Genomic DNA, 57,671 nt, shown 5'->3' with positions numbered 1-57,671 from the left:
GGCATCAAATTCGTTACCTTACTCGTCTGCATGTGGACGCTACAAGCAGAGGCTCAAGTGAAACAAAATAAGCCACACGAACCAGTGTTAAACACGTCAAAGTTAGGTGAGCAGGTAGCGCAGATCATGGACCGTTTGCAGATCCCAGGCGTTGCACTAGGTGTGATTAAAGATAATCAGATTGTACTCAAGCAAAGCTACGGGGTGAAAGATATCCGTAACAAGGAGCCTGTTACTGCAAAAAGCCTATTCAAAATAGCGTCAAATACCAAGGCATTTACCGCAGCCGCGTTAGCGATATTGGTCGATGACGGCAAGCTCAACTGGGATGACCCCGTCGTTAAACATTTGCCGAATTTTCAGCTGCATGATCCGTGGATAAGCGCGCACTTTACCATTACTGATTTGCTTACTCATCGTAGTGGATTAGGCTTAGGCGCTGGGGATCTAATGCTTTGGCCCGAACCATCAAGCTTTAGCCGAGAGGAAGTGGTACACAACCTGCGTTTTCTTAAACCCACTGGTCAGTTTCGAGCCGATTATGCCTACGACAATTTGCTTTATATTGTCGCGGGTGAAATTGTGGCTTCCGCGAGTGGACAAAGTTGGGAGCAATTTGTTGAACAACGTATATTCGCTCCCTTAGGCATGCACCACTGTTTCGCGGGACACATACCCAAAGCGCAACAAACCTTGGCCGCGACACCGCATGGTATGGTAAACGGTAAATTAGTGACTATCGTACGTGATGTTGACACCAGTAAGCCTAATGTCTCAGGGGCTGCGGGTGGTATTCAATGCAGTTTGGAAGATATGCTTATTTGGGCGAAAGTACAGCTTAATCAGGGTGTTGCAGCAGATGGAGAACGCTTGTTTTCAATGGCCCAGCACCAAGAAATGTGGACCGCACAAACGATTATGCCAGTATCAAGCACTGACCAGCATTACAACAACAGCCATTTTAGTGCCTATGGTTTAGGCTGGCGTTTGAATGATGTGGATGGGCAGTTGCGTGTTCATCACAGTGGTAGCTTAGCGGGTATGTATTCTTATGTGACGTTTTTTCCAGAATTAGACTTGGGCATAGTGGTGCTTACAAATCAACAATCTAGCGCAGCGCGCAGCGCACTTATTTATAGCTTAATGAAACCTTACTTGGGTGACACTAAAACAGATTGGCTTGAAGTATTTGCACCTAATACGTCGTCTTTAGATAACAAAACCGCAAAAGCACAATCTTCCCATGTTGAACGACTAAACGATCAGTTCTCAAAAACCAAACCAGTCTTAATTAGCGATTCTGAACTTCAAACTGCTTTGGGCAACTATCGTGATAATTGGTTAGGAGATTTTTATTTAGAGCAGCGAGATGGGCGTATTCAATTGCGTTCTAACCGTGTCGTGAAGTTAATTGGTGGGCTATTTGCAGACAATAAAACAGATCGCTATTTAGTGCGTTGGGACGACAGAAGCTTAGAAGCCGATGTGTACGCTCAACTCCACCGAGATGAAAAAGAAGAGGTCACACACATTGAATTGATCCCGGTATTTTCTAATATCGATTTTAGTTACGATTTTCAAGATCTAAATTTGCGTAAGATTAAAGAGTAAGCTTTTGTTTTTAAATGATTTTATATTGCTATCTTGAAGCTTACTTTTGAGCCTCATTTTTAATAAAAATTATTATCATTTTTTTGCAAAAAAATGTTGATTTAATCTACGTAACGCCTATATTCCGCACCAATATCATTGCCCAGACCATCCTACCGATGTGGCAAGCATGAGCTGTTGATTAACTAATTGATTTTGCTTGGCTTGTTGCACTTTTTAGTGTCCTAAATACAAGTCAAATTGCTATTTGGAGCGCTGTAAAATGTTTAAAACTATCGTTGTTGTAGATAATGCCGATGGCTTCCCTAGTTTGGATGCCACGGTTATTGATTTTGCCCAATATCTTGCTGATTACCCAAAGGTAGGTGAGCCAAAAACACGTATTATTAACTTATGTGATACTGATAAATATTTGAGCCAGGGTTACTACTGCTCTTTATTGGCTGAAGCGCGCCAGCATAAAGTGTTGCCGAGTGTGAACACCATTAATGATTTGAGCGAGTCGTTAACTGATCAAGCTAATATGCTAACGCCTGTGCCAAAGTATATGAGCACTGATTTATATGCACATATCGGTGATGAATTACCGGCGGAAATTTTAGTGTTTTTCGGCTGGTCACAAAATGAACGTCACAAGCGTATTGCTAAGCATATTTTTGAGCGCTTTCCTGCGCCTATTTTGCGTTTATCGTTTACCCGAGATGAAAAAGGTTTAAGCGTGCAACCTCAAGCGTTAGGTATTCGTGAAATAGACTCCAGCTTGTGGCCGTTATTTGCTGAACGTTTAGAGCATTTCACTCAAAAGTATTGGCGTAGTCGTAGTAACAAAAAACGTTTTCGTTGGGATATGGCTATTCTGGTAAACCCGGAAGAAAAAACCGCTCCTAGCGACCCTAAAGCGATCCAAAACTTTGTTAAAGCTGCTGAGCAAGTAGGTATAAACGCAGAAGTAATTACCGCTAAACAAGGGCCAATGATCAGTCAGTTCGACGCTTTGTTTATTCGTGAAACGACGGCAATTAATCACCATACCTACCAACTTGCTCGTAAAGGCGAGCAAGAAGGGCTTGAAGTGATAGATGATGCGACCTCTATTTTGCGTTGTTGCAACAAGGTGTTTTTACATGATGCCTTTAGCTACAACAAAGTGCCGTCACCTAAAAGTCGATTTGTGTCCAATTCAAGTGACGAAACCTGTGAATTGATGGAAGCAGAGTTTAACTATCCGATGGTATTAAAGTTGCCAGAAAGTTCGTTTTCAATCGGTGTATTCAAAGTCGAAAACTTGGTTGAATTAAAGTTGAAATTGGTAGAAATGTTACGCCAATCAGCGTTAGTGCTGATACAGGAATTTGTGTACACAGATTTTGATTGGCGCATTGGGGTATTAAATGGTCGTGCGATATACGCGTGCCGTTACTTTATGGCCCGTAACCATTGGCAAATTTACAATCATAGTTCAAAGAAACACTTCTCAGGTGACTTTGAGACGCTACCGACTTTCGAAGTGCCTAAGCCGGTGCTTGACGCTGCTGTTAAAGCCAGCTCTATTGTTGGTAAAGGTTTGTATGGGGTGGATATTAAACAAGTTAACAATCAAGTTTACGTGATTGAAGTGAATGACAACCCAAGCTTAGAGTCTAAAGTTGAGGACTTATACTTAGGTAAAGAGTTATATATGTTGGTGATGCAAGAATTCGCTAACCGCCTTGAGTTACGAGGCAAATAAGATGTCCACTGGGCACAAAAAACAATACAAAAGCAGCCTACCCACACGTATTGCTCCTACTGGGGGCAATGCAAAAGAAAGTGGTATAAATAAAAAAAGCGCGTTGACTATTCGCGGTGCCGAGCTGGATGATATTGCTCAGCTAGTGGAGTTGGAAAATGCTAGTTTTGAGTCAGACCGATTAAGTCAGCGCCGTTTGCTGCATTGGCTTAAAGCAACTGATAGTCACAGAGTGTTTATGGTGGCAACCCATAATGACATTTTGCTCGGTTATGGCTTGGTCATTATGCGTAAAGGTACGCGATTGGCACGGCTTTATTCCATTGCAGTGAGCAGTCATGCTCAAGGTTTGGGTGTGGGTAAAAAGCTACTGCTTGCACTTGAGGAAAAAACCTTAGAACAAGATAAATTGTTTATGCGCCTTGAAGTAGCCACCAATAATACGGGGGCAATTAAGCTATACGAGAGCTTGGGATATCGCACTTTTGGTACGTATGCTAATTACTACCAAGGTTCAATTGATGCGTTACGTATGCAAAAGCCGATTCGTCAGAGTCTGTCATTGCAAACATTGCCCGCTTATCCTTGGTATAAGCAAACTACAGAGTTTACTTGCGGGCCGTCGGCTTTAATGATGGCTATGGCAAACCTGAATAACGAGTTGGATATGTCACAGTCTCTGGAATTGGACATATGGCGTCAAGCAACAACCATATTTATGACATCCGGTCACGGTGGCTGTCACCCCATTGGGTTAGCGTTGGCTGCACATCAGCGTGGGTATTCAGTTACTGCTTACGTGAACACCAAAGCCCCGCTATTCATTGATGGTGTCCGCAGTGAACATAAAAAATACATTATGCAGGCGGTAGATAGGCAATTTTTACAACAAGCCAAGCATTTAGGGATAAAAATAATTTACTCGGATCCTGACGTAAACGCGTTGCAAAAGGGCTTGAGTAAAGGGGCTGCGGTTATCAGCCTAATTAGCACCTATCAGCTCGATGGGAAAAAAATACCGCATTGGGTAACAGTTACACACATTGATGAAGATTGTTTGTACCTACACGACCCCGATCCAGACGATTTACATCCGCAGCCCATGGACTGTCAGCATATTCCCATTGCTCGTGAAGATTTTTATAGTATGTCTGCATTTGGTAAGAGTAAGTTGCGTACCGCTTTGTTAATATCAAAATAGTTTCAAAAACAATAGTTTAAAGCCTGTCAATGACAGGCTTTTTTGGTTTTCGCGGCTAAGAAATAGCTTAATAATTACTATCGCTAGGTGATCCTACGCGTTAATTATTGCGTGTGAGTCGTTTTGGCCTAAGTGTTGCTTACCTAACTCCGTTGTGAAATTTTCCGAGATAGCTCCCTAGCGACACTATTTACAAAAAATCGATGTGATAATATGGCAGGTGCGATGCTACTATCCACATTACATTCTCGAATGATCAGCCAACCTACTCACCGGTGGTTGTTAAATAGGTTAGCTAATCACAACGGTCGATAGACCCTAGATAAGAAATATAGCTAGAAACTGAATTAACAGTTACTCAACAAAAAAGGAATCCACGTGTCTCAAATATTATTAGTCGATGATGATAAGGAATTTACCGACGTAGCCAGTAATATTATCGAGTTTTTAGGTCACGACGTAGAAGTTGCCAACTGCTTGGAAGAAGCCTACAGCTGTATAGAGTTTCAACAGTTTGATCATATACTGCTCGATTTTATGCTGCCAGATGGCAGTGCATTGCATTTAATAGATAAATTAAATACCCAAACTAAAGTACCTTTTGTGACCTTGATTACAGGGCATCCATCGGTCAAAAGTATCATCGCTGGCATGTGCGGGCCTAATGTCAATTACCTTGTTAAGCCCCTGCAGCGAGAAGATTTAGAGCAGGTTTTGTCAGGTAAATCCAAAGCCATTAAAAAGGCTAAATCATCGTCCATTACTAAGCACTTTGACTGCTTAGTTGGTGAGTCTGCACCTATGCAAGAGCTATACGAGATGATAGAGCGGGTGGGCAAAACCAATGCTAACGTTATGCTCATGGGCGAAAGTGGTGTCGGCAAAGAAGTCGTCGCCCATGCTATCCACACTGCCAGTAATTTCGAAGGCCCGCTGGTCGCAACTAACTGTGGTGCGTTATCACGAGAGCTGATCGGCAGTGAGTTATTTGGCCATGAGAAAGGATCATTTACCGGTGCCGTGGGGCGAAAGATAGGGGTATTTGAACAAGCACAAGGTGGTACGCTATTTCTTGATGAAATCACCGAAATGCCACTGGAAATGCAACCGAACTTGTTACGGGTGCTCGAAAGTAAGCGCGTTACTCGAGTTGGTGCTATAAAAGATACGCCAGTTGATTGCCGTGTTATATCAGCCACTAATCGCACGGTCGAAGAAATCGCGCTGAGCAAAGTACTGCGCGAAGACATTTATTTTCGTTTGGCCGTATTCCCTATCACGATTCCGCCACTGCGTGAGCGCTTAGCGGATATTCCATTGTTAGCTACCGCGTTTATTGAGCAGTTAAATGCAGAAAATGAGACTAATTTTGCATGGCAGAATGCCCAGCTCGATCAACTTAAAGCTTATGGTTGGCCAGGTAACATTCGAGAGCTGCGCCATGCTATTCACCGAGCGTTTATCATGAGCGACCCGGCTACGAGCCATATTATGTTGCCCAAGAATTTTGAGTCACCTTTTGCTAAAAGTCAGACTGCATCGAATCAGGTTACGGCAGGACAAACCATTGACGATGTTGAAAAAGAGCTTATTCGCGTGACCTTAGAGAAAGTTGAAGGCAATAAAACCTTAGCTGCTGAAATGCTCGGTATTAGTACCAAAACTTTATATAACCGCTTAAATGCTTGGGAAAGCCAGGCTCAGGGGTAATCTATGCAACCAACACAAGACGCACAATCACCGACCACTAATTCATTAATTCATGATGTGCGCAATCCACTAAACCGTATTTCGATGCAGGCAGAAATGGTGAAACTGGTATTGGAAAACGATATGCCCAAAGAAAAAGCCATCGCCGCATTAGATAAAATATTGGTTGCCTGTCAAGACAGCAGCGCTGCCTTGCAAAAATTAGCAGAGCATTCGCGCTCTATTGCACAGTCGTAATATTCTTTTCATTGGCTTAGTCACTGCGAAGTAAGGCCACATTAAAGGACGAACATGCGCGTTAAACGATTATTTGGTAACACCACTGCGACTTGGGTCATTATCTCCATCATAGTGGTGGGGATTATCGGCATTAACTTATCTATTGCTTTAGGCACGGTAAACCAATTGTCGTCGGTGCAAACCAGTCTCGATAAAACCAGTAACATCATTATGCGGTTAGAAAGCTTACATTTATCTGTGGTGGTCGCGGAATCTGGCCAGCGCGGTTACTTATTGACTGAGTATGAAGAGTATCTGAATCCTTACCATACCGAGCTACAAAGTTTAGATGCAAAAATAAAGCAGGTGCGTGAAATCAAGTCGGATATTGGTAGCCAAAAAGAGCTGATAGACGAGTTGCTTATACTCGTTGATGCCAAAATACATGAGCTAACGAGTACCGTTGATTTGGCGCTACGAGAACGAGAGAAGTCGGCGTTACGGCAAGTAATGACTAATCGCGGTCGTGACTTATATCGAGAAATTCGGAAAAACATCAAACTGCTTGTTGATAAGGAGTACGCACACAGGCGCACTTTGTATAGCGAATTAGAAACTATTCAACGTGACGCTAAGGTCAATTTTGGCGTATCAGCAATTACCAGTGGTTTGCTTGTCATTGGTATGTTTTTGATGGCGCGCATTAACTTGCGTATCAGCACCCGTTACCAAGAAGGGTTGGAAGAGCAAAACGAACAGTTGCTCGACAAAGTGGCTCAGCGAACCCAAGAACTAACAATCTATTCTGAGGAACTTTCGCGTAGTAATCGGGAGCTAGAAGACTTTGCTTTTGTGGCCTCTCATGACTTACAAGAACCGCTACGAAAAATTCAGGCCTTTAGCGATAGGTTAACCACCATTTATAAAGATAAACTTGACGAGCGGGGTGTGGATTATATTAAACGAATGACCACTGCCGCGTTTAGAATGTCCACGTTAATCAATGATTTGCTCGAGTTTTCTCGTATTACCACTCGAGGAAAGGATTTCGTTGAGGTGGAGTTAGATGAGGTATTTGAAGAGGTGCTGGGTGATCTCGAAATAGCCATTAAAGAGAGTGATGCCCAGATAAACGTGGCCCCTCTACCTAGAGTGTGTGCGGATCCGAGCCAAATATATCAACTGTTTTTAAACGTACTGTCGAATGGTTTAAAATTTCGTAACGTTGATCAGGCACCGCTGATAGATGTGTCGGTCGAACAAAAAGATATTTATGATGAATTACAGCATATCGATGTGCCCAGTTGTATCATTACTATAAAAGACAATGGCATTGGGTTTGAACAGACTTATGCTGATAAAATTTTTTCACCGTTTCAGCGCTTACATGGGCGAACCGCTTACAAGGGGACAGGTATCGGCTTAGCCGTTTGTCGACGAATAGTAGAGCGCCATGGAGGAACAATTACCGCGCACAGCGTACCTAATGAGGGTGCAACGTTTATTGTTACTTTGCCAATTGAAGCGGTCGTTAACAAATATATGGGAGAATAGAGTGCCTTATTCAAAAGCAAAACCGATAGTAATATTGATGGCCGATGATGATGAAGATGATCGCTTACTGGCGCAAGACGCCCTGCGAGAAAGCCGTGTATTGAATGAGCTACACTGTGTTGAAGACGGTGTAGAATTATTAGAATTTTTGCGACGAGAAGGCAAGTACAGTGATAAGGACGCCGCCCCGCGACCGGGCCTTATATTATTAGATTTAAATATGCCCCGTATGGATGGCAGAGAAGCATTACAGCAAATTAAACTTGACCCTGGACTGCGCAGTATTCCTATTGTTATCTTGACCACGTCAGCGCAAGAGGAAGATATGATTAAGGGCTACGACCTAGGTGCAGCGTCATATATTACTAAACCTGTCACATTCGACGGATTAGTAGCGTTAATGAGCGCGCTCGGCAAATACTGGGTAGAGTTTGTTGAATTACCCGTGAATAACGGGTGAACCAGAGGCGAGTAGGCAACCATGTCTAATTCAATTTCACGTTTGCTTTTGGTCGAAGACGATGAAGATGATTATATCTTAACGCGAGATTATATTGAGCAATTAAGTACCCTAGAGTTTGAGATTGATTGGGTGACTAATCAGCATGACGCCTTAGCTGAAATGGCACAAAATCGCCATGATATCTGCTTACTTGACTATCAGTTAGGCGCGGAAAACGGGTTAAGCGTTTTAAAGCTGGGTATTGAGGCAGGGTTTACTTCCCCTATTATCATGTTGACCGGTCAAGCTGACGAAGAAGTTGATATGGCCGCACTGGATGCAGGTGCGGTTGACTATATTATTAAAAGTGAATTAAACAGCAGTCGTTTCGCCAGAGCCATCCGTTATGCTCTTGCACGTCGCGAGATTGAAAAAGAGCGTGTTGATCGCTTAAAAGCAGAGGCCGAAAATCGCTCTAAAGACCGATTTTTAGCTCACCTTAGTCACGAGTTACGTACGCCGCTCACATCTATTTTGGGTTATACCGAGCTACTGATGGACTCACAAATTGGCCAGACTGCCCATGCTGAGCTTGGGATCGTATTGAGTAACAGTAAGCATTTATTAAGCTTGCTAAATAACATGCTGGATTTGTCAAAAATTGCAGCTGACAAACTAGAATTGAACATCAGCGAAGTGAATCTAGATGCGCTAATAGCTGACGTATACGCCTTAATGAGTATTCCTGCAGTAGATAAAAATCTTAGGCTTACGGTCAGTTCAGATACTCCCTTACCCCTAAAGATCAATACCGACGCAACCCGTTTTCGTCAGGTACTGATTAACCTCATCAGTAATGCGATCAAATTTACCGAGCAAGGTGGAGTAACGCTTAGGCTTTGGTGTGACAAGCAACAAGGTGCTGAATTACTCTATTTTTCAGTATCGGATACGGGTATTGGTATCCCCAAAGAACAACTGGGTAGTGTGTTTAAGCCATTTGAACAAGTGGCTGACGTTGTATCTCGTCGACAAGGTGGTAGTGGTTTAGGCTTGGCTATATGTACCGAGTTGGTGGCCAAAATGGGTGGTGACATGAGGTTAGAATCGGTATTTGGTTCTGGTAGCTGTTTCACCGCGCATATTCAGACCGGTGATATAAGCGAAGTATCCCATGAACGGCTTAAATTTGATGCGAAGCCATTGGTTGTTAAAGACGTAAAGACTCCACGTTATCAAGGGAAAGTACTTGTGGTGGATGACGTCAATGACATTCGTATGCTAGTCGGGCATATGGTATCAAATACTGGGCTGCGGGTGGAATATGGCAAAAATGGTTTAGAGGCGTTAGACAAAATAACGGATGCACATAATGATGGCCAGCCCTACGATCTAGTATTGATTGATATACATATGCCAGTGATGGACGGATCTGAAGCAATTAAGCAGATACGCCAAAGCGGTATTGCTGCGCCGGTGGTAGCTATGACTGCTGCTACAATGAAAGGAGTTCGCGACCAATTAATTTCCCAAGGGTTTACCCATGTTTTAGAAAAGCCGATCAATCCTGATGCATTGATGAGTGTGCTCAATTCGTATTTAGCTGTTCAACTGAGTGAATCACAGAGTCAAAATAGTGATTCCCCCAACGAGATAGTAAGCGATGAGTCATCTCAAGGGAAATGCAGCGAACAGCAGCATATATTGTTGGTAGAAGACGATGTAGATGCGGCTGATATTACTGCGTTATTGCTTAAAAACTTAGGTGTATCGGTCCATATTGCCCATACAGGAAAAGAATGTGTTGATATTTTCAAGCAGCGAAACGACTGGAGTAAAGTATTAATGGATTTAAACTTGCCTGATGCAGATGGCTTGAGCTTAGCGAAAGAATTGCGTCAGAGCGCACCGCAAGTCGAAATGGTCATTCTAAGTGGTGAGCAGCCCGACAACACTAAGATGAAGGAAGCCGACATTTCCAAATTTATTTTAAAACCAATCAATATGCAGGTACTAACAGACCTAGTTAAAGACTAGTTTCTTGTGTCTCTGACAACACGACCATTTTATCATTTATTACTTTCTGTTAAGTGATCGAATTCCTAGTGTGCCTATTCACTCCTTTAAATTTTTCTACAGCGACGAGTTAAATCACTCTAACAGAGAATTCGCCGGGGCCAGATAGTAGCAGTATCCGGGTTTTAACACCCCAGCCCCAGCGAAAACGGGTGCAAGTTAACGGCGATTTTCAGGCGTTAACTTGGCAAAAGTGTTTTTAACTGTTTCTTCAGCACTTTATTTATTAAATTCAAAAGCAATTTCCGTGCAACTTTGTAACTATTTGAATTTAAGTGATTATTTTTATATTCGTTATTATTTATGCACTAAACTGTGAAGAATCACGACAGTTAACTAGGCATTTAAGCGATGTAGTTATCCCTTTTCACTCACCGGTGACATTTTCTGGCTCTTAGGGTGAACGAATTTTCGTAACAGTACCGGCAGTAATGTGGTATCAGTTACAAAAGCTAGCACCATGGCCAAACAGGTTAATAGTCCGAACAATATACTGGGCACGAAATCAGAAAAGCTAAGTAATGAAAAGCCTACAGCAATGATGGTGGTGGTATAAATTAGCGCATAACCCACGGACTTGAATGTGCTTTTAATCGCTTTACTGCCATCAGTATTTTCTTTATTTAACTCTTCAAGATATCGATGCACGAAATGAATGGTGTCATCGACCGCTATCCCCATGGCAATCGCTGAAATAGTGATTGTCATTAAGTCCAGTGCGATTCCTAGCCATCCCATTATACCTAAAATTACTAGGGTGGTTAAAATGTTAGGGATAACCGCGATAATAGCTACTTTGATAGAGCGAAATATAACTAATAAAACTAACGTGAGGGCACCGAAAACTAAGCCCAAAGTCATAATTTGTGATGAGAATAAACGCTGTAAAATGTCCTGATAAAGCACAAATAAATTAGTCAGGCTATAACTATCAGGTGCGATATCAAGCATCTGCAAATCGTTTCTGAAGGTTTTTAAAAATTCAGCTCGATTGAAATTCACAGTACTGTCTTGAATGCGAGTACTAATACGCAACTGATTGTTTTCAGGGTCAAAATAAGCGCCTAATAATTGCTCTGTGAGAGATTTATCAAGTAATGTATAAATAACCGTTAATTCATATTCGGTGAGTGGTTTACCTTTATTTATTTTCTTTGCCAGCTCAGTGAAGTTAACCACAGAGGTAATATTGCCGGTAGCTTCGTATTGACGCATCACGTGCTGAATTTTTTGCAAAGTCTGGACCGTTTTAGCACTTAAAACTAAGTCATCGCGACGTTCATTTTCGGGGATTGTGTAAATCAAATCCAGTGGAGTAGAGCCGCCGAATTCTCGGTCAATAAATTCCAATTCAGTACGTACTTGAGTCGATTCTTTAAAATAGTTTAAAAAGCTGTTTTCCACGTTTAGTTTCATAATACCGAAAATGGCACCGCCACTTACCACAAGGGTAACTAACACAATTAAAGTGGGGTTTGTTAACGTAAAATGACTAATAGCTGAGACTACATATTGGCTGACACGACTTTCATGACTATCTCCTTTACGTTTAAACGATGCTAGCACCGCAGGAAATAATAATAGGCTGACAGAGATAGACACACCCATCGCTACAATCATCATCCAACCAAAGCTAACGACAGGCTGTATACCGCTGAATAATAGAGAGGCAAAGCCTACACTTGTCGTGATGCCTGCATACAGGCATGGTTTGAATTTATTGATAAATGTTTGATGCAATAGACTTTGCTGGCTCGCTTCCTTGTCTTGTTCTTCTAACTGACGGAACTCGACAATCAAGTGGACCACTACCGCAAGTGTCAGAATTAGCTGCAATGCGATAAAGTTTGAAGAGATAACCGTTGCTCTAAAATCGAGTAATCCGAATAAGCCTACGGTTAGTAATACGCTTAATCCACAGCACAATAGTGGCAGAACAACCCAGCGAATTTTTCTAAACAGAACGAACAAGATCAAACAAATAGCTAAGCCAATAGCACTGCCAAATACTAATAAGTCGCTTTGAATTATGTCGATCATCTGCTGACCAAGTACGTAAGCACCACCTAAAAATAAGTCGGCGTCATCTTTAAATGGCTCAATTATCTGGTATATCTGCTTAATCTCTTGTTGGCGAACCTTTTTTAGTTGCTCCTCTATGGGCTCAGCTTGTTTCTTAAGCTTGTCGATCGTTTGCTCGTCTTGTTCGCTTAGTTGTCCATCAAGAACCTTTTGTTGAATGGCAATGATCTTACTCTGTATATCTCGTAATTCTGTATTTGGTTTGAATACAATCTGCATGGCTGTAGCCGTCTGATCTTTGTTTACCAGCAGATCAGTGAATAGCGGATGATCAGTAAATACCTCGCGCATTTTGTCAGCAGAGTAGCGATTGGCCTGCCAGGTCAATTGATCTGGTTTCAGATCCGGGTCTAGTTCGCCCGATAAAGACAGTAAAGGCACATTTAATATATTAGTGACTTCAGATACTCGTGGTAGGGTTTTGATTTCGCTAGATATTTGCTGAATATCGTTAAAAGACTGTTGACTGAAAACAGGATGATCTTTTGGCTTATAAGCCACCAAGATAAACTCTTGTGGCGAAAAACGCTCATTCATCACTTGGGTTTGCACAAACATTTTATTGTTTTTTATCAATAAAGTGTCCGCCGACGCATCAATCTTAAATTGTTGCGCTGACCATGCTGCTAGGCCTCCAGCGATAACGAATAAAGCCAGAATAAGCTTGGCATAGCGGATAATAAAGTTAGCTATAGATGCAGTCATGAATTACTTACTCCGGTTGTGATGCAGAAGCATCATCATCTACGTTATGCTCATTTTCGCCTTGCTGGAGACCCACCTTCTTAGTGTCTTGCTGTTCAAGCTTATTGCCTGTGTCTTCGACAGGGAATTGTTGATCGCGCAACATACTTTGCATGTAGAGATTTCGGAAAAACACATAGGGATCATCGGTTTCGCTGCGTAATTTCTCATAGGTGGGTGCTTGAGGCGCAAAAGCATGGAAACCCCCGTAAGATTGTATATACAGCGTTTGCGGGTTTTCTGTAGCGTATTGAATAGGATTAAAGATGGACTCGGTAATGGTAGAGAAGCCATTACGTAAATCGGATTGACCCAGAATAGGTAATACCAAATAGCTACCGTATCCAACATCGTAATTGACTAAGGTGTCGTTAATTGTGCTCACATTCTCGTTTATCTCAAACCACGCGGTCGCAGGATCAAAAAATCCGAGTAACCCAATCGTTGAATTGATAAGAAAGCGTCCAACACTTTTACCACTATCAGCGATATCACCTTGAAATAATTGATTTAAGGCGTTTAATGGCTCCCGAATATTACCAAAAAAGTGTCCAACACTGGTTCGTACTGGATCGGGAACTACCTTTGTATAACCATTTGCGGCAGGAATTAGTATGTACTCAAACAATTTATCGTTAAATGCGAAAATGGGACGGTTAATAAACTCTAAAGGATCATCAAATGCCAGTTGGGTATCATTTTTGGTCGTCTGTTCGCTGTTAGGTGCTACGTAACTAATAACGGTAGGCTCTATCGTTTGGGTGCCGTGAGAGCTTTTTACTACCAGCTCACTACCCACACTGTTTGTGGTTTCAGCTTTAGGTATAGGTTGTGGCGTAGTGTTAGAGCTACAAGCACTTAGAAATAAGGTCGCACAGAAGATGCTGCTGACGAATATTTTGTTCAGTATGGGTGTAATAGGCAAGCTGTTATTCCTCTAGGATTAAAAGTGCGAATACTATAAAAGGTGCTGTTATTTATTTTATGTATCACCGACTACAGAACGCTGCTAACAATAAGATACAAGATTTATTCCACTATTAAATTATTGATTTAAATTGATAAAGTAACTCTTTGAGTCCATCGGGGCTCCCCACATCGGAAAAAACTACTTAGCTATTACGACAAAGTTACTGATTCTGTGAATGGCCGAAGGGTTTGCTGACCGTTAAATTCGTTCTACTTTGTAAATTGCTAAAATTATCTTTTATTTATCATGCGGTTGTGACTATTGGTTCGGTAATTGCTTTATCCTTAAGTAATATTAATTATAGCTTCCTTAAGGACTACTTATGCAAAATAAGTCATTGTTTTTAGTAATTTTTTCTGTATTTTCTTTAATTTTGTTAGCTGGCTGTGCAACAGCTACTGATGCCACTGTCACTCAAAAGCGTCAGGCTGTTCAAACTATGAAAGATAAGGTACTTACGGAGTTGTTTGAACTTAAGCCCAGTGTGCGTTCACAAATTAATAGCGCGCCGGGTTATGCCGTTTTCGACAACGCAAACGTAAATTTAATTTTAGCCAGTTTTGGTGGAGGTTATGGTGTGGTAACAGATAATCAAACTGGCAAGCAAACGTACATGAAAATGGCTGAAGTAGGATTAGGGTTAGGTGCTGGCGTAAAAGATTTTCGCGCGGTTTTTGTATTTCATAATGAAGCCGTTATGTCGCGCTTTGTAGACCAAGGTTGGGCGTTTGGTGCGCAAGCTGACGCTGCAGCAAAAGCGGGTGACAAGGGCGCTGCCAAAAGTGGTGAAGTCACTGTCGATAACATCACTATATATCAGTTAACTGAGAGCGGTTTATCATTACAAGCGACGGTGAAAGGGACTAAGTACTGGAAAGACGATCAGCTTAACTAATAACGTTTGGTTGTTAAGTCAAATATTGGGGAGAACGCCTACTTAGGGTTCTCTCCATGTGCATTTTGGGGATGTATTTGGCCGACTTGAAGTAACGGAGCTGCGTCTAGTGAATCTGCATCCATCATTTTAGCAATTCGTTGCATTGTAGATACCAATTGGGTTTGCTCCCATTCATCTAAGGCTTCGAAGCGTTTAATAAAATGTTCTTGTAATAACGTTGGGGCGTTATTAAACGCGTTGGTACCTGTCGCTGTTAATCTAACGCCGACTTTTCGCTTATCTATTGTCGAACGCTCACGTACTACATAACCTCGTGCCTCTAAGCGGTCTAAAATACTGGTAACGGTGGCAGAACTCAAATTGATGTGGTTAGCAATATCTTTAACCATCACATCATCATTGTTGAAAATTTCTTGCATAACGATCAGTTGAGGACTGGTTAAACCAGATTCTTTACTGAGTTTTTTTGAGTAAAGGTCTATCGCTCGTATAACACGGCGCAATGACACCAGTAACTCATCGTATTTTCTCATCTTTTTTACCTGCATTGTCAGTAACGGGCGAACCCTAGCAAATTTCCCCTCGAATGCAACCTAAAGCACTTTTTCTCATGCTAAAAATTGTATTGAATTAATAAGGCACAAACTTCGGGGGTATCAATGCTGAAGGTGATTAAATCTATTGGAGTAACGACAGTTTTTACCTTTCAGGGTAACTTATTAGGCTTAATGATCAGGATTTAAATTTGATCTTTGGGCAGTAATTAAGCATAATGATTCGTGTACTAATTAATTGACCTGTAATTATAAGTGCACAACCCATTATTCATTTACGGAGATAAAATGCAAATCCTTAAAGCGATAGGCAAGACGCTGAATCAACCTGCCACCTTACTCGTTAATGCAATTATTCATAAATTAAGCTTTTCGTTAACGGCCTGCATTTCCGTGTTCGTCATCGCTATTGGCAGCCTATCTCGCGCTCGCACTAAAAGCCAAATCTCTACTAGCCACTAATTAACACAATATGAGTTATATCTCTTTAGCAGTATATTTTATCGCTATGCTGGGTATAGGCGTGTTCGCCTACCGTCGTCATACCGGCGATGTATCAGACTACATTCCTGCCGACCTGCAGGTTAGCCCCCAAGTGTTTACATTTTCCGCGGGCGCATCTCATATGTGTGGCTGGACGCTTACAGGTCTATCAGGGGCTATGTCTGTTAGTGCCGCTGTAATATGGCTCGTTGATTTCTTCGCTGACGAACCAAGCGAAGCCACAGTTGCCAAGTTCGACGAAACTCATTTAGTTTTAGCTAAACAACATTCAAATTAAGGAAACATTCAATGGATCTTTCACAATGGAAACGCGTTGTAATCAAAGTAGGCAGCGCACTTATTGCACCCCATCGCAAAGGGTGTAGCAGTCATTACCTACTCAGTATCGCACAATTTATCGTGCGTTTAAGAGCCAACGGGGTTCAGGTGGTATTAGTATCCTCAGGTTCTGTTGCTGCCGGCGCACACTTATTTCCGGAAACGGATAACATCGATATTGCCTTAAAAAAAGCCATGGCGGCGGCTGGTCAAACCGAAATGATGGCCACTTGGGATAGACTTTTTGATTTCCCTACTGCGCAAATTTTATTAACTCATGGCGATCTTCGAGACCGTGAGCGTTATGTCAGTATTCGTGAAACCATTTTTTCACTGTTAAATAACGGTGTGTTACCCATTATCAACGAAAACGATACGGTAACGACAGATGACTTAAAAGTCGGTGACAACGATAATTTATCAGCCATGGTTGCGGCGTCAGCCGACGCAGATGCCTTAATTATTTGTTCTGACGTAGATGGTTTGTACGATAAAAATCCTAACATCCATGACGACGCAGTGTTGTTGCCTGAAGTTACCACCATCGATAGTCGTATTTTCGCTATGGGCGGCGGCGCGACCAGTGCGGTGGGTACCGGTGGTATGAAAACTAAAATTGAAGCAGCAGAGAAGGCTACGTCTCATGGTATCGATACCTTTATTGTTAATGGCTTCAAGTCAGCAAGCTTTAACAGCCTGCTCGAGGGTAAAAACCCAGGGACTTTCTTTAGACCTTACGCCAAACCTATGCAAGAACATGATCATTGGATGAGGCATACCGCGTCAGAACAGGGTGAAGTGGTCGTTAATAACGATTTCGATACCGAGTTTTCAGTGCATGGTGAGCAATTAACCAGTGATGAAATTGTTGAAGTGAACGGTAGTTTTGCCGTAGGTGACACCATCTTGTTAAGAAAAGACGACGGTACGCGTATTGCAAAAGCACGCTCAAACTACAGCAGTTGCCTATTGAGTTTTATCGCCGATCAAGACGACCGTGAATTTGCCGGAGAATTTCAAAATAGAACCGGCCCTATTATCTCGAAAAAGAATATCGCGTCATTGGAGAAACAATAAACATGATTAAAGAATTAGCAAAGAACGCAGCACAAGCTGCCAAAGTATTAGCTGTTTTAGATGAAAAAACGAAAAATATTGTATTGCAGGATATGGCTGACGCACTGCGCGCTAACGCTGAAGAAATTTACGCAGCCAACGCAATTGACCTAGCCCAAGCTGAGAAAGACGGTTTAGGTGCTGCCATGATTGACCGATTAACATTAAACGCCGAGCGCGTTGAAAGTATGGCCCTGGGAATAGAAACCATCGTCGCACTACCAGACCCCGCTGGGCAAGAGCGTGTGATTGGTGAACGACCAAACGGCCTTAAAATTAGTAAGATGCGTATTCCGCTTGGAGTCGTTTGCATGATTTATGAAGCGCGTCCAAATGTTACCGCAGATGCTGGTGCATTATGCTTCAAATCAGGCAACGGCGTCATTCTGCGTGGTGGTAAAGAAGCGCTTGGTAGCAGTAAAGCCATCGCCGGCGTACTGCAAGATGTACTTAAAAAGCACAATTTGCCTGTTGAGTTGATTACAGTGGTGCCCAATCCTGACCGTGAGTTGATGATGGAATTGATGCAGCAGAGTGATTATATCGACGTGATTATTCCACGTGGCGGTGAAGGGCTTATTCGTTATGTGACCGATAACAGTAAAATCCCTGTTATTCAGCACTTCAAAGGTGTGTGTCATCTTTACATTGATAAAGACGCAGATTTACAAACAGCTATCGATATTTTAGTTAACGGTAAAACCCATCGCACGGGAGTTTGTAATGCCCTTGAAGGACTCATCGTGCATAAAGACATCGCCGATGAATTCTTACCATTGGCTGCCGCCGCGTTGCAAAGCAAGCAAGTAAAAGTGAATGCCAGTGCAAAGGCTGCGACTTATTTTGATAATGCCACTGTAATACAAGATGATGAATTCGGTGTTGAATATCTGGATTTGGAAATAGCAGTAGGCATTGTTGACGACATAGATGCAGCATTTGATCACATTTCACGCTTTGGCAGCCACCATACAGAGGTTATCTGCACGACCAATGAAATCACCGCTAAGCGCTTTCAGCGCAGTGTTGATGCCTCAGTGGTAATGGTAAACGCATCATCGCGTTTTTCTGACGGCAGTGAGCTTGGCTTGGGCGCTGAGATTGGTATTGCGACTTCTAAGCTACACGCTTATGGCCCAATGGGACTTGAGTCACTTACCGCTGAGAAATATCTAGTCAGTGGAACAGGCCAAATTCGCGCTTAAATAACGCCTTTCAGATTAAGGGGCATACTCCTTAATCTACGCTAACTGAGGTTGGCTAGGTTCCTGCATTGACAATAGGTATTCATTGAATCTTGAGCACTGTTGTCATGTTAAACAGCAATCGGTTTTGCATATTCGATGGAGTTAACACGCAAGTGTTAACTCCATTTTTGTATCTGTGGTTACCGATTAATGTTTGCCTCGCATTGCTCGCGACTCTTGCCCACGGCTTCTGCCAATATAACGAGTGACGAGTATGAATCAGCTTAAAGACAAAGATCGCGAACTGGCCCCTTTAGAGCGTAAATTTAATCATTTCATTTGCTCGTTTGAGCAATTTTTTAAAAGCCAAGCCACCGCCAGTATTACCCTACTTTTTGCAGCGATTGCCGCCATGGTCATTGCCAATTCCCAGTGGCATGAAGCCTACGAAAAGATAAGTCATATGGCATTTAGCATTTCCTTAGGAGATTCTGCGATAAGCCACTCCCTGCATACTTGGGTGAACGACGGTTTAATGGTGCTGTTTTTCTTCTTGCTTGGTCTAGAGATCAAATACGAGTGCTTGGTGGGTGATTTAAAAGACTTTCGTGACTCAAGTCTGGTTATCGCAATGGCAATTGGTGGCATGTTACTCCCTGCAGGCATTTATGCTGGTGTTGCCCTCTCAGGCGTCGATGAAGCGATGCGAGGTTGGGGCATTCCCATGGCAACTGACACCGCATTTGCCTTAGGCATATTAGCGTTGCTGGGCAGTAAGGCGCCACGTTCAGCAGCCGTGACGCTTTCTGCTTTAGCGATAGTGGATGACATGGGTGCTGTCGCGGTTATCGGGATTTTTTATACCGAAAACATTCATCTGACATCCATGGGATTCGCAGGCTTAACGCTACTCGGCTTGTTTGCCCTAAATCTACTTGGGTTTCGACGACCCATTTTTTATATGGTTGGGGGCATTCTGCTTTGGTGGTTTGTGCTGCAATCGGGAGTGCACGCGACGGCAGCTGGTATCTTGGCTGCGTTAGCGGTGCCCACTAAGCCCTACGCCCAAAGCACCTGGTTTGCGAAAAATATGCGCAGCGTGCTAAATCGTTTCGAGGAAAATGATCGTAAGGATAAATCCATTTTAGAGCAGCAAGATCAACACGAATTAGTAGAGCAAGCACAAGACATCGCAGCCATGACAACCACACCTATTCAGCGTTGGGGCCATGTGCTAAATCGACCTGTAAGTTTAATCATTCTACCTATTTTTGCGTTTATCAATGCGGGAGTAGCGCTTCCAGTAGATCTTAGCGAAATATTAGAATCCGTGGTGTTTATTGGTGTCGCCAGCGCCATGGTCTTGGGCAAAGTGATTGGCATAAGCTTGTTCGCTTGGATAGCCATAAAAAGTGGGCTCTCTCGATTACCTAAAGGTCTGGGGTTCGCTCATGTTTTTGCGTTGGCCTGTTTAGCAGGAGTAGGATTTACTATGTCACTGTTTATCGCCTCTCTAGGGTTTGCTGCTCATCCAGAGCTATTGGCGCAAGCGAAACTAGGGATTTTAGCCGGCTCAGTGATAGCGGCTGTGATAGGCACAAGCGTATTTTTGTTAATTAAGTATGAAGAGCAAGCTGAACCCAAAGACGAGCAACATAATAAGGCTGGCTTGCCACAAACTGACCAAGAGTAGTTGATCTTAAAAACACTTGTTAACATACTGAGCTTACTGTTATTCCTTTTCAAGGGTTAAACATTGAGTCAAAACAGCAGCGTTAATGCCTTCCTGCGCTTGGTTGTAATATCAACAATGACCAAACTGGCGGATATCTTAATATCCGCTAAAACGACCTTACCATGGGTGTTAACCAGCATAGGTGCACCAAGTTGGATGATTTCTCTCTTGGTCCCCATCCGAGAATCAGGCTCACTTATCCCTCAGTGGCCATTAAAACATCGAATTGAAAAGTACGTTAAGCGCCAACGCGTATGGCGAATTGGGGTGATGGTGCAAGCACTTGCCATATTGGGTATGGTGCCAGCAGTAGCGCTGTTTGACGCTTTTTATGCAGGAGTCAGCATTCTGCTCCTATTGGTTGTACTAAGTCTAGGCCGGGCCCTTTGTTCCTTGACGATGAAAGACATGGAAGGCGCGCTAATTGAAAAGGGGCGCCGGGGTAAGTTAGTGGGTATAGCCAGTGGAATATCTGGTCTACTGTCTTTACTTAGCGCAGGGGCATTAATTTTAGGTAAAGAGCAGTTCGAGCAGCACTGGTTACTATTTATCATAAGTTTCGCGAGCCTACTGTTTATTGCTACTTTACCTGTGTCTTTAGCTTTGAATGCTGAGGTCAAATCAGAACGTGATCGCCGCGGTGACTCTTTTTTGCAGACCCTAAAAGGGGACGCTGCATTGGTTCATTTGATTATTAGCCGCTGTTTGTTACTGCACAGCGCCTTAATAGCGCCATTTTTTGTTAGCATCACGTCCAGTCAAGATGACACCTTTCAGCTGCCGTATTTTATTGCTGCCAGCTCACTTGCGGCATTTCTGTCTTCTTATATTTGGGGCACATGGTCTGATAAAAGCGCAGTACTGACTATACGTATCGCCAGCGCCATTTGCGTTATCGCCGGTGGGGCATTCTATTTTTTCTACCAAATGGGGTCGCTTTGGTTAAATGTAGGTTTGTTCTTTTTATTATCGGTTGGATACGCTGGGGTAAGAACGGCCAGAAAGACCTATTTGCTCGATATTGCTAGCGGCGATACGCGCACTCAATACGTGGCGACAGCGAACACAGTAGTGGGTTATGTATTACTCGCCTTTGGTGGGTTTTATGCGCTGGTGTATCCAATGATAAACGAACACATTATCGCACTGATGACAGGCTTCTTGATCCTTGGTCTGGCGCAAAGCTACTGGCTAAAAAAAGAGAAGTAGCCAGTGCGATTGGCTACTCGTTAAGAGCCACTATTTAGCAGCCGTTAGCCGCTTAATGGAAGCCAGCAGTCATCATCTAAAAGCCAATTAACTATCAATCATTTATAATATATTTTGTCCCTGCTCAGGGTCTCTGGCTTGTTTCGCTTGCTCGCGTATATCGTGAGCATCACTGGTTAAATCGTCTTCATGGTGGCTATTTTCGCTGTCTTGTTCAATAGCGTCGCTTTTAGCGGCCAACGCGCGTTGCTCTTGAGTCTCACCGTCTGCGCTAGTTTGCAGGGTGGATATCTGATGAACCGGCACACCTTGGGGAAATATAATCTCACGGGCATCGTCTGGCATACTGATGTTGTTCCTTTCAAATTCACGCATGATCAGGCGCATCAACATTGAAGACACCTTTAGCAAGCTGTACTGCTGGGCATCAATCCAAAAGTAAACTTTTAAATTCACTGTAGACGAACCTAACTCATCGACCAGCACCTGTGGTTCTGGGTCTTGCAAAATGGTGGCCTGTGAATTGAGTACTTTTGTTGCCAATTGCTGGGCTTCTAAAATACTCGAGTCGTAACCGATCCCTATAATGAACTTACCGCGCATTTTAGGATTGGCAGTAAGGTTACGAATAATATTTTTGTAAATGGTCGCGTTAGGAATTTGTATATGATTACCATCGAAGTCAACTAGGGTAGTGGCTCTTGCCGTCACTTGTTTTACTATGCCTAGCTGCCCTTGCACCTCAATAACATCATCAATTTTAAAGGGTTTTTGCACGCTTAACAGTAGGCTTGATATAAAGTTCTCTGCAATGTCGCGAAATGCAAAACCTAGTATTAAGCCCATCACACCCGTACCACTCACAATGGCTAATGCAAACTCACTTAAGCCAGCGAATCGCAAGAATACATAAAGGCCGAGCAAAATAATCAGCATGCTAATGGTGCGCCTAGTGACAAGCTTAATTAACTCACTTTGGCTGACGTAGCCAATAGGCCTAACAAGCAAAGTAGAAAGCGGTTTAGCTAACGCATAACAGATAATAAAGAACGCCAACCCAAGAGCAAGCATGGGTAATGCTTTAACGACGTTGTGCCATAAGTGGGTTACATCAATCCATACATCTAACGGTTGAGTCATCAATGGCTCTTCAGCAGAAGTCGCTTGAGCTGATGCTGCGGGCACGAATATGGCATAAGACAGTATCAGTGATATGACAAAAACGATGTTTTTAGAAGAACGAATAATGGAGTGCATAAGTCACCTAATAGTTTTTCATTTGCGCTTTGCGCTTATTAGTATTGAGTTAAGTGTGACGCAAGATAGGTGCCACGCCGTTTTCAGTGTACAAAATAAAAGAAGGATATGCCCGTGAGTTCTATACGTGGAGAAAAAGCAACTACCCCCAATCAAATTCCACTTCGTGGTTGGTGGGATATTTTACGTCGCACCGTGAAAAAAATGCTCGATGACAATCTGTCTTTGATTGCCGCAGGGGTTGGCTTTTATTTTCTTTTGGCGATATTTCCGATGCTTGCAGCATTTATATCCGTTTATGGGTTAATCGTGTCTCCGGATGAATTACAACAGCATTTGAATCAACTTATCGGGGTAATACCTGACCAAGCGCGAGATATTATACAGGCACAAGTGGAACGCATCATTAGTAAGTCAAATCGAGCGCTAAGTACAGGCGTTGTGTTAAGTACTTTGTTTGCCGTATGGAGCGCAAGTAAAGGGGCTCAGGCGATGGTAACTGCTTGTAATATCACATATGGGCAACGTCAAAACCGCGGGATTTTGATGATGTTGGTGATGCGCTTAGTGCTCACCACCAGTGCGGTTGCAATAATGGTAGCGGCACTTTTTACTATCGCGGTGCTGCCTATCCTATTTACTTATATAGGCCTGCATGATTACGGCGTCGTGATTGTACAGTGGCTTACATGGCCGTTTCTGGCATTGGTATTCAACATTGCGCTTGCTGCTTTTTACCGATACGGGCCGCACAGACGCAGAGCCAAGTGGCGCTGGGTAACGCCAGGGTCCGTACTAGCCAGTAGCTTATGGGCAATATTTTCATTCTGCTTTTCTTATTACTTAGGTCAATTTGGTCAATACGACAAAACTTACGGTTCTTTGGGCAGTGTAGTGGTGTTGCTGATGTGGTTTTATCTAACGGCGTTTATCATTTTGCTCGGTGCAGAGTTTAATGCCGCCATGGAGCATCAGACAGAAAGAGACAGCACCCATGGGGACGACAAAGCACCAGGTAAAAGAGGTGCGCACGTAGCGGATACGCGCCCAGACGATTTACAAAAAAAAGACGATTAGTCCTTTTTTGAAAAGTAGGAACACTAATTGCTTTGTTCAGTATCAACAAACAATGTATTACATTTTCAATTACACAGAAAAGATAGGAGCTTTATTATGGATCTAATCAGAATCATCATTGCTATTTTACTTCCACCATTGGGTGTATTCCTTCAAGTTGGTCTGGGCGGCGCGTTTTGGCTGAATATCCTGCTTACCTTATTTGGTTACATTCCAGGGATCATCCATGCTGTATGGATTATCGCTAAACGTTAAGTGCTTAAAACGCCAGCGACGTTAGGCTGTAAAAACGTCGCTGCAGCGTGAAATTTCTACTTGTTTAAATTACTTTCACCCGCGTACAGCGGGTGAATGCTATCTATACCCGGAGCGAAAAATGGCAAAGCGTCAGCGTAAGACTTTGATCACCCTACTTAGTTTAGCGGTTGTCTTGGTGGCGCTGAGACTTGTTGCTCCTTATGCACTAGAGATGAGCGTAAATTATGCTATTAAAACCACACCGGGTTTAAGTGGCCAGGTGGGGGATGTGAGCATTGCCTTGTACCGCGGCGCATATCAGGTCAAAGACATTGAGCTAAACTTAGTGGATGGTGGCCTACAAAAACCGCTTATCAGTATTGAGCAGCTAGATATATCTGTGCTTTGGTCAGCGCTATTCAACGGCAGTATAGTGTCTGAAATGACATTTTTAAAACCACAGTTCTATTATGCTGATAACGATCAACGAACTGAAGAAATCAATAAAGATGCGCAAAATGAACAAACTTGGATCACCCTAGCGAATCGTCTAGTGCCCTTTTCGATTGATCGAATTGACATAATTGATGGACGCTTGATGTTCGAAACCATCAGCGCTGAGCGCAAGACCTTGACCGAAATCACTGATGTGCACGGTCAAATTAGTAATCTAACCAACAGCAAGCAACGCTCAGGTTCATTGGTAACACATCTTGAGTTAGACGCAGAAATTGCTGGCGTTTGCCCATTAACCGTTTCTGGATCGTATGACCCCTATGCTAGCAAACCCACCTTTAATGTAGATGTAGAAATGCAGCGCTTGCCCGTCAAGCATATCGACCACGTCATAAGCTTTTACTCGCCCTTTGATGTCGAAGCAGGTCAAATCGACTTCGCCATGGAATTTGCCTCAGAACAAGGGAAAGTAAGTGGTTACGTGAAAGCCGGAATATACGACCTGTCTGTATTTGATTGGCAAGAAGACGTTGTGAAAGACGGTGACAACCCTTTTCAATGGTTGTTTGAAGCTGCAGCGGGCGGGATATCTGAATTATTTGAAGGGGGCAAAAAGGACCTTATTGCCACTCGGGTTCCACTTCAAGGACAAATCGATGATATCGAAACACCCCTATGGCCGGCGATTAGCGCTATTATTAAAAATGCGTTCATTAAATCACTCGATATTAAAGTCGATAAGACCGTGTACTTGCCTGCATCGCCCAGGCCAAAAAGTATTAATAACCTACGGGTTATTTATCCTATAAGCTAAACGTCTAGGTTAAAAGCAACCTGGTTCCACTGATAGCCTTTGACTAAAACTGAGAGCGAAGATGTTTACAACTTTTATTATTTCAACGTGTTTCCTGTTAACACTCACCTTATTACCATTAGTGCCAAGCGATCACTGGACAGTGCGAGTGTGGGAATTTCCCCGTTTGCAAATAGCCGCGTTGCTCACGCTGAACTTATTAGCGATTGGGGGGATTTACCATCAAAACCTGTCATATATGGCCGGATTGCTGGTAGTCAATTTTGCTGCACTTGCCTACCAAATACACTGGATATTACCTTATACAACAATCGTTCGACCCATGGTTAGCAAGAACTACGCACCTGATTTTAAGCGCAGTATTAAAATCATCAATGCTAACGTGCTGATGACAAATCACGATGCACCTAAACTCATTAAGCTGGTGGTACAAGAAAAGCCACACATTCTAGTCACTTTAGAGAGTAATCAGTGGTGGCAAGACGCATTATCACCTTTGCACGACGCCTATCCATATCGGGTGAATTTCCCACTGGAAAACTTATACGGTATGCATGTTTTTAGCCGCCTTCCTCTTAGTGATATTAAAACCGCCGAGCGAGTAGAGAAGGGAGTGCCATCAGTCCACTGTGTGGCTGAACTTGAAAGTGGTGAAAAAATACAATGCCATTTTGTTCATCCTGCCCCCCCAAGCCCCACAGAGAATGAAGAAGCCACTGAACGTGACAGAGAACTGTTAGGGTTGGCTAAACAAATTGCCTTAGAGGATGACGACAGCACGTTGCCCATCATAGTAAGTGGAGATTTAAATGATGTGGCTTGGTCACCGACCACCCAAGCATTTCTGCGAGTAAGTGGATTGTGCGACCCGCGTATTGGCCGTGGCGCGTTTAACACCTTTCACGCTCAACATGTTTTAGCGCGCTGGCCACTGGACCACGTATTTCACAGCGAACACTTTGAATTGGTGAATTTGTCGCGCTTACCGGAAATTGGCTCTGATCACTTCCCTTTGTTAACAGAACTGTGTTTGAAATAAAGGGAAGTTGTATAAAGGGTTTCGAAAATTGTTCCTTTTCAAATTGTAAATATTTCAACTTCTCGTTACACATCATCATTTCAATACCCTAATAGTTTTGTAATTTATCAATAAAATCAGTTATTTATAATTTTTTATTGGTGTGGCACGATTAGCGCATTAAGTTATTCGACATCCAAATTTGAATACAGTTTTGAATACTTAAGGAGAATATTATGTTGGGTTGGGCATTAACATTTTTAATTATCGCAATCTTGGCTGGCGTAATGGGTTTCGGTGGAATCGCCGGGACAGCCGCAGGAATTGCAAAAATTATTTTCTTTGTATTTTTAGTGCTATTGGTCTTGTCTTTGGTAGCAAATGCTATCCGCGGTAAGGGTCCAAAAGTCTAAATTTACTTTATACCATATTACTTTTAATTAATTACGGAGATCGACAATGAACTTACTTAAGAAATTTACCCTTTTAGCAATGGTTGTTAGCTCACTTACTTTAGTGACAGCGTGTAACGATAACAATGCTGAAAACGCAGGCGAGAAAGTTGATGAAATGGCGACTGATGCAGGCAATGCAATCGAAGACGCATGTGAAGATGTGAAAGAAGGTGCAGGCGCTAAAGATTCAGATTGTTAATCTGCTTTAGCAGTCAACTAGCTAAGATATTAAAAAAGGGTGCTTGCACCCTTTTTTAATATCTAAAATTTATACTAACCTCAATTAGTTAGCTGTTTCAGGCGCCTAAGCGGCAATATTGCTATAGGTAAGTTAAATTACTATTTTGCGTGCAACGCCAAGGAGCGTGTAAAGTGTTATTACAAATTACCATCATCATCTTAATTATTTCTGTTGGGGCAATCGTTGGCCTAGGCGGTTTGGGCAGCGGCAGTTTGGTTATGACATTTTTAGCTGCTTTTGGGCTGTTTGTTATTATTGTTCTAGGGGCTGCTATGGTTCTTATAAAGAAAAATAAGGCTAAAAAAAGTCAGTGATATTGCGGCTAACAACTAAGGGTAGACTGGCGATAGAGTTAAGGAACATCTTAATAAGACAGACAATCAAGTGAAGGAAACAGCATGAATACACGGATAATTACCCTATGGGAAACCATCAGAACTAGTTTTTGGTTCGTTCCTTCTATTATGGCTGTTGTAGCCATTGGTTTGTCACAGGCAGGTCTCGCATTTGACCGCTTCGGCGCAGAAAGTGAACTACCCATTTTCGCTGATTTTTATCAAACGTCGCCAGAGTCCGCGAGAGCGTTACTTACTACCATCGCCTCGTCAATGATCACCGTTACCAGTATTGCATTTTCTATTACCGTCGTAGCGTTAAGTTTGGCATCGTCTCAATTTGGTCCAAGGCTTATTCGTAACTTTATGATGGATACTGGGACGCAATGTGTCTTGGGGTTTTTTCTATCGACATTCATCTATTGCTTATTGATTACTCAGGCGACCAAGTCATTCGATAATCAGAATTTTGTTCCTGGTTTGAGTATTCTTACGTCGGTTATTTTAGCTATCTTGGGAGTTGGCGTACTTATTTATTTTATTCATCACGTCGCCCGGGCTATTCAGGCAGACAACGTAATCGATAACGTATATCGCGAATTAAATGAAATCATTGAGCGCCTATTTCCTAAAGACGAGATCGATAAAACACCGCAATTTAGCGATGATGTTCCGAATTTCCACCAAGTCTATTCGAATCAACAAACTATATTTTCTGCGGGCAGTGGTTATGTGCAAACATTGGACGTGGCAAACCTGCAGAAATTAGCACAGGAATGTGATATTGCGCTTTATATACAACACATGCCAGGTGACTTTGTTATTCAAAATGCACCTTTAGGCATCGCATATTTCCATGGTTCAGCCCTTGCTTGTGAGCCTAAACAAATAGCTGAATTGATCCGTTTGGGTGCACATCGCACGCCGGTTCAAGATACAGAGTTTGCTATTCGGCAACTAGTGGAGATAGCAGTGCGGGCGCTTTCTCCGGGGATCAATGACCCTTATTCAGCCGTAACCGTAGTTGATAAGTTAAGTGCGGTATTATGCGGTTTAACCAGCAAAACGTTTCCCCCTACTTTGTATGAAGATCCTCAAGGGGTGATAAGATTGCAATGTAAGCCAGTGGTATTTACCGGTTTAGGAGAAGCCGCATTTAACCAAATTCGTCAGTATGCAAAAACCAGTCTGGCGGTGACAATTCGGTTGTTAGAGGGGCTAATAAGTATTTTGCAATTCAGTCAGACATCAGAGCATCGCCAATTTGTTCGCCAGCAGGCAGCTATGATCGAACAAGTACAGCGTGAAGCGCCATTGAGCGCACTGGATTGGCAAGATATAAAAAAACGGCTAGATGAAATTAAACGTCGATTAGATAGTGATATTCCAGCAATTTGAAATCAGTAATGACTTCAAATTGCTGTGCAAATATTTCAGCAATTTTTCGACAAAAACTCACTTGGTATAAAAAATCACTTAATTTCAAACAGTTAATTTTTGGCACGTTATTCGAATGGGTATCTCTACGTTTTCAACGTACAGGCTGTCATCTGGCTTGTACTCTTAACAAGAGGACTCTTATATGCATAATTTATTATTACCTACTCCAGGATTCGGAACTTATCGCCTCGAAGACGATGAGGCAAAGTCGGCCGTGGCGAATGCGCTTGATGTGGGCTACCGACACATAGATACTGCACAGATATACGAAAATGAAGCCGAGGTGGGTGATGCAATCGCTGGCTCGGGGTTAAAGCGAGATGAGATATTCTTAACCACTAAGGTCTGGTTTGAAAACCTGAGTTCGGCAAAATTCACCACCAGCGTACAGAATAGCCTGACGCTACTCAATACCGACTATGTTGATTTACTGCTTATTCATTGGCCTTCGCCAGAAAATAAAGTGCCAATGTCTGAGTATCTTAAAGAATTGAAAGGGTGTATAGCTCGAGGTCTGACTAAACATATTGGTGTGTCTAATTTCACGCAAAGTCAACTAGAAGAAGCATTGGCTATTCTTGGTAAAGACTCGATATTAACCAATCAGATTGAAGTGCATCCCAATTTTCAAAATACTGAGCTAGTGAAATATTGTCAGCGTAATAACATTCAAGTAACAGCATATATGCCCTTAGGTGTGGGGAAAGTTATGGAGAGTGAAGTATTGCAAGCTATAGCTCATGAGCATGACACTACACCTTCAGCAGTGGCGTTAGCTTGGTTAAACCACAAAAAAATCGTCGCAATACCTTCATCTACCAATGTTGAGCATATGCGCGATAACCTTAATGCTAAGCAATTAATGTTAACAGCTGATGAAATAGCGAAGATAGACGCAATTGAGCCTCAGGAGCGAATAGTTGATCCAGATTTTGCACCTGATTGGTAAGCGTGGGGCATAACCTTGCTTGCTACACTTCGAACACCTCAGGCTATTTCAGTCTGAGGTTTTTTTTACCTTCATCCTACGTGTTATAAAATATCACAGCCTTGGTAGAATTATTTACAACGCTCTGGTAATAATTTCCACGCTCCTTACTTTCATTTCCGCTTATTATTTAAAATAACTTATAATTATCAATCACTTATTTAGTTGGCATCGAATTGGCATTGGTTACTGTGAATCTTAAAAAGGAGATATTTATGAAACATTCAATCATTTCAGTATTAGTAGCCATATCGTTAGGAACTGCATCAGTAGCTGCGAATGCAGAAAATACTTGGAAAGACACCGCAAGCGATGCGTGGATCGACGGCAAAGCCGAAACGACCTTAATGCTTAACGGAAATTTAGACTCATTCGACATCAACACCGACGTTAAAAATGGCAAAGTAACTTTAACAGGTAAAGTTGATCGTGAAGTTGATAAAGCGTTAGCCACCGAATTGGTTATGTCACTCGATGGCGTCAAAGACGTTGATAATCAGTTAACCGTTATCGAAGAACTAGATGAAGACGAAGACAGCGAAGTTATGCAAACTCTTAACGACGCAAAGATTGAAACTGTGATTAAAACCCGTTTAATGTTTGAATCAGAAGTCAGTGGTCTAGAAATTGAAGTTGAATCTAAAATGGGTGTTGTGACGCTTTCAGGTACCGTTGATGACGATGCAGAACGTCAGCTAGCGCTTAAAATTGCAGAAAATACCAATGACGTGAAGAACGTGGTTGATATGTTGAAGATGACAGAGCAAGGCGGTCAAGCCTAACTCATCACTTAGCTCAATATTAATGTAATACGCCCGCTTCAGCGGGCGTTTTTTATGCAAGGATCTGCACGTTAGGCAATGTTGTTTACGACGAATTATCGGTGATTTTTTTAAGTTTTATTGGGCATTTACTTGCGTGGCATTGCGCTGTTATTTATTAAAAATTTATTTGCTACGAAACATTCATCTTTAGCGTTATTGCTGTTGGATACCTAGACCAATCTATAACAAATTCTGAGCTTGATATATCACTACGATAAAGCTTGGGTGCAAAATTTCTCTGCTAGTATCATTAGTATTCAATCTCAGCTCAAGGTTGGCCCAGATGCACACCATTAAAGATTTCGATTTCAAAACCGTAGCGGATATCCGCTTTGCGGTAAATGCAGCCCTATCATTACCCACACTATTGACTACTCGTTTCAACGCTAAATCTATCTTATTAATAACTGACAAGGGATTAATTAAGGCTGGAGTACTTGATGAAGTATTAAACACGTTAGAAAGTTCAGGTCTTAATGTGCGGATATTTGATCAAGTACAAGCTGATCCGCCTGAAGGCGTTATCCGAGCGGCTGGTGAACAAGCGAAGCAAGTGGACGTCGTGGTTGGTATTGGTGGAGGTAGCTCGATGGACACTGCAAAATTAGCTGCGGTGCTAGCCATGGATGAACAAGCGTTGGCCGATATGTATGGCGTGGATCAAGTCGTCTCTACCCGCAAACCCTTAGTGCTTATACCTACCACCGCAGGAACGGGCTCAGAGGTTACGCCTATATCAATCGTGACCACGGGAGAATCAACTAAAGCTGGCGTGGTTTCTCCTGTTTTGTATCCTGATGTGGCACTTCTTGACCCTACATTGTTACTCGGTTTACCTGCGCATATCACAGCAGAAACGGGCATTGACGCCATGGTACATGCCATCGAGGCATTTACGAGCCAGCACAAGAAGAATCCTTTATCGGACAATCTTGCGATTAAAGCGCTGCAGCTTTTAGCAACGCATTTACCCCTTAGTTATGAAAACGGCAAAGACTTGAAGCACCGAGGTGGCACCTTATTAGGTGCGATGTTAGCTGGGCAAGCATTTGCAAACGCACCCGTGGCCGCGGTTCATGCGCTAGCGTATCCGTTAGGCGGTATTTATCATATGGCCCATGGCTTAAGTAATGCGCTGATGCTGCCTTTTGTTATGCGCTTTAATGCGAACGCAGCGCAGACTGAATATGCGCAATTAGCGTTAGTGGTAAATCCCATGTTGGCTAGCTGCCCCCAATCAGAACAGGCGCTAGGCTTTATTGAATATATGGAACAGTTTTGCAAAACGCTTGGCATAACCAAACGTTTACGTGATTACGGTATTGACCAACAGGATCTCCCCGCGCTTGCACATGGGGCTATGCTACAAACGCGGTTGCTAATGAATAATCCGCGCACGGTCACTTATGAAGATGCGTTAGCTCTGTATCAACAAGCCTGGTAGCTTGGTTTAGGTAAAAAAGCCGGTGGCGTTAATCGGGCGAGAGGCTTGCGCAATAAATTTAGTCAACAGCAGAAAGTGGAGATCCATTGATGACAACATCGACGAGAGATAAAAAGTTGCCGCCCACACGCAGCGACTTTCGCTACTTTGATACCATAGACACCCGTTGGGCCGATAATGATGTATACGGCCATGTAAACAACGTGGCCTATTACAGTTTTTTCGATACGGTGGTAAATCGTTTATTGATTGACAATGGTTGGTTGCGTTTAGACGGTGAGGGACCAATCGGTTTAGTTGTTGAAACTCGCTGCCAATATTATGCATCGGTGAGCTACCCAGCGGTATTGGATATCGGATTAACGGTATTGAAGCTAGGGAACAGCTCAGTGGTATATCAGTTGGCCGTTTTCTCAGAAGGGAGCGATGATGCAAGCGCTGTCGGGCATTTTGTCCATGTTTATGTAGATAAGCCTACTCAGTTACCTGTTGCGTTGCCTTTATCTTTGCGCGAAGGATTGAGCCATTATTTAGCGCTAGAAGATTAGCATACGCTGATAATTAGATACAAAACCAATACGACGTTCGGTCGTATTGGTTTTGCTCGCGTGATGCTATGCGTACCGCGAGCTTTATTTTTGAGTGATAATTAACGATTTCTACCGAGGGCATCATGGCTGGTAACCCAATCGCCTGCCAGCACTGCGGCACTTAATGAAAGCTCCCCAGCTAATACTGTTGCACCAATAATTTCAGCCAGCTTATGCGCTTTACCCTCACCGAAGCAGTCCATCATTTCAAGGCATTCTTTTTGTGTCGCCAATGCTGTTCCACCGCCATATGTAGCCACGATGAGCGAGGGTATGGTAATAGCAATATAAAAATCACCTTGCGCGTCCACATCTACAAAAGATAATGCTGCTGAAGATTCCGCTACGTTAGCAGCATCTTGGCCGCAGGCAATGAACATAGCGGTAATGCCATTAGCTGAATGAGAGCCGTTATTAATCGAGCCAGCCATAAAGCTGCCCATATTGGACACTTGGCGCATCTTAAATAACATGTCCGCTGTGACACCTAGCATCTTTTTCAAAATATCGTTACTGATCTTGGCTTCCGCTATAACCCGTTTGCCCCGAGTATGGAGTGTGTTTAGCTGGGAGTGTTTTTTGTCGGTGTCCATGGCACCCGATAAGTTATAGCGCTGTAAACCTTCTCCTGGGTAATTAGCTTTTATCCACTCACAGGCTGCAAACGTCGCCTTGCCAACCATGTTTTGCCCTGCAGCATCTCCAGTAGTGAAATTAAAACGTAAATACAACATACGGGCGGCGGCGTATTGCTCAATATTACGTAGCTTTCCTACGCTGGTGGTGCTTTGCGCTTCATTTTTTATGGTTTCAAGCTGCTGGTTAACCCATATTCCAAAAGCGTGGGCCTGACGAGCATCCTCAAATATAAATACCGGTGCCCGTTGCATGGCATCGTCAACCACTGTGACTTTTACGCCACCCGCTGCGCCAAGCACGCGCATGCCTCGATTATAACTGGCGACTAAGGTGCCTTCAGTCGTCGCAAGAGGGACATAAAATTCGCCCTTTGCATGTTCACCATTGACTTTAATTGGCCCTGCTAGACCGATCGGTACCTGGGCGACCCCTATAAAATTCTCGATATTTCCGGCAGTTTGCTCTGGACTCAATGAGTAGTGGCCTACGTGATTAAGTTCTGTTTGAGTTTGCTGAGTAACAAACTCCCTACGTCGCTCGGCCATATTCTGGGTATTGTCATTTTCTTTATCGCGAGGAATTGAGGAAGCTTGCGCTTTATTATCTGACATGCGTGTAATCGACTTTGTAGATAGAAGGTGGATCTACAACTATCAATAAATGCATTCATTTTGAAATGGTTATGCTTAATTAAGGTGCAGTAGTTCTAATGATAGTTAGGCTGGGGATTTTCTTTTACGTTTCTAAGTGCTCAAGTTTGTTCGGTATGCCATCCCATTCTTGTGCATCTAAGGGGGGCGGTATTACCTCAATAATATTGGGCCACACCTTGGCAAGCTCGGCGTTTAATTCGGTGAACGCCTCTTGACCCAGAGGAAGCTTATCATCTTGAAAAATCGCCTTGGCGGGGCATTCGGGTTCACATAAAGCGCAGTCGATGCAGATATCTGGATCGATAACTAAAAAATTAGGCCCTTCAAAGAAAGCATCCACCGGACAAACGGCTACGCAGTCAGTGTATTTGCATTTTATACAGTTGTCGGTGACTACAAATGTCATGGGTAAAAGCTTTGCTGAACAATATGGATGTCGATCATACTTATCGGCAATGGAAATACAAGATAAGGACAAAGATGAACAAAGATATCGCCGAATAAACCAGACACAAGGCCAAGCATGGCTTAAAATAGTCGTCTAAGTGTTTTTGTTTTGGGCTGTGCCCCTGTGTTTACCTTTTTGGACCCCTTATGCTGCGTTTAACTGATATAAAACTCCCCCTTGAACATCAAGATACTGACTTGACCCAAGCCGTACTTAATAAGTTAGGGTGTAAAGAAGAGCAAGTGAAACAGGTGTCGGTCTTTAAACGTGGCTTCGATGCTCGAAATAAGTTTGATATACAGCTTATTTACACCCTAGATGTTGAGGTGGAAGATCACGAGGCATTGCTGGCAGAGTTTGATAACGATCCCCATGTGCGTGTATCTCCCGATACGCGCTATCAATTTGTTGGCCAAGCACCGCAATCGTTAACTGAGCGACCTGTAGTGATAGGTTTTGGCCCGTGTGGTCTATTTGCGGGTCTGTTATTAGCTCAAATGGGCTTTAAGCCGATTATTTTGGAGCGTGGGAAAGAAGTACGAGAGCGCACCAAAGACACCTTTGGCTTTTGGCGTAAAAAGCCGTTAAATACTGAGTCTAACGTTCAGTTTGGGGAAGGCGGTGCAGGGACGTTTTCAGATGGAAAATTGTATAGTCAGGTTAAAGATCGCAAGCACTACGGACGAAAAGTGCTTACGGAATTTGTTGCGGCCGGTGCGCCAGATGAAATCATGTATGTGAGCAAACCTCATATCGGTACGTTTAAGTTAGTGGCGATGGTTGAACGTATGCGGGCACAAATTATTGCGCTGGGTGGAGAAATTCGTTTCAGTACTCGAGTAGATGATGTACATATTAAAAATGGCCAATTAACCGGCCTGAGTTTGTCCACCGGCGAACGCTTAGATAGCCGGCATGTCGTGTTGGCGGTAGGGCATAGCGCTCGGGATACCTTTAAAATGTTGTACGATCGCAATGTGTATATCGAAGCCAAGCCCTTCTCGGTGGGCTTTCGTATTGAGCACGAACAGTCGATGATCGACGAGTGTCGTTTTGGACCTAATGTCGGCCATCCTATTCTGGGGGCGGCGGATTATAAGCTAGTGCATCATTGTAAAAGTGGTCGTGCTGTTTACAGTTTTTGTATGTGTCCAGGGGGAACGGTTGTTGCTGCCGCTTCTGAAGAGGGGCGGGTGGTGACCAATGGTATGAGCCAATACTCACGTCATGAGCGCAACGCCAACAGTGCGATTGTGGTAGGAATTGAGCCAGAAAAAGATTTTCCAGGGCATCCTTTGGCTGGTATTGATTTACAGCGTCAGTTAGAAGAGCAAGCATATGCATTAGGCGGTAGCAATTACGATGCACCGGCGCAACTTATTGGTGATTTTTTAACAGGCAAACCGTCGTCAACCTTGGGAGAAGTAAAACCTTCTTATACACCTGGGATAAAACTAACGGATTTGTCTAACGTGTTACCGGATTACGCTATCAGCGCTATTCGTGAAGCGATTCCCGCATTCGATAAGCAGATAAAAGGATTTGCCAAAGCCGATGGTTTATTAACCGGAGTTGAAACTCGAACCTCTTCGCCGATATCTATTAAGCGTGGGGCTGATTATCAAAGCGTGAATGTGAATGGGTTATATCCTGCCGGTGAAGGTGCGGGTTATGCGGGTGGCATTTTATCAGCAGGTATTGATGGCATTAAAGTCGCTGAAGCAGTTGCTTTGTCTATGTTAGATAATTATAAATCTGATATTGATTAAGTGTATTGATTGGTCAATGTTTTATGCATAAAAAAGCAGCCTTAGCTGCTTTTTTATCATATCGAGTGTAGTGATTAACACATCGATTATTTTATCTGTGCCGTTAAGCCTTGATTGATATCGGTAATATCTTCAACAGACAAGGTACCTGCAGCCAACTTAAGATTAAGCACACTGATAACATAACCGTAGCGAGCACTCGATAAGTTTCGACGTGCATCGAACAAATTACGCGTACTGTTTAATACATCGACTATGGTACGTGTACCTACGTCGAAACCGGCTTCGGTTGCTTTTAATGCGCTCTGGGCTGAAACCACGGCTTGCTCAAACGCTTTAATCCGCGAAATCGATGCTTTTACATCGTTGTAGTTTGAACGGATGCTGCGGATCACTGAGCGATGAATACGCTCACGGTCTTCACTGGTGGCGATAAACCTGTGTTTCGCCGATTCAACGTTCGCGGATACAAGACCACCGGTATATAAGGGGACATCGACTGTTAATTGAATACCATAAGTATTGAATCGGTCACTACCACCCGTATCAGGGTTAGTGGTAAATCCATCGGTATCGTTACTGTTAGCAGTACCACCTAAACTAACCGTTGGATAGTGACCGGCACGGGCGCTTTTTATATCAAATTTGGCGATATCAACACTGGCGTTCGACACCAATAGTTCTAAATTCTTTTCTTCTGCCATTTTCAACCAACTATTCACGTTAGCAGGAGTAGGCATGCTGGCAGAGAACTGTTGGGTGTTTAGCACATTTAGATCAGGATAATAGAAACCGGTAATTTCCCGAAGTGCTTCAAGGTTTGTTTCCACTGCGTTTTCTGCACTGATTTCGGCGGCTACTGAAGTATCGTACTGAGCTTGAGCTTCATGTACATCGGTAATTGCCGTTAAACCGACTTCGAAACGTTGTTTAGTTTGTTCAAGTTGGCGTGCAATCGCACGTTTTTCTGCACGAGCAAAAGCTAGATCGTCTTGGGCTTGCAGGGTATCGAAATAAGCGCTAACTGTGCGTAAAATAAGATTTTGCATGGTGAATGCAAGGCTTGCATCAGATTGACTGGCAACCAATTCGGCGCGGTCTAAGCCAACCCAAAGCGAACGGTCATAAATCGATTGGGTTAGATTCAAGGTTACGTCGTTGGTTGAGCGGTCTAAATCACCGTAGGATTCTGCGGCTTGTAAACTCAACGAAATTTGCGGCAATAGGCCAGCACGACTGATTTCTATATCAGAAAAAGCGGCTTCTCTACTGGCTTGTGATTGCAATGTAGCGGGATCGTTTTGCAACGCTTGTTGATATACGCTTAATAGGTCATCGGCAAGTGCGTGAGTTGATACGCCAAAGCTAATCAATAGCGAAAGAAGTGTTTTTTTCATGTGGTTTCCTTGATGAATTTGCTTGTGGCAGCGATACCGTTATTTTATGTTTATTATTTGTCGCATATTAAGACGCTAAAGTTTAAAGACATTAAGCGCGAACACGAAACATCCAGACGTAAAACTACCGTCTCAAGTGTAACAGAATATTATACTAGCTTTCGACTGATAAATGCTGCTCCACTATATGGTACTAGAGTTTAAAAATTAAAGAGGATTTATGTCTAAAATTCAGCAATTTTCCAGTAAAGACGTAGAAATTACCCATAAAGAAACGCTTTACGAGGGGTTTTTCAAGATGGTTAAATATCACTTCAAGCATCGATTATACGACGGTGGTTGGAGTCAAATTGTACAGCGTGAGATATTTGAACGTGGGCATGCGGTTGCAGTATTGCCTTATGATCCCAACTTAAAAGAATTCGTGATGATTGAGCAAATTCGTATCGGCGCTTTAGCCACTTCGAATTCTCCGTGGTTGTTAGAGATTGTGGCTGGTATCATTGTCCCTGGCGAGACAGCCGAAGACGTATGCTATCGCGAAGCTCAGGAAGAGGCCGGAGTCACGATCACGCATCTGAAAAAAGCGCTGAGTTATTTGGCTAGTCCAGGCGGCACGACCGAAAGATTGCATATTTATGTCGCTCAAGTTGATGCAAGCCAAGCTAAAGGTGTGCATGGACTAGACTATGAAAGCGAAGATATTTTGGTGCACCGAGTACCAGAAGACCAAGCGATAGAATGGATTAATCAAGGAAAGATCGAGAATGCAGCCACGCTGATTGCGTTGCAATGGTTCGCTATGAATAAACAACGAGTACTTGATGACTGGAAACAATGAACACAATTTAAGACGTAAATATGTACCGCACTTGCCGAGTATTCAGCGAGTGTGCGCGTTGAACTATGTGCGATTGATAAAATTATTACCCGATTGCGATACTGAAGATCTTGAATATCAATTTAAGGTCAATAACACCCTCAACTACAGCATAAAAATAGTGGAGTGTAGTCGGTACACCAGTACGGTGACTATGGCGCAAGAATCAGTGGTCGGGCCGGATTTTATGCGCCCCGTTGTACGTATTCGTTTATACCACGATGCACAATTGGCTGAGGTGATTGAGTCTCAACATATTGGGGCCTTAAAGCCCAGCTATGAATACCCCAATAGTAAAATGTTTCAAAAAAATGAAAAAGAGATGGTGAATCTATTTTTGAGTGAATGGTTATTGTTTTGCTCGAAACATAAAAATCAACTGCAAACGACGAGCGTTTAACCGCCATGAGATTTGTTTGAGTTTTAAGATTGCACAAATTTCGGATTGTCATTTATTTGCTGATAAACAGCAAATCGGCTATCAAGAAATTAATCCTTATTTAAGTCTACAGTGTGTGTTGAGTGATCTTGCGCTGAATTGCCCGGACCTAGTGGTGGCCAGTGGTGATATTAGTGCAGATGAAAGTCAAAGCAGTTATCGGCATTTTGCTCAGCTGTGGCGCGATAGTAAAATATCTGCGCCTTTACTGGTCATCCCGGGTAACCACGATCATCTCGGCTATTTAGATAACGAGCTTAATGCATCAGCTGGCTGGCCTATATCACGTAACGCAGGGCAGTTTTGGCAAGTGCATGGGCTTAACAGTAAATCCAAAGGCACTGGTGGAGCGCTTACAGCGAGGCAACTCGAATATATCAGTGAGCAGGTAGTGGAGAATCCGCTCCGTCATCACTTACTTGTGGTACATCATCATCCGTATGCGTGCGGAGGTTGGATGGACAACCATGCATGGGGCAACAGCGACGAATTTTTGCTGCGAGTAAGTGAACACGAGCAGATTAAAGGGGTTATTTATGGGCACATTCATCATGCAAGTGAGTTACAAAAAGAACACAGTTTGTATCTGTCAGCCCCTTCTACCTGTTGGCAGTGGGCCAATAGTGACAGCTTCGCTGCTACAGATGAAGCGCCGGGTTATCGTTTAATTACCCTTGCTGATAATGGGCATATCGACAGTAATATCATCAGAATTTAACGGAAGGTTCATGACGCAAAGCACACGCCAAAAGGTCGTTATCTATTTACATGGTTTTTTAAGCTCACCCCAATCAATCAAGGCCCAGCAAACCAAGCTGTTTGTGACAGAGCATTACCCAGAGTTGATATTTTATATCCCTCAATTAGATAACCATCCTAAACCTGCTGCTAAGATGTTAGATGAATTGATTGCCCGACACCCACATGCGGATTTTGGCTTTATTGGTAGCTCAATGGGTGGCTATTTTTCCAGTTACTTGCTTGAGCGTTATGGTGGTAAAGCGGTGCTTATTAACCCCGCGGTGCAACCATATAATTTGTTGGCTGATTATATGGGTGAGCATATTAACCCTTATACTCAGCATCGCTTTTTTCTGGATGAGTCCCATACTCATGACTTAACATCGTTTGATACACCAATATTAGCTAATCCACAAAACTATTGGGTATTATTGCAAACGGCAGATGAAACCTTAGACTATCGTCAAGCACAGCAGAAATATTCGGCTGCGAAACTCACCATTGAACAAGGTGGCGATCATAGCTTTCAAGGATATGAGCGTTTCTTAGCAGATATTTTTCAGTTTCTACTGCATGACTAAATGAAGATTGGTATAACATGAGTCTAACGGCTCGAGTATATCGTCAGATAATTTTTCGTTAACGGCCCACAACTATAATAAGAACTATGTCTAATCAATATAACGCAGATGCAATTGAAGTATTAAATGGCCTTGACCCAGTCAAACGTCGTCCTGGTATGTATACGGATACCACGCGACCTAATCACCTGAGTCAGGAAGTCATCGACAACAGCGTGGATGAGGCACTTGGCGGCTTTGCCAGTTCTATAAAAGTCGTTTTGCATGCAGACCAATCATTAGAAGTCACGGATGATGGGCGAGGTATGCCGGTGGATATTCATCCTGAAGAGGGGATCTCTGGCGTCGAATTGATCATGACCAAGCTGCACGCGGGTGGTAAGTTCTCCAATAAAAATTATCAGTTTTCAGGCGGCTTACATGGGGTGGGAATTTCTGTCGTTAACGCGCTGTCTAATCGTGTTGAAGTCAGTATTCGTCGAGACGGAAACGTTTATCAAATAGCTTTTGAAAATGGCGATAAAGTTGAAGAACTCAAAATCATTGATACCTGCGGCAAGCGCAATACAGGTACACGTGTTCATTTTTGGCCTAATGCGCAATATTTTGATTCCGCAAAATTCTCAGTCACTAAGTTATTACATGTGTTGCGTGCCAAAGCGGTGTTATGCCCTGGACTACGTATTCGTTTTGACGATAAAGTCAGTAAAGAAACCCATGAATGGTATTTCGAAGATGGTTTAAAAGATTATTTATATCAATCAGTTGGCGAAAGTATAACGTTACCAGCTGAAACGCCATTTGTCGGCGCTGTCAGCGGTAATACTGAGGCGGTTGATTGGGCGGTCATTTGGCTGCCTGAGGGCGGTGAAATGATCACCGAGAGTTACGTTAACCTTATCCCTACCGCTCAAGGTGGTACGCATGTAAACGGTTTGCGTCAAGGCCTGCTAGAAGCGATGCGTGAGTTTTGCGAGTTTCGTAATTTATTACCTCGCGGAATTAAGCTAACGCCGGAAGATATTTGGGATCGTTGTAGCTATGTCTTGTCGACCAAAATGCAGGATCCTCAATTTGCTGGTCAAATAAAAGAGCGCTTGTCGTCTCGTCAAGCGGCAGCTTTTGTGTCAGGTATCGTTAAAGATGCCTTTAGTTTATGGCTTAATCAGCATACGGATGTCGCAGAGCAGCTTGCTGAAATGTGTATTAGTAATGCACAAACACGATTGCGTCAAAGTAAGAAAGTGGCTCGTAAAAAAGTGACTCAAGGCCCTGCGTTACCAGGGAAATTGACCGATTGTTCGACCCAAGATACTGGACGCTCTGAACTATTTCTAGTGGAAGGTGACTCTGCAGGTGGTTCAGCTAAGCAAGCGCGTGATCGTGAGTTTCAAGCCATTATGCCACTGCGTGGTAAAATCTTAAACAGTTGGGAAGTTGATTCATCTCAGGTGCTTGCATCGCAGGAAATCCACGATATATCGGTCGCGTTGGGGATCGATCCTGATTCTGACGATTTAAGCGGATTACGCTACAACAAAGTCTGTATTTTAGCCGATGCGGATTCCGATGGACTACATATTGCGACCTTGTTATGCGCATTGTTTGTTAGGCATTTTAGGGCTCTAGTCGATAATGGCCATGCCTATGTTGCTATGCCGCCACTGTTTCGAATTGATATTGGCAAAGAAGTGTTTTACGCCCTGGACGAAGGCGAGAAGCAAGGCATTCTAGATCGTATTGCGGCTGAGAAAAAACGCGGTAAAGTGAATGTACAACGCTTTAAAGGCTTGGGTGAAATGAACCCGTTACAACTGCGTGAAACTACCATGGATCCTAATACGCGCCGGTTGGTGCAACTGACCATAGAAGACCCGGAAGATATGATGGAAACCATGGATATGCTATTGGCCAAAAAACGGGCGGGCGATCGTAAATCTTGGTTAGAAAGTAAAGGCAATATGGCGGACGTATAGTTCGCTTTTCACTATTCATTTTTATATCTACAAGGGTTTGTTTTGCCGCGATTTCTGAAAATCTTATTGCTTATTTTGCTGCTTATAATCGGCTTAATCGTGGGGTTGTTTATTGCCAGCGTGGAAGAGCAGCCCTTGGTGGTAGCGACGAGCGCAACACAAGTAAACGACGCTGAATCGGTTAAAGAGCTTATCGAGCAGATAAAGCTAAGTGTAAAAGATCGTACGTTAGACCAGCAAATTCCTTTAAGTGAAAATCAGCTGAATAGCCTAGTGGGCTTCTTACAACGTGCGAAACAGCAGTTTCAGGGGCAAGTGAATATTACGCCGCTGGCAAGCAGCATCTCTGCCAGTTATCAGTTACCAAATAACCCTGTTGGTCGTTATGTGAATTTCAGCGCGTTGATCCATCCTGGCCAGGGGCTGCAATTGTCAGAAGTGCGTTTGGGTAGCATAGTGTTACCCGGTAGAGAAACCTTACGCACGCTAGTGTGGCTAGCCGATTGGTGGACAAATAGCACCATCGCTAGCCAGTTTGTAGAGCAAATTGATAGTATTCGTATGTTTCAAGGCAATATGATTATTGCAATGCGTCCATTGGATACGTTTCTACGTAATTTAAAGGATTTGAAGCGGGAAATTGGTGCAGAGACAGATTTAAGTATTGCTACCGCACACTACTTGCGTTTCTTGGCTGATTTAGATGTGGGTAAACAACAAAGCTCTCAGTCTCTGGCGCGTTATATACAACCTTTGTTCGCAGAGGCGCTAAATCGCTCGACAATTGATAATGCAGATGAGGAAAACGAAGCCGCCATTATGGCGTTAGCAACTTACGCAGGGCACCATAGATTTGCCAGTTTTGTGGGAGATGTGCAGCCGCAAGCGAAACGCATCGCAGCACCCCGTAAAATGCCTACTTTAATGAAGCGCGCTGATTTAAGTCAGCATTTTATTTTTTCAGCAGCCATCAAAGTATTATCTGAACAAGGTCTAACTGCTGCCATCGGTGAATTTAAGGAACTAATGGATCGCGGAGAAGGCGGAAGTGGTTACAGTTTTGTAGATCTAGCCGCGGACCATGCAGGTGTGAATTTTGCTCAGATAGCCACTGATGAAGATAGCGCATTTGCCATGCAACGGCTCTTAGCGCAATCCGATAATGAAGAACCATTTTTCCCAGACATGCAATCACTACCGGAAAATATCGATAAGGCATCCTTCACCGAACGGTTTAAGCAAGTCGATAGTCCAGAATACAAAATGTTGCTGGTGGAAATTGACCGACGCATTGGGCTACTACCTATCAGTCAATTAAAGGCTAATCGATAAAAACGGGGAAACGGAATATTTCTCAATGTCATGCAAGACGTCAGTTTAGCAAAATCGGGCAGATTAGTGCCCCGTGGTCTTTGAGAAAATATTAATTACTATAACACCAGTTAAAATAAGCAATATGCCAATGATCGCGGGCATGTCAGGTAAGGTTTTTGTCATTACCGCGCTTATCGTAGCGATCAACACGATCCCCATACCAGCCCAAATAGCATATGCGATACCAACAGGCACCGTTTTAAGCACCAATGATAAACAGTAGAATGCAGTGGCATAGCCCACAACGCAAACCGTACTAGCCAAAGCATGGTTAAAGCCATCAGATGCTTTTAGCGCTAAAGTGCCAATTACTTCTGCGATAATCGCGGCACTAAGATACCAATAGCCCATTTTATATTTCCTTAAACTGCGTGCTGATCTGTTGCCATTATACTTTAACGCTGACTTGAAATTGGTTAAGAGTGGTTAATAGCAATTCAATTTTTTTAACGACTTTTGGTAAAGCCTGTTTTTGTTGTTCAGGTTCTATCTGACTCAAGTTGGCGATATCTTGAGCCAGTTCTTCTACGTATGGCTTGAAGAAACGACCACTTGCAATAAACCCTGCATCGCTAGGGAAAATAGCGTTGAACTTGCCTTTTCCTGAGCTTTGAAGCTTGGCAATAATAGCGTCTGCGTCAATTGATTTACGGTAAATTAGTTGGGCGTTCTCAGTTAGTTTTTCAATAATTTTTTGCATGGTTATTACTTAATCAGTTGAAGGGTTAAAGTTTTATACGTAGTGGTCGATACATCGAAGAGCGGGCGATTTTGCCTGCTTTTCAACTTTGCTACAAGCAATAGGGGTTCTGGTATGGACATTCAAGGAAGCGCTGCTTCTGGATCATCCGGTGCGACGCTTGAAATAAAATCGTTGCAGATGGCTAAATCCCAGCAGCAACAAGATGGTCAAGCGACGCTTCAGCTTCTCGAATCAGCAGCTGACGTACCATCATCTTCATCAAATCCGAGTTTAGGTTCTGTGGTAAACACATTTGCCTAATTAAGGATGAAGATTTAAATCAATTGGCGTTTTACCGGGTTGGCCACCTATCTCGCGAACGAGTTTAGGTACCAGAAATCCCGGTAAACGCTTTATCATCCCCGCCATAATTCCTTTGGCGACATTATCGTCTTGATCAAAATGTTGTGCGCCTTGTACCTTATCCATCACATGTAAGTAATAAGGTAAGACTCCCGCGTCGAACAAACTTTCACTCAACGCCACTTGAACCTCAATACTGTCATTGATGTTTTTAAGCAATACGCCTTGATTAAGCAGAGTGACCCCAGCATCTGTCAACTTTTTCAATGCATCACGCATTAGTTGGTCAATTTCTTGTGGATGGTTAATATGCAACACCATCACAGGTTTAAGCCGTGTTTTTGTGAACCACTGAATCAGTTCAGGCGTTATCCGCGAAGGGATCACTACTGGCAATCGGGTATGAATACGTATCCGTGTTATATGCTTAATATTGACAATTTCTTGGGTTAACCAAGCTAAAAAATCATCTTTTGCCATCAATGGGTCACCACCGGAATAGATGACTTCATTAATATTTACGTCTTGCTTGATGTAATCCAATGTTTCTTGCCACTTTAGTTTGTTCAAATGATTATCTGAATAGGGAAAGTGACGACGAAAACAATAACGGCAATTGACTGCACATCCACCTCGGACGAGCAACAAAACGCGGCTCTGGTATTTGTGTAATACACCCGGTTTATCATTATTTTGTTCTTTTAGCGGATCAAGTAGATAGTTTGGGTCATTTAAAAATTCTTTTTTATCGGGAAATACTTGGCGAAAAAGTGCATCGTTTGCATCGCCTTTTTTCATGCGAGCAGCAAATGGAAGAGGCACACGCATAGGAAATAAGCGCCGTGCAGCGATATCGTCTTCAAATTGTTTAGGATCTAAATCCAAGTAAGTTAGTAGAGCAAGTGGATCTGAAAAGGCACTTGAAAGTACTTTTTGCCAGTTATTCTCTACAGCAATGAGTTTTTTAGGTATTATTTGCGTCAACTAGATACTCTACACAGTTAATTGATTACGAGGAAACATGGCTACTATCAGCACTAATGAGTTTAAAGCGGGCGTTAAAATTATGCTCGACGGCGAACCTTGCAACATTCTTGAAAACGAATATGTCAAACCTGGCAAAGGACAAGCCTTTAACCGCGTTAAGTTAAAAAAACTCATCTCAGGTAAAAGTCTCGAAAAAACCTTTAAATCAGGTGAGTCGTTTGAAGCCGCAGATGTCATGGATGTTGAACTGTCATATTTGTATACCGACGGTGAATTTTGGCATTTTATGAATAATGAATCGTTTGAGCAAATCGCAGCAGATGAAAAAGCGGTTGGCGATAACATCAAATGGTTAGTTGAAAACGATAGCTGCACCATCACATTATGGAATGGTACACCGATTGTGGTTAGTCCTCCTAACTTTGTAGAATTAGAAATAACAGAAACGGATCCCGGCCTTAAAGGTGATACCGCAGGCACTGGCGGCAAGCCAGCAACCTTGACTACTGGAGCTGTTGTTCGTGTACCTTTATTTGTACAAACAGGTGAAGTGGTTAAAGTTGATACACGCAGCGGTGAATATGCTTCTCGCGCGCAAAAGTAAGTAAACGCAAATGTATGAAAGCTCACGTAAATGTGAGCTTTTTTATATCTGCAAAGGACGTAATGATGAATAACCGCTCACATTTAAATTGGCGACCAACAGCCGACATTCAAACATTACGTCAACGCGCCGTCATTATAGCTGATATTCGTCAGTTCTTTGCTTTGCGAAATGTATTGGAAGTAGAAACGCCCAGCTTGAGTAATGCCACCGTGAGTGATTTACACATGCGTGTTTTTAGTACTCAGTTTAATGATCCAATGTCCCCCCAGCAAAGGACGCTTTATCTTCAAACGTCGCCGGAATATGCTATGAAACGTTTACTCTGTGCTGGTAGTGGTGCTATATATCAAATCGCGAAGGCTTTTCGCAACGAAGAGGCAGGTAAGCATCATAATCCTGAATTTACCATGTTGGAATGGTATCGACCTGATTTTGATCATGTGCAATTGATGAACGAATTAGATGAACTGGTCCAACTGATTTTTGGTTGCGAGCCTAGTTATCGAATGACTTACCAGCAGGCTTTCAAAGATTATTTATCGTTAGACCCTTTAAGCACATCATTAGCAGAGCTGCAAAAACGTGGCTGCACCTTAGGCTACGAACACATTTGTCGTGACGAGCAAGATAAAGACACTATTTTACAGCTGCTGTTTAGTCATGAAATAGAGCCTAAAATAGGCATTCAACGCCCCTGTTTTATTTATAACTTCCCAGCTAGTCAGGCTGCATTAGCGCGGATCAATTTGCAAGACGAACGGGTTGCCGAACGGTTTGAGCTTTACTACAAGGGAATTGAACTAGCCAATGGCTTTCATGAACTAGCCAATGTGCATGAACAACGTCAACGATTCAACGCAGATAATGATCAGCGTTTAGCTGCTAATTTACCACCGGTGACAACGGATGCGCTTTTTTTAGCTGGTCTTGAATCTGGCTTACCTAACTGTGCCGGTGTTGCGGTTGGCATTGATAGATTAATAATGTTAGCGCTAGATAAAACGAAAATAGCTCAGGTCATAACGTTCGATTATCAAAATGCATAAATTTATGTTCTAACGTACTCGCAAGTTGTATATATGGACTATAGTTATCTGAAGGAAGCCGTATAGACCTAGAATTGAACTCGTATGCAGATTGTACCCAGCCCCCCTCCTCATCAAGCTAAAGCCTATCAGCAAACATCAGTTGAAAATAACTTAACCCTAGTTTGGTATTTTTCAATTATGGCTTTGATTGGCTTCGGCGTGCATTTGTTGCATCACTTGCGTCTGGGGAATGAGGCATTTAGTGAGCAGATGATGCCCTATCTTCTGGTATATATTTCTAATGTACTATATGCCTTGCTCAATTTGTTCCTTTTACCTTATGCCCGAGGGATGTCTAGAACGTCATGGCGAGTGACATTACTCGAGTTGATGTATCCAACATTTTTAGCTTTTATGGCGACTGTGTTGTCTATTTATACCAGCATTCAAGGACATGGTCCGGTGCCCTTTATTATGGGGATGATGGTCATCGCCATGCTCGTGCAAGGCCACTTGGTATTTTTATTCTGTTTATTATTTCTATGCTGGATGACGGTCAGTCTAGGCTTACTAAATGAGTTGCCCATGCAGGATGCGTCATCACCGATTTTAACGTGTTTTACCTCTATGCTGATTGCTATGTTTATCGCTCGATTGGCTGAACGTTCTAGGGTCGATCAATTTGAAATACTGCATGAACTTCATGAAAAAAATAGTTTGTTAGAAGAACTCTCAGTTCAGGATCCCCTTACAAAATTAAATAACCGGCGGTATTTTGCCAGTAAACTTGAGTCAGAAACGACTCGCAGTTTGCGCTATCAACATCCTTTGGGATTGCTGATTGTTGATGTAGATGATTTTAAAAAAATTAATGATAGCGACGGCCATTTGGTTGGAGACGAAGTGCTTATCGAGATAGCTCGATTGATCAGTCAACAGTTGCGTTCAGATGATATTGTTTGCCGGCTTGGCGGTGACGAATTTGTTATTTTGTTAGTGGAAGCAGAAGTGGAGCAGTCTAAGGAAATAGCCACCCGAATTTGTGATTCAATTAATGCGAATAAATTTGCTCGCGCGAGCCATAAAGTCACGGTTAGCATAGGTTATGCCCAATATACCGGTCAGCCCTTGGGGGATTTTATGCAGCAAGCCGATAAAATGATGTACACCTCTAAAAAACGCGGTAAGAACCAAGTGGCGTTTTTTGGTTATGACTTTGATTCGCAATCTGTAGAACTGTGAAGTAATCCTGGCGCGCTTACCATCTGTGATTTGATTCTAGGCGGTAAAGTTCATACCATAGGTAGGTCATTAACCTGCTAAGATATTGCCATGCAACCAACACTTTGCGCACTTCAACAAGAGTGGGTCACCCTTCAAAACCAGTATGATAGTTACGAGAAATTTGCCTGTGTTATTAAATTAGTATGCATTAGCCTTGTAGCGACAATGCTGTTACTACTCGCGCCGAATGTATTTGTTGCAGCATTCATTTTCGTTCTGTGGCTGCAAGAAGCTATATGGAAAACGTTTCAAGCACGTATCGAAGTACGTTTGCTATCGATTGAAAAAATATTATCCAGCCCAGAAGAGATGGCACATGCAAATCAAATTGCTATGCAATTCAACTCTACTTGGCTGGAAACTAGGCCTAGTATGCTTGGATTGCTCCAAGAATACGCGACATCAGCATTGAGACCGACGGTAGCACTACACTATTTATTACTAATAGTGATTGTGATTTTTACCGATTTAGCAATATTTGCGCAGCAGATTTAGCGTGTATCCTCCATTCGTCGGCATACAAACGCGCAGATTCAACTTGAGATTATTAAACGATTCTGACGCAGGCTTTATATTAGGTTTATTGAATGAGCCTGATTGGTTGAAGTATATTGGTGATCGCGGTGTACAGACGTTGGATGATGCTAAAACATATATTCATTCAGGCCCTCTGGCCATGATTGAAAAATATGGTTTCGGGCTATACCTGGTCGAGCGAAAGGAAGACTATACTCCACTGGGGTTGTGCGGATTATTACAACGAGACGGGTTAAATTGGCCTGATATAGGTTTTGCTTATGCTGCCCAGTTTCGTCGACAAGGAATTGCTTTTGAGGCAGCCCAAGCAACATTAGAATATGCACAGAATGTACTTGGACTAACGAAGGTGGCTGCACTTACGGCGCTAAATAACGATCCTTCAATGGGACTGCTGAAAAAGCTTGGCTTTACCTACGAGCGTCAAATTACGTTAAGTGGTGAGGCGCAAGCAAGCAATCTATTTCTCAAAGTGTTGTCGTAGGACTAGACAGGAGGTAATACTGTCACTTGCTTGATCAGTACAGGTTTTACCGGCACATCCGCCCAGCCCCACGTAGTGTCATAGTCTGTTTCGACTTGAGATATTGCATCAAGCACCTCATTACCTTCAACTACGTAGCCGAATACGGTGTAACCCCAGTCACGACCAGGGTCTAAACTGACGTTGTCGTTCATATTAAAAAAGAACTGTCGATTTGAAGAGTGGGGGTCTTTTTGGCGGGCCATGGCGATGGTATACATTTCGTTTTTTAAGCCATTACCTGATTCGTTGATGATATCCGGGAAGGACGGTTTTTCAGCGAAATCCACATCATACCCGCCCCCTTGTACAATAAAATCAGCTACTACTCGATGGAATATAGTGTCTTCATAACTGCGTTTATCTACATAACGTAGAAAGTTGTTAACCGCAATCGGCGCACGGGAGCGGTCTAACTCGACAGTAACGTCACCCATAGAGGTTGCTATTTTCACTCTGGGATAAAAGTTCTCGGCTTGAATTTGGCTGCCGTCGTCTTTTTGTTTGGCAAAGACTGGGCTACTAATAAGAAAAATACTGATAAATAGGGCACGTAACATTATAAGCTCCTGACTACTTTTTGATAGCTGACAAAATACTGAATTTTCGATCACTTGCAAGTGTCTTGTAATGACCGAATAGTCGTTTAATCGTTTGCGGATAGTCTAAATGCCGATTGCCGACTACGCGCAATTCACCGCCACGTTTGAGCACGCGTTTACTGTCGCGAAACATTTGCAGCGCAATATGATCCGTTATGGTGTTTTGTTGATGAAAGGGTGGATTACATAAAACGATATCCACCTGCTCAGTTGATTTATCATGTTGGTCACCAGATTGAGGATACTCATCTAAGCAGTTACTCACGATAAACTCACATTGAGATAACTTCTCAGGCATATTTTGTTCAATATTGAGCTTTGCTGATGCAATGGCCATAAAGGATTCATCGACAAAGACAATCTGCGCTTGTGGAGATTGCTGCAAAATATGCAGTCCCAGAACACCGTTTCCACATCCTAAATCAACGACCTTTTTATGATTAGCTTCAGGTAAGTGAGCCAACAATACACGGGCACCAATATCCAGTTGCTGGCGTGAAAATACATTAGCAAGGTTATGCACAGTAAATTGGCTGCCGTCGGTTTTCCATTTTGTGGGGTAGGGGCTGCTACTTGCTTTGCTGCCGTCATATTGGCAGAAAATCAAACGGGCTTTTTTCTTTGCAAGGGACGTAGTGGTTAAACCTAAATGCTTCTCAAATAATGCAAGAGTAGACTTTTGAATCGCATTTGCTTTGCCTGTGGCGATAATTTTTGTTTGCGGAGTCACACACTTTTGCAAATCAATTAGTTGCTGTTCTAATAACGCTAGAGTTTTAGGCAGTTTAATCAACACTATGTCAGCGTTGACATCAGGTTGATATAGACTGTCGTGCATTGTGACTTGATTATTAGGGATATTATTACGCTCAAGGTTGAGCGCTAGCGCCTTGTGCGCGACATATGAATCGCTTATCCACAACGGTGAGCGATGAGCGAACCAAACGCCTAGTGCACCAAAGTCATCGTTGTATATAAATATATTTAGATCAAGGCGATCCGCCATATTTTGTTCAACGTATTCAATTAGATATTCGTCGGCGGCATCCCATGCTTGCCAACTGATATGTTGATTTTCGGCTGGATAGCGTAATAATTGGTATGTCTGCTCTAAAAGGGTGAATTCAGTTTTCATTTAATTCTTATATATTGGAGTTTACTTGCAACAATCTAGTTTATTTCCTTCGGTATCATCCACCGAACCTGAAATACTGCCTTTAGTTGATGGAAATATCCGCTATTTTAACCATTTTTTATCTACTCAAGAAGCGGATCATTACTGTACTCGACTGCTTGACTCTTTGGCGTGGCGTCAAGATCATATCAAATTGTATGGTAAACAGGTTAAAATCCCACGCTTACAAGCTTGGTATGGCGATAATGATGCACTGTACCAGTATTCAGGTATAAATTTGCAACCCAATCCTTGGAGTGATGAGCTCAACGTGCTGCGTGAGCGTTGTGAGGCGGCATGTAACGTTCGTTTTAATTCAGTCTTGGCAAATTGCTATCGTGACGGCCAAGACAGTATGGCGTGGCACAGTGACAACGAGCCTGAACTCGGGCGTGATCCGGTAATCGCCTCATTGAGTTTGGGGCAAGTACGTAATTTTGATTTGAAGCATCGTGTGAGCGGCGAGAAATATCGCTTACCGTTAGAGCATGGAAGCCTGTTAATTATGGCGGGAAGTACTCAGCAATTTTGGCTGCATAGTTTAGCTAAAACCAAAAAGTCATTGGCCCCACGGATTAACTTAACTTTCCGTTTCGTCTCAGCAAATTTGCGGCGATAAGCGATGTTAACTATGCAGATATGAACAATGAAAGAGGAAAGAAAATGACAGTACAACAGACTATCGAAGATAAATTACAAACTGGTTTTTCACCTTCCTATTTGCAAGTTGTGAATGAGAGTTTTATGCACAATGTGCCAAAAGGTTCTGAAAGTCACTTTAAAGTGGTTATTGTTAGTGATGAATTTGCCGGTAAGCGGTTAATAGGACGACACCGCGCGGTGAATCAAGTATTAGCAGACGAATTAGCGAATAGTATTCATGCGTTGGCTATTCACACTTACACTGAACAAGAGTGGATTACATTACACGAGCAATCGCCAGACTCACCGAATTGCATGGGAGGATCGACGTTATAAGCTTGCGCACTAAGGGGAAATATGACGAAAACGTGATGTTGATGTATGGTTACTGGGTAATATTCCGAAAAAACAATAAATTATAAGGTCATTATTATGCAAAAAGTAAATCCACTAAATTTGATACTCGCCATTTTTTTACCGCCCTTAGGAGCCTTATTGCAAGTTGGGCTTAGTGCACATTTTTTCTTGAATATATTATTAACATTATTTGGTTTTATCCCTGGTGTTATCCATGCTGTATGGCTTGTTCTAAAAAATAAATAGCGAGCGTTCGTTATCAAACCATCTGTTCAGAGTTGTTTAATCGCTCTGGGCAATTACAATGTACGCCGATCTTTTGATAGGAAAAAATGAATATGGTTATTAAGCCAAAGATCCGTGGCTTTATTTGTACAAATGCGCATCCAGATGGGTGTGCTGCAAGTGTTGCCCAGCAGATTGAATATGTTACGTCGCAAGGTGACCTTGGTAGTGGTCCGAAGAATGTATTGGTTATCGGTTCATCGACTGGCTATGGCCTAGCATCACGAATTGTTTCTGCCTTTGGTTATGGGGCAAACACATTAGGGGTGTGCTTTGAAAAAGCACCCAGTGAGCGTAAAACCGCTACTGCTGGTTGGTACAATACTGCTGCTTTTCACAAACAAGCAAAGGCGAAAGGTCTGTTCGCAGAAACGATCAACGGCGATGCTTTCTCTAATGAAATTAAAGCTCAAGCAATCGATACCATCAAGCGTGAGATGGGCCAAGTTGATCTAGTGATATATAGCTTGGCATCCCCTCGCCGAACTGATCCTGAAACGGGCGAAGTGTATAAGTCTACCTTGAAGCCTGTAGGCCAAGCCTATACCACTAAAACCTACGATACAGATAAAGACCGTATCCATGATATTTCGCTTGAGCCTGCAAATGACGATGAAATTGCGCAAACCATTAAGGTAATGGGGGGAGAAGATTGGGAACTGTGGTTAGCGGCCCTTGCTGATGCAGATTTACTCGCTGATGGATGTAAAACCACGGCTTACACTTATATAGGCAAAGAGCTGACTTGGCCTATCTACGGTCAGGCAACGATTGGTAAAGCAAAAGAAGATTTAGACCGAGCTGCAGCCGCCATTGTGAGTAACAACAAGGCTAAGCACGTTGAAGCTTATGTTTCTTCTTTGAAGGCCCTTGTAACTCAGGCTAGTTCTGCTATTCCTGTTATGCCTTTGTATATTTCATTAATTTATAAAGTGATGAAGGAAGAAGGCACTCATGAAGGGTGTATCGAACAAATTAAAGGTTTATTTACCGAGCGTTTGTTTGCTGATTCACCTGAATTAGATGAAATGGGTCGTTTACGCATGGATGGAAAAGAAACCAACGATGAGACCCAAGCAAAAATTAAGGCCTTATGGGACCAAGTGACCCAAGAAAATTTCCATGAACTAAGTGACTATGCTGGTTATCATCATGAGTTTTTAAAACTCTTTGGTTTTGACATTGAAGGTGTCGATTACGAAACGGAACAAAATACCTTAGCAGATTGGGAATGATCATCTTTCGTATTTTATAAGTATAAAAAACCGCCAATATTGGCGGTTTTTTTCTATCATCTTTCATGATGCAAATACGAGCCATTCGCATGTACTATGGCGGCATATGTTAATAAATTGTTGTTTTTTCTGGGTCAAGAGACAAGATGCGGATAATGACGATAAAATACACTAAAAAAATAGTGCTTAATCACATTTGCCATGGCAGAACGGCTTCGGATAATGTTAAAATTCCGGAGTTAGGTGAAGTGGAAATTTCATCGTTATTTAATTTTTTCTATCAATAATAATAAAAATATCGGGTCGAGCTGCGGTTCTAGAGTGAAATACTCGTGACAGTGGTTAGGCAATTACATTTACAAAATAACATCCATAATACTCATCACGAATAGGTTTTTTGCCAACAAGTCAACGCGATTGATGGCATGTAGCTGAAAGGCTAACCGTGATGTGTATTGACTTTAGAGTAGTGCTATTGCGTATGATTAAAATCAAGAAAGGGTTAGATCTTCCGATTACGGGAGCGCCAGAACAAAAAATTCACGACGGTCCAGCGATTACTAAGGTTGCTGTATTAGGTGAAGAATACATTGGTATGCGTCCAACTATGCATGTGCATGTTGGTGATAAAGTGCAAAAAGGCCAGATGCTGTTCGAAGACAAAAAGAATCTAGGTGTGAAGTTTACCGCTCCTGCTTCTGGTACTGTCGTCGAAGTTAACCGCGGTGCAAAGCGTGTTTTGCAATCCGTGGTTATTCAAGTTGAAGGCAATGACGCAGTAGTTTTCGACAAGTTTGCCGAATCTGAACTGTCATCTATAGCGGCTGATAAGGTGCAAAATATTCTAGTTGAATCTGGATTATGGACCGCCCTTCGCACACGCCCTTATAGCAAAATACCTGCACTTGATAGCAAACCTCATTCAATTTTCGTCAACGCAATGGATACAAGTCCACTTGCCGGTGACCCAGCGGTGATTATTGCAGAGCGCAATGCTGACTTTATCAATGGCTTACGCGTTATTTCGTGTTTGACCGAAGGTAAAGTATTCGTTAGCAAAGCACCTGGTGCCAATATTCCAGTGGGTGACGTGAAAGTTGATGTGAACGAATTTGCTGGTCCTCATCCAGCAGGTTTAGTTGGCACTCATATTCATCATTTGGATACGGTAGGTGTAGGCAAAAAGGTCTGGCATGCTGGCTATCAAGATGTGATGGCTATCGGTGCATTATTCACTTCGGGTACGCTTAACAACGAACGTGTTGTTTCAATAGCGGGTCCCGCGGCTAAAAACCCTCGTTTAATCAAAACGGTAGTTGGCGCAAGTGTTAGTGAACTCACTTCTGGTGAAGTCACTGAAGGCGATGTGCGTGCTATTTCCGGCTCGGTTTTGCAAGGGAACAATGCTCACGGTGTTCACGGCTATATTGGTCGTTATCATGTGCAAGTTTCGTTGATTAAAGAAGGCCGCGAAAAAGAATTCTTAGGTTGGATTAAGCCTGGGGCTAACCAGCATTCAGTTACACGAGCTTATCTTGCGCATTTTAGTCCAAAGAAATTGTTCAATATGACCACAACCACTAATGGTTCAGACCGTTCAATGGTACCAATTGGTAACTATGAACGTGTTATGCCGTTAGATATTTTACCAACTTTATTGTTGCGTGATCTGATTTCTGGTGACACAGATGGTGCTCAAACATTGGGTTGTTTGGAGTTAGACGAAGAAGATTTAGCGCTTTGTACCTATGTTTGCCCTGGTAAATATAATTACGGGCCGATCTTGCGTGAGAGTCTAGACAAGATTGAGAAAGAGGGTTAACTCATGGGTTTAAAAGCATATTTAGAGAAAATTGAACCTAACTTTGAAGCGGGTGGTAAATACGAAAAATGGTATGCGCTTTACGAAGCTGCAGCGACTATTTTTTATACCCCAGGTAAAGTTAATAAAACCGGTACTCACGTACGTGACAGTATCGATCTTAAACGTATTATGATTTTTGTTTGGGCCGCAACCTTCCCTGCTATGTTCTACGGTATGTACAACATAGGTCAGCAAGCTCATAGCGTTATTCTTAACGCTGGCGCAACAATGCCTGATACGTGGCAGGCTGCACTCTTTACTGCACTAGGCGGCCAGATTGGTCTTGAGTCTACGGGTGGCTTAGCCATGTTCCTTTATGGGGCATGTTTCTTCTTACCTATCTATGCAGTGACCTTCATTGTGGGTGGCTTCTGGGAAGTGCTCTTCGCGTCAGTACGTAAGCATGAAATTAACGAAGGCTTCTTCGTAACCTCGGTACTGTTTGCATTGACGCTACCCGCTACTATTCCTCTATGGCAAGTAGCATTGGGTATTACCTTCGGTGTGGTCATTGCTAAAGAAGTATTTGGCGGCACTGGACGCAACTTCTTAAACCCAGCTCTTTCTGGTCGTGCATTCTTATATTTTGCTTACCCTGCACAAATTTCAGGTGATGCAATATGGACTGCCGCGGATGGCTTTTCTGGTGCAACTTGGTTAAGCCAAGCCGCAGCCGGTAATGTGTCTGACTGGAGTTTGAATGCTGATTGGTGGGATGCCTTCTTCGGTAATATTCAAGGTTCTGTTGGTGAAGTCTCGACTTTAGCTATCTTACTTGGTGGGTTATTCATTATTTATATGCGTATCGCCTCATGGCGTATCGTGTTGGGTGTTTTGTTAGGCGGGGCGGTATTTAGTACCTTGCTTAACGTCATCGGCAGCGACACTAACGCAATGTTTGCCATGCCGTGGTACTGGCACGTAGTTACCGGTGGATTTGCCTTTGGTATGTTCTTTATGGCGACAGACCCTGTCTCGGCGTCATTCACCAATACCGCTAAATGGGCTTACGGCTTCTTAATCGGCCTAATGTGTGTGTTGATTCGTGTGCTTAACCCCGCTTTCCCAGAAGGCATGATGTTGGCAATCTTGTTCGCGAACTTATGGGCGCCATTATTCGATTATTTCGTCGCTCAAAGCAATATTAAACGGAGGATGGCACGTGTCGGCTAAAAAAGAAACATTAGGTAAAACGGTCGGCGTTGTTATTGCCGTCTGTTTAGTTTGCTCAGTGATTGTATCTACGGCGGCCGTTGGCCTTCGTTCAAAGCAAGAAGCAAACGCTAAACTAGATAAGCAAACCAATATCTTGGAATCAGCAGGTTTACTTGAGCCTGGCCAAAGCAAAGATCAAATTGCTGCTACCTATGCAGATCGTGTTGAGCAAAAATTCGTAGACCTGGCAACGGGGCAATATGTCGAAGAAGACGCTGATTATGATATGTATAAAGCGGCACGCGACCCAGCTAAGAGTATTAAACCCGTACCTGATACCGCGGGTATTTTGCGTCGCCCTAATGTGGCAAGCGTATATTTAATTAAAAATCCTGCTGGTGACGTTACCCGTAT

At 42.9% G+C, this 57,671-nt stretch carries 58 protein-coding genes and 1 pseudogene (2 of these 59 running past the window's edge); 47 read left to right on the top strand and 12 right to left on the bottom strand.

Annotation, left to right across the window (positions count from 1 at the left end; translation table 11 throughout):
- The 8 genes from GQS54_RS08235 to GQS54_RS08200 all read left to right on the top strand — a co-directional run.
- A protein-coding gene (locus tag GQS54_RS08235) for a serine hydrolase (protein ID WP_240919863.1) crosses the window boundary here: on the top strand, positions 1–1,611 show its 3' portion. Its footprint begins 21 nt before the window's first position; the window shows 1,611 of its 1,632 coding nt (coding positions 22–1,632); its start codon lies beyond the left edge, outside the window; it ends in the stop codon at positions 1,609–1,611.
- Positions 1,612–1,873: 262 nt separating this feature from the next.
- A complete protein-coding gene (locus tag GQS54_RS08230; RefSeq protein WP_166423509.1) occupies positions 1,874–3,340 on the top strand; it encodes a RimK family protein in 1,467 nt (488 codons plus the stop codon).
- Position 3,341: 1 nt separating this feature from the next.
- On the top strand, positions 3,342–4,541 hold the full coding sequence (locus GQS54_RS08225; protein WP_166423508.1) for a GNAT family N-acetyltransferase/peptidase C39 family protein: 1,200 nt from the start codon (positions 3,342–3,344) through the stop codon (positions 4,539–4,541).
- A gap of 378 nt (positions 4,542–4,919) precedes the next feature.
- A complete protein-coding gene (locus GQS54_RS08220) occupies positions 4,920–6,251 on the top strand; it encodes a sigma-54 dependent transcriptional regulator (RefSeq protein WP_166423507.1) in 1,332 nt (443 codons plus the stop codon).
- 3 nt (positions 6,252–6,254) lie between these two features.
- Positions 6,255–6,488 (top strand): histidine kinase, encoded by a 234-nt coding sequence (locus GQS54_RS08215; protein WP_166423506.1) that lies wholly within the window; start codon positions 6,255–6,257, stop codon positions 6,486–6,488.
- Positions 6,489–6,542: 54 nt separating this feature from the next.
- Positions 6,543–8,024 (top strand): sensor histidine kinase, encoded by a 1,482-nt coding sequence (locus GQS54_RS08210; RefSeq protein WP_166423505.1) that lies wholly within the window; start codon positions 6,543–6,545, stop codon positions 8,022–8,024.
- 1 nt (position 8,025) lies between these two features.
- Complete coding sequence (locus GQS54_RS08205) at positions 8,026–8,484, top strand: response regulator (RefSeq protein ID WP_166423504.1); 459 nt, start codon at positions 8,026–8,028, stop codon at positions 8,482–8,484.
- A gap of 21 nt (positions 8,485–8,505) precedes the next feature.
- The gene (locus GQS54_RS08200; RefSeq protein ID WP_166423503.1) at positions 8,506–10,503 is read left to right on the top strand and encodes a response regulator; all 1,998 of its coding nucleotides are present in this window, start codon (positions 8,506–8,508) and stop codon (positions 10,501–10,503) included.
- Between the two features lie 396 nt (positions 10,504–10,899).
- Here GQS54_RS08200 and GQS54_RS08195 read toward each other — a convergent pair whose 3' ends face one another.
- Both GQS54_RS08195 and GQS54_RS08190 read right to left on the bottom strand, forming a co-directional pair.
- Complete coding sequence (locus GQS54_RS08195; protein WP_166423502.1) at positions 10,900–13,329, bottom strand: efflux RND transporter permease subunit; 2,430 nt, start codon at positions 13,327–13,329, stop codon at positions 10,900–10,902.
- Positions 13,330–13,336: 7 nt separating this feature from the next.
- Positions 13,337–14,293 carry a VacJ family lipoprotein gene (locus GQS54_RS08190; RefSeq protein ID WP_205967674.1) on the bottom strand — a complete coding sequence of 319 codons (957 nt, stop codon included), beginning with the start codon at positions 14,291–14,293 and terminating at the stop codon, positions 13,337–13,339.
- 367 nt (positions 14,294–14,660) lie between these two features.
- Between GQS54_RS08190 and GQS54_RS08185 the strand changes: the two genes are divergently transcribed.
- Positions 14,661–15,233: a YSC84-related protein gene (locus GQS54_RS08185; protein ID WP_166423501.1), complete on the top strand. Its 573-nt coding sequence runs from the start codon at positions 14,661–14,663 to the stop codon at positions 15,231–15,233.
- Positions 15,234–15,271: 38 nt separating this feature from the next.
- On the opposite strand, the gene GQS54_RS08180 is transcribed toward GQS54_RS08185, so the two are convergent.
- On the bottom strand, positions 15,272–15,769 hold the full coding sequence (locus tag GQS54_RS08180; protein ID WP_166423500.1) for a MarR family winged helix-turn-helix transcriptional regulator: 498 nt from the start codon (positions 15,767–15,769) through the stop codon (positions 15,272–15,274).
- Positions 15,770–16,078: 309 nt separating this feature from the next.
- Between GQS54_RS08180 and GQS54_RS08175 the strand changes: the two genes are divergently transcribed.
- The 6 genes and pseudogenes from GQS54_RS08175 (at position 16,079) to GQS54_RS08150 (ending at position 21,859) form a co-directional block, all read left to right on the top strand.
- Positions 16,079–16,252 carry a hypothetical protein gene (locus GQS54_RS08175; protein ID WP_166423499.1) on the top strand — a complete coding sequence of 58 codons (174 nt, stop codon included), beginning with the start codon at positions 16,079–16,081 and terminating at the stop codon, positions 16,250–16,252.
- Positions 16,253–16,262: 10 nt separating this feature from the next.
- Positions 16,263–16,454 (top strand): annotated as a pseudogene (locus GQS54_RS08170) (sodium:proline symporter); the annotation flags it as partial.
- 128 nt (positions 16,455–16,582) lie between these two features.
- Complete coding sequence (gene proB / locus GQS54_RS08165) at positions 16,583–17,689, top strand: glutamate 5-kinase (RefSeq protein WP_166423498.1); 1,107 nt, start codon at positions 16,583–16,585, stop codon at positions 17,687–17,689.
- 2 nt (positions 17,690–17,691) lie between these two features.
- Positions 17,692–18,933, top strand: a complete 1,242-nt coding sequence (locus tag GQS54_RS08160; protein ID WP_205967673.1) for a glutamate-5-semialdehyde dehydrogenase — start codon at positions 17,692–17,694, stop codon at positions 18,931–18,933.
- 256 nt (positions 18,934–19,189) lie between these two features.
- Positions 19,190–20,608: a Na+/H+ antiporter NhaA gene (nhaA, locus tag GQS54_RS08155; RefSeq protein WP_166423497.1), complete on the top strand. Its 1,419-nt coding sequence runs from the start codon at positions 19,190–19,192 to the stop codon at positions 20,606–20,608.
- A 117-nt stretch (positions 20,609–20,725) separates the two neighbouring features.
- A complete protein-coding gene (locus GQS54_RS08150) occupies positions 20,726–21,859 on the top strand; it encodes an MFS transporter (RefSeq protein ID WP_166423545.1) in 1,134 nt (377 codons plus the stop codon).
- A gap of 102 nt (positions 21,860–21,961) precedes the next feature.
- Here GQS54_RS08150 and GQS54_RS08145 read toward each other — a convergent pair whose 3' ends face one another.
- Complete coding sequence (locus GQS54_RS08145) at positions 21,962–23,116, bottom strand: mechanosensitive ion channel family protein (protein WP_166423496.1); 1,155 nt, start codon at positions 23,114–23,116, stop codon at positions 21,962–21,964.
- Positions 23,117–23,230: 114 nt separating this feature from the next.
- Between GQS54_RS08145 and GQS54_RS08140 the strand changes: the two genes are divergently transcribed.
- From GQS54_RS08140 to GQS54_RS08085, 12 genes are all read left to right on the top strand, one after another.
- A complete protein-coding gene (locus GQS54_RS08140; protein ID WP_166423495.1) occupies positions 23,231–24,193 on the top strand; it encodes a YihY/virulence factor BrkB family protein in 963 nt (320 codons plus the stop codon).
- 96 nt (positions 24,194–24,289) lie between these two features.
- On the top strand, positions 24,290–24,448 hold the full coding sequence (locus tag GQS54_RS08135) for a YqaE/Pmp3 family membrane protein (protein WP_166423494.1): 159 nt from the start codon (positions 24,290–24,292) through the stop codon (positions 24,446–24,448).
- Positions 24,449–24,569: 121 nt separating this feature from the next.
- Positions 24,570–25,700 (top strand): DUF748 domain-containing protein, encoded by a 1,131-nt coding sequence (locus tag GQS54_RS08130; protein ID WP_166423493.1) that lies wholly within the window; start codon positions 24,570–24,572, stop codon positions 25,698–25,700.
- 61 nt (positions 25,701–25,761) lie between these two features.
- Positions 25,762–26,739, top strand: coding sequence for an endonuclease/exonuclease/phosphatase family protein (locus tag GQS54_RS08125; RefSeq protein WP_166423492.1), 978 nt, complete (start codon positions 25,762–25,764; stop codon positions 26,737–26,739).
- Between the two features lie 215 nt (positions 26,740–26,954).
- On the top strand, positions 26,955–27,131 hold the full coding sequence (locus GQS54_RS08120) for a DUF1328 domain-containing protein (protein ID WP_006991544.1): 177 nt from the start codon (positions 26,955–26,957) through the stop codon (positions 27,129–27,131).
- Positions 27,132–27,177: 46 nt separating this feature from the next.
- Positions 27,178–27,372, top strand: a complete 195-nt coding sequence (locus GQS54_RS08115; protein ID WP_166423491.1) for a hypothetical protein — start codon at positions 27,178–27,180, stop codon at positions 27,370–27,372.
- Positions 27,373–27,545: 173 nt separating this feature from the next.
- Positions 27,546–27,728 carry a hypothetical protein gene (locus GQS54_RS08110; protein ID WP_166423490.1) on the top strand — a complete coding sequence of 61 codons (183 nt, stop codon included), beginning with the start codon at positions 27,546–27,548 and terminating at the stop codon, positions 27,726–27,728.
- Between the two features lie 84 nt (positions 27,729–27,812).
- Complete coding sequence (locus GQS54_RS08105) at positions 27,813–29,147, top strand: DUF2254 domain-containing protein (protein ID WP_166423489.1); 1,335 nt, start codon at positions 27,813–27,815, stop codon at positions 29,145–29,147.
- 184 nt (positions 29,148–29,331) lie between these two features.
- Positions 29,332–30,138 (top strand): 2,5-didehydrogluconate reductase DkgB, encoded by an 807-nt coding sequence (dkgB, locus tag GQS54_RS08100; RefSeq protein WP_166423488.1) that lies wholly within the window; start codon positions 29,332–29,334, stop codon positions 30,136–30,138.
- A 254-nt stretch (positions 30,139–30,392) separates the two neighbouring features.
- On the top strand, positions 30,393–30,959 hold the full coding sequence (locus GQS54_RS08095) for a BON domain-containing protein (protein WP_166423487.1): 567 nt from the start codon (positions 30,393–30,395) through the stop codon (positions 30,957–30,959).
- Positions 30,960–31,284: 325 nt separating this feature from the next.
- A complete protein-coding gene (locus GQS54_RS08090; protein ID WP_166423486.1) occupies positions 31,285–32,445 on the top strand; it encodes an iron-containing alcohol dehydrogenase in 1,161 nt (386 codons plus the stop codon).
- An 89-nt stretch (positions 32,446–32,534) separates the two neighbouring features.
- Positions 32,535–32,993, top strand: coding sequence for a thioesterase family protein (locus GQS54_RS08085; RefSeq protein ID WP_166423485.1), 459 nt, complete (start codon positions 32,535–32,537; stop codon positions 32,991–32,993).
- A 101-nt stretch (positions 32,994–33,094) separates the two neighbouring features.
- Here GQS54_RS08085 and GQS54_RS08080 read toward each other — a convergent pair whose 3' ends face one another.
- Both GQS54_RS08080 and fdxA read right to left on the bottom strand, forming a co-directional pair.
- Positions 33,095–34,285, bottom strand: a complete 1,191-nt coding sequence (locus GQS54_RS08080) for a hydroxymethylglutaryl-CoA reductase (RefSeq protein ID WP_166423484.1) — start codon at positions 34,283–34,285, stop codon at positions 33,095–33,097.
- 124 nt (positions 34,286–34,409) lie between these two features.
- A complete protein-coding gene (fdxA, locus tag GQS54_RS08075; protein ID WP_166423483.1) occupies positions 34,410–34,733 on the bottom strand; it encodes a ferredoxin FdxA in 324 nt (107 codons plus the stop codon).
- Positions 34,734–34,921: 188 nt separating this feature from the next.
- Between fdxA and GQS54_RS08070 the strand changes: the two genes are divergently transcribed.
- Complete coding sequence (locus tag GQS54_RS08070) at positions 34,922–36,544, top strand: NAD(P)/FAD-dependent oxidoreductase (RefSeq protein ID WP_166423482.1); 1,623 nt, start codon at positions 34,922–34,924, stop codon at positions 36,542–36,544.
- 86 nt (positions 36,545–36,630) lie between these two features.
- Here GQS54_RS08070 and tolC read toward each other — a convergent pair whose 3' ends face one another.
- On the bottom strand, positions 36,631–37,941 hold the full coding sequence (tolC, locus tag GQS54_RS08065) for an outer membrane channel protein TolC (RefSeq protein ID WP_166423481.1): 1,311 nt from the start codon (positions 37,939–37,941) through the stop codon (positions 36,631–36,633).
- Positions 37,942–38,161: 220 nt separating this feature from the next.
- On the opposite strand from tolC, the gene nudF reads away from it, so the two are divergent.
- From nudF to GQS54_RS08035, 6 genes are all read left to right on the top strand, one after another.
- Positions 38,162–38,782 carry an ADP-ribose diphosphatase gene (nudF, locus tag GQS54_RS08060; RefSeq protein ID WP_166423480.1) on the top strand — a complete coding sequence of 207 codons (621 nt, stop codon included), beginning with the start codon at positions 38,162–38,164 and terminating at the stop codon, positions 38,780–38,782.
- Complete coding sequence (locus GQS54_RS08055) at positions 38,766–39,221, top strand: DUF1249 domain-containing protein (RefSeq protein WP_166423479.1); 456 nt, start codon at positions 38,766–38,768, stop codon at positions 39,219–39,221. The genes nudF and GQS54_RS08055 overlap by 17 nt, the downstream gene beginning before the upstream one ends.
- Before the next feature lie 16 nt (positions 39,222–39,237).
- Positions 39,238–39,978, top strand: a complete 741-nt coding sequence (locus GQS54_RS08050) for a metallophosphoesterase (protein ID WP_166423478.1) — start codon at positions 39,238–39,240, stop codon at positions 39,976–39,978.
- Positions 39,979–39,988: 10 nt separating this feature from the next.
- Positions 39,989–40,582, top strand: coding sequence for a YqiA/YcfP family alpha/beta fold hydrolase (locus GQS54_RS08045; RefSeq protein ID WP_166423477.1), 594 nt, complete (start codon positions 39,989–39,991; stop codon positions 40,580–40,582).
- An 86-nt stretch (positions 40,583–40,668) separates the two neighbouring features.
- The gene (gene parE / locus GQS54_RS08040) at positions 40,669–42,558 is read left to right on the top strand and encodes a DNA topoisomerase IV subunit B (RefSeq protein ID WP_166423476.1); all 1,890 of its coding nucleotides are present in this window, start codon (positions 40,669–40,671) and stop codon (positions 42,556–42,558) included.
- Between the two features lie 42 nt (positions 42,559–42,600).
- The gene (locus tag GQS54_RS08035) at positions 42,601–43,890 is read left to right on the top strand and encodes a hypothetical protein (RefSeq protein WP_166423475.1); all 1,290 of its coding nucleotides are present in this window, start codon (positions 42,601–42,603) and stop codon (positions 43,888–43,890) included.
- A gap of 63 nt (positions 43,891–43,953) precedes the next feature.
- On the opposite strand, the gene GQS54_RS08030 is transcribed toward GQS54_RS08035, so the two are convergent.
- Both GQS54_RS08030 and GQS54_RS08025 read right to left on the bottom strand, forming a co-directional pair.
- A complete protein-coding gene (locus tag GQS54_RS08030; RefSeq protein ID WP_166423474.1) occupies positions 43,954–44,283 on the bottom strand; it encodes a multidrug efflux SMR transporter in 330 nt (109 codons plus the stop codon).
- A gap of 37 nt (positions 44,284–44,320) precedes the next feature.
- A complete protein-coding gene (locus GQS54_RS08025) occupies positions 44,321–44,632 on the bottom strand; it encodes a hypothetical protein (RefSeq protein ID WP_166423473.1) in 312 nt (103 codons plus the stop codon).
- Positions 44,633–44,746: 114 nt separating this feature from the next.
- Between GQS54_RS08025 and GQS54_RS08020 the strand changes: the two genes are divergently transcribed.
- Complete coding sequence (locus GQS54_RS08020) at positions 44,747–44,935, top strand: hypothetical protein (protein ID WP_158771485.1); 189 nt, start codon at positions 44,747–44,749, stop codon at positions 44,933–44,935.
- On the opposite strand, the gene epmB is transcribed toward GQS54_RS08020, so the two are convergent.
- Positions 44,936–45,961 (bottom strand): EF-P beta-lysylation protein EpmB, encoded by a 1,026-nt coding sequence (gene epmB / locus GQS54_RS08015; protein WP_166423472.1) that lies wholly within the window; start codon positions 45,959–45,961, stop codon positions 44,936–44,938. It lies immediately after the preceding gene.
- Positions 45,962–45,998: 37 nt separating this feature from the next.
- Here epmB and efp point away from each other — a divergent pair, with 37 nt between their 5' ends.
- The 5 genes from efp (at position 45,999) to GQS54_RS07990 (ending at position 49,904) form a co-directional block, all read left to right on the top strand.
- The gene (gene efp, locus GQS54_RS08010) at positions 45,999–46,568 is read left to right on the top strand and encodes an elongation factor P (protein ID WP_158771482.1); all 570 of its coding nucleotides are present in this window, start codon (positions 45,999–46,001) and stop codon (positions 46,566–46,568) included.
- A 65-nt stretch (positions 46,569–46,633) separates the two neighbouring features.
- Complete coding sequence (gene epmA / locus GQS54_RS08005; protein ID WP_166423544.1) at positions 46,634–47,617, top strand: elongation factor P--(R)-beta-lysine ligase; 984 nt, start codon at positions 46,634–46,636, stop codon at positions 47,615–47,617.
- A gap of 84 nt (positions 47,618–47,701) precedes the next feature.
- Entirely contained in the window at positions 47,702–48,841 is a 1,140-nt protein-coding gene (locus GQS54_RS08000; RefSeq protein ID WP_166423471.1) for a GGDEF domain-containing protein, read from the top strand.
- A 90-nt stretch (positions 48,842–48,931) separates the two neighbouring features.
- Positions 48,932–49,378 carry a hypothetical protein gene (locus tag GQS54_RS07995; protein ID WP_166423470.1) on the top strand — a complete coding sequence of 149 codons (447 nt, stop codon included), beginning with the start codon at positions 48,932–48,934 and terminating at the stop codon, positions 49,376–49,378.
- A gap of 43 nt (positions 49,379–49,421) precedes the next feature.
- On the top strand, positions 49,422–49,904 hold the full coding sequence (locus tag GQS54_RS07990) for a GNAT family N-acetyltransferase (RefSeq protein ID WP_166423469.1): 483 nt from the start codon (positions 49,422–49,424) through the stop codon (positions 49,902–49,904).
- 2 nt (positions 49,905–49,906) lie between these two features.
- Here GQS54_RS07990 and GQS54_RS07985 read toward each other — a convergent pair whose 3' ends face one another.
- On the bottom strand, positions 49,907–50,503 hold the full coding sequence (locus GQS54_RS07985; protein ID WP_166423468.1) for a peptidylprolyl isomerase: 597 nt from the start codon (positions 50,501–50,503) through the stop codon (positions 49,907–49,909).
- Between the two features lie 13 nt (positions 50,504–50,516).
- Positions 50,517–51,680: a methyltransferase gene (locus tag GQS54_RS07980; protein ID WP_166423467.1), complete on the bottom strand. Its 1,164-nt coding sequence runs from the start codon at positions 51,678–51,680 to the stop codon at positions 50,517–50,519.
- 25 nt (positions 51,681–51,705) lie between these two features.
- Between GQS54_RS07980 and GQS54_RS07975 the strand changes: the two genes are divergently transcribed.
- The 7 genes from GQS54_RS07975 to GQS54_RS07945 form a co-directional block, all read left to right on the top strand.
- Positions 51,706–52,338 (top strand): alpha-ketoglutarate-dependent dioxygenase AlkB, encoded by a 633-nt coding sequence (locus GQS54_RS07975; RefSeq protein ID WP_166423466.1) that lies wholly within the window; start codon positions 51,706–51,708, stop codon positions 52,336–52,338.
- Between the two features lie 44 nt (positions 52,339–52,382).
- Positions 52,383–52,697 carry a transcriptional regulator BolA gene (gene bolA / locus GQS54_RS07970; RefSeq protein WP_166423465.1) on the top strand — a complete coding sequence of 105 codons (315 nt, stop codon included), beginning with the start codon at positions 52,383–52,385 and terminating at the stop codon, positions 52,695–52,697.
- A gap of 96 nt (positions 52,698–52,793) precedes the next feature.
- Entirely contained in the window at positions 52,794–52,964 is a 171-nt protein-coding gene (locus GQS54_RS07965; protein WP_158771465.1) for a YqaE/Pmp3 family membrane protein, read from the top strand.
- Between the two features lie 92 nt (positions 52,965–53,056).
- Positions 53,057–54,238, top strand: coding sequence for an enoyl-ACP reductase FabV (gene fabV, locus GQS54_RS07960; protein WP_166423543.1), 1,182 nt, complete (start codon positions 53,057–53,059; stop codon positions 54,236–54,238).
- A gap of 481 nt (positions 54,239–54,719) precedes the next feature.
- Positions 54,720–56,060, top strand: coding sequence for a Na(+)-translocating NADH-quinone reductase subunit A (locus tag GQS54_RS07955; RefSeq protein WP_166423464.1), 1,341 nt, complete (start codon positions 54,720–54,722; stop codon positions 56,058–56,060).
- 3 nt (positions 56,061–56,063) lie between these two features.
- The gene (locus GQS54_RS07950) at positions 56,064–57,275 is read left to right on the top strand and encodes an NADH:ubiquinone reductase (Na(+)-transporting) subunit B (RefSeq protein WP_166423463.1); all 1,212 of its coding nucleotides are present in this window, start codon (positions 56,064–56,066) and stop codon (positions 57,273–57,275) included.
- Positions 57,265–57,671, top strand: partial view of a Na(+)-translocating NADH-quinone reductase subunit C gene (locus GQS54_RS07945; protein WP_166423462.1) — the 5' portion only. The gene runs 355 nt beyond the window's last position; only the first 407 of its 762 coding nucleotides appear in the window; the start codon lies at positions 57,265–57,267; its stop codon lies off the right edge, out of view. The genes GQS54_RS07950 and GQS54_RS07945 overlap by 11 nt, the downstream gene beginning before the upstream one ends.

The organism is Paraglaciecola sp. 20A4 (assembly GCF_011378905.1).
GTDB lineage: Bacteria > Pseudomonadota > Gammaproteobacteria > Enterobacterales > Alteromonadaceae > Paraglaciecola.
This window is presented reverse-complemented; position numbering and strand designations above follow the sequence as displayed.

Coding starts and splice junctions, on each gene's coding strand:
- GQS54_RS08135 (WP_166423494.1), top strand. CDS start 24,290: ATGGATCTAATCAGAATCATCATTGCTATTTTACTTCCACCATTGGGT.
- GQS54_RS08175 (WP_166423499.1), top strand. CDS start 16,079: ATGCAAATCCTTAAAGCGATAGGCAAGACGCTGAATCAACCTGCCACC.
- GQS54_RS08130 (WP_166423493.1), top strand. CDS start 24,570: ATGGCAAAGCGTCAGCGTAAGACTTTGATCACCCTACTTAGTTTAGCG.
- GQS54_RS07980 (WP_166423467.1), bottom strand. CDS start 51,680: ATGAAAACTGAATTCACCCTTTTAGAGCAGACATACCAATTATTACGC.
- epmA (WP_166423544.1), top strand. CDS start 46,634: ATGAATAACCGCTCACATTTAAATTGGCGACCAACAGCCGACATTCAA.
- fabV (WP_166423543.1), top strand. CDS start 53,057: ATGGTTATTAAGCCAAAGATCCGTGGCTTTATTTGTACAAATGCGCAT.
- GQS54_RS08125 (WP_166423492.1), top strand. CDS start 25,762: ATGTTTACAACTTTTATTATTTCAACGTGTTTCCTGTTAACACTCACC.
- GQS54_RS07995 (WP_166423470.1), top strand. CDS start 48,932: ATGCAACCAACACTTTGCGCACTTCAACAAGAGTGGGTCACCCTTCAA.
- GQS54_RS08115 (WP_166423491.1), top strand. CDS start 27,178: ATGAACTTACTTAAGAAATTTACCCTTTTAGCAATGGTTGTTAGCTCA.
- GQS54_RS08180 (WP_166423500.1), bottom strand. CDS start 15,769: ATGAGAAAATACGATGAGTTACTGGTGTCATTGCGCCGTGTTATACGA.
- GQS54_RS08055 (WP_166423479.1), top strand. CDS start 38,766: ATGACTGGAAACAATGAACACAATTTAAGACGTAAATATGTACCGCAC.
- GQS54_RS08045 (WP_166423477.1), top strand. CDS start 39,989: ATGACGCAAAGCACACGCCAAAAGGTCGTTATCTATTTACATGGTTTT.
- GQS54_RS08215 (WP_166423506.1), top strand. CDS start 6,255: ATGCAACCAACACAAGACGCACAATCACCGACCACTAATTCATTAATT.
- GQS54_RS08210 (WP_166423505.1), top strand. CDS start 6,543: ATGCGCGTTAAACGATTATTTGGTAACACCACTGCGACTTGGGTCATT.
- GQS54_RS07955 (WP_166423464.1), top strand. CDS start 54,720: ATGATTAAAATCAAGAAAGGGTTAGATCTTCCGATTACGGGAGCGCCA.
- GQS54_RS07985 (WP_166423468.1), bottom strand. CDS start 50,503: ATGTTACGTGCCCTATTTATCAGTATTTTTCTTATTAGTAGCCCAGTC.
- GQS54_RS08080 (WP_166423484.1), bottom strand. CDS start 34,285: ATGTCAGATAATAAAGCGCAAGCTTCCTCAATTCCTCGCGATAAAGAA.
- GQS54_RS08150 (WP_166423545.1), top strand. CDS start 20,726: ATGACCAAACTGGCGGATATCTTAATATCCGCTAAAACGACCTTACCA.
- fdxA (WP_166423483.1), bottom strand. CDS start 34,733: ATGACATTTGTAGTCACCGACAACTGTATAAAATGCAAATACACTGAC.
- proB (WP_166423498.1), top strand. CDS start 16,583: ATGGATCTTTCACAATGGAAACGCGTTGTAATCAAAGTAGGCAGCGCA.
- GQS54_RS08085 (WP_166423485.1), top strand. CDS start 32,535: ATGACAACATCGACGAGAGATAAAAAGTTGCCGCCCACACGCAGCGAC.
- GQS54_RS08145 (WP_166423496.1), bottom strand. CDS start 23,116: ATGCACTCCATTATTCGTTCTTCTAAAAACATCGTTTTTGTCATATCA.
- GQS54_RS08095 (WP_166423487.1), top strand. CDS start 30,393: ATGAAACATTCAATCATTTCAGTATTAGTAGCCATATCGTTAGGAACT.
- efp (WP_158771482.1), top strand. CDS start 45,999: ATGGCTACTATCAGCACTAATGAGTTTAAAGCGGGCGTTAAAATTATG.
- GQS54_RS08230 (WP_166423509.1), top strand. CDS start 1,874: ATGTTTAAAACTATCGTTGTTGTAGATAATGCCGATGGCTTCCCTAGT.
- GQS54_RS07965 (WP_158771465.1), top strand. CDS start 52,794: ATGCAAAAAGTAAATCCACTAAATTTGATACTCGCCATTTTTTTACCG.
- GQS54_RS08030 (WP_166423474.1), bottom strand. CDS start 44,283: ATGGGCTATTGGTATCTTAGTGCCGCGATTATCGCAGAAGTAATTGGC.
- GQS54_RS08200 (WP_166423503.1), top strand. CDS start 8,506: ATGTCTAATTCAATTTCACGTTTGCTTTTGGTCGAAGACGATGAAGAT.
- GQS54_RS08160 (WP_205967673.1), top strand. CDS start 17,692: ATGATTAAAGAATTAGCAAAGAACGCAGCACAAGCTGCCAAAGTATTA.
- nudF (WP_166423480.1), top strand. CDS start 38,162: ATGTCTAAAATTCAGCAATTTTCCAGTAAAGACGTAGAAATTACCCAT.
- GQS54_RS08225 (WP_166423508.1), top strand. CDS start 3,342: ATGTCCACTGGGCACAAAAAACAATACAAAAGCAGCCTACCCACACGT.
- GQS54_RS07950 (WP_166423463.1), top strand. CDS start 56,064: ATGGGTTTAAAAGCATATTTAGAGAAAATTGAACCTAACTTTGAAGCG.
- GQS54_RS08070 (WP_166423482.1), top strand. CDS start 34,922: ATGCTGCGTTTAACTGATATAAAACTCCCCCTTGAACATCAAGATACT.
- GQS54_RS08105 (WP_166423489.1), top strand. CDS start 27,813: ATGAATACACGGATAATTACCCTATGGGAAACCATCAGAACTAGTTTT.
- tolC (WP_166423481.1), bottom strand. CDS start 37,941: ATGAAAAAAACACTTCTTTCGCTATTGATTAGCTTTGGCGTATCAACT.
- dkgB (WP_166423488.1), top strand. CDS start 29,332: ATGCATAATTTATTATTACCTACTCCAGGATTCGGAACTTATCGCCTC.
- GQS54_RS08090 (WP_166423486.1), top strand. CDS start 31,285: ATGCACACCATTAAAGATTTCGATTTCAAAACCGTAGCGGATATCCGC.
- GQS54_RS08120 (WP_006991544.1), top strand. CDS start 26,955: ATGTTGGGTTGGGCATTAACATTTTTAATTATCGCAATCTTGGCTGGC.
- GQS54_RS08000 (WP_166423471.1), top strand. CDS start 47,702: ATGCAGATTGTACCCAGCCCCCCTCCTCATCAAGCTAAAGCCTATCAG.
- GQS54_RS08185 (WP_166423501.1), top strand. CDS start 14,661: ATGCAAAATAAGTCATTGTTTTTAGTAATTTTTTCTGTATTTTCTTTA.
- GQS54_RS08025 (WP_166423473.1), bottom strand. CDS start 44,632: ATGCAAAAAATTATTGAAAAACTAACTGAGAACGCCCAACTAATTTAC.
- GQS54_RS08195 (WP_166423502.1), bottom strand. CDS start 13,329: ATGACTGCATCTATAGCTAACTTTATTATCCGCTATGCCAAGCTTATT.
- GQS54_RS08020 (WP_158771485.1), top strand. CDS start 44,747: ATGGACATTCAAGGAAGCGCTGCTTCTGGATCATCCGGTGCGACGCTT.
- nhaA (WP_166423497.1), top strand. CDS start 19,190: ATGAATCAGCTTAAAGACAAAGATCGCGAACTGGCCCCTTTAGAGCGT.
- parE (WP_166423476.1), top strand. CDS start 40,669: ATGTCTAATCAATATAACGCAGATGCAATTGAAGTATTAAATGGCCTT.
- bolA (WP_166423465.1), top strand. CDS start 52,383: ATGACAGTACAACAGACTATCGAAGATAAATTACAAACTGGTTTTTCA.